Origin of the sequence: Streptomyces sp. NPDC002773, from assembly GCF_040295605.1 — a bacterium.
Taxonomy (GTDB): domain Bacteria; phylum Actinomycetota; class Actinomycetes; order Streptomycetales; family Streptomycetaceae; genus Streptomyces.
Map to the genome: position 1 here is coordinate 57,204 of NZ_JBEOVO010000026.1, position 44,123 is coordinate 101,326.

General features: G+C 73.1%; 41 protein-coding genes (1 of these 41 only partly in view). 34 read left to right on the plus strand and 7 right to left on the minus strand.

Features of this window, described 5'->3' with window-relative positions:
* Window positions 1-816 carry the 5' portion of a phytanoyl-CoA dioxygenase family protein gene (locus tag ABT034_RS26415; RefSeq protein WP_351219366.1) on the minus strand. 267 nt of this gene lie to the left of the window's left edge, so 816 of the gene's 1,083 nt are visible here — the first part of the coding sequence; it begins with the start codon at window positions 814-816; the stop codon falls past the left edge of the window.
* A gap of 416 nt (window positions 817-1,232) precedes the next feature.
* Between ABT034_RS26415 and ABT034_RS26420 the strand changes: the two genes are divergently transcribed.
* From ABT034_RS26420 to ABT034_RS26430, 3 genes are all read left to right on the plus strand, one after another.
* The gene (locus ABT034_RS26420; protein WP_351219368.1) at window positions 1,233-2,090 is read left to right on the plus strand and encodes a class-II aminoacyl-tRNA synthetase family protein; all 858 of its coding nucleotides are present in this window, start codon (window positions 1,233-1,235) and stop codon (window positions 2,088-2,090) included.
* 91 nt (window positions 2,091-2,181) lie between these two features.
* Window positions 2,182-2,415, plus strand: coding sequence for an acyl carrier protein (locus ABT034_RS26425; protein ID WP_351219370.1), 234 nt, complete (start codon window positions 2,182-2,184; stop codon window positions 2,413-2,415).
* A 140-nt stretch (window positions 2,416-2,555) separates the two neighbouring features.
* Window positions 2,556-3,638, plus strand: a complete 1,083-nt coding sequence (locus ABT034_RS26430; RefSeq protein WP_351219372.1) for an AI-2E family transporter — start codon at window positions 2,556-2,558, stop codon at window positions 3,636-3,638.
* A gap of 63 nt (window positions 3,639-3,701) precedes the next feature.
* Here the strand turns inward: ABT034_RS26430 and ABT034_RS26435 are convergent, their stop codons facing one another.
* Window positions 3,702-5,366 (minus strand): FAD-dependent monooxygenase, encoded by a 1,665-nt coding sequence (locus ABT034_RS26435; RefSeq protein WP_351219374.1) that lies wholly within the window; start codon window positions 5,364-5,366, stop codon window positions 3,702-3,704.
* Here ABT034_RS26435 and ABT034_RS26440 point away from each other — a divergent pair.
* The 4 genes from ABT034_RS26440 to ABT034_RS26455 all read left to right on the plus strand — a co-directional run bounded on the left by ABT034_RS26440 (window position 5,356) and on the right by ABT034_RS26455 (window position 10,063).
* Window positions 5,356-5,994, plus strand: coding sequence for a hypothetical protein (locus ABT034_RS26440; RefSeq protein ID WP_351219376.1), 639 nt, complete (start codon window positions 5,356-5,358; stop codon window positions 5,992-5,994). The genes ABT034_RS26435 and ABT034_RS26440 overlap by 11 nt on opposite strands.
* Entirely contained in the window at window positions 5,994-7,040 is a 1,047-nt protein-coding gene (locus tag ABT034_RS26445; protein ID WP_351219378.1) for an SGNH/GDSL hydrolase family protein, read from the plus strand. Before ABT034_RS26440 ends, ABT034_RS26445 begins: the two co-directional genes overlap by 1 nt.
* A gap of 45 nt (window positions 7,041-7,085) precedes the next feature.
* On the plus strand, window positions 7,086-7,472 hold the full coding sequence (locus ABT034_RS26450) for a hypothetical protein (protein WP_351219380.1): 387 nt from the start codon (window positions 7,086-7,088) through the stop codon (window positions 7,470-7,472).
* Window positions 7,473-7,717: 245 nt separating this feature from the next.
* Complete coding sequence (locus ABT034_RS26455) at window positions 7,718-10,063, plus strand: glycoside hydrolase family 84 protein (RefSeq protein ID WP_351219448.1); 2,346 nt, start codon at window positions 7,718-7,720, stop codon at window positions 10,061-10,063.
* 121 nt (window positions 10,064-10,184) lie between these two features.
* Here the strand turns inward: ABT034_RS26455 and ABT034_RS26460 are convergent, their stop codons facing one another.
* From ABT034_RS26460 to ABT034_RS26470, 3 genes are all read right to left on the minus strand, one after another.
* The gene (locus ABT034_RS26460) at window positions 10,185-12,353 is read right to left on the minus strand and encodes a family 20 glycosylhydrolase (protein WP_351219382.1); all 2,169 of its coding nucleotides are present in this window, start codon (window positions 12,351-12,353) and stop codon (window positions 10,185-10,187) included.
* Between the two features lie 323 nt (window positions 12,354-12,676).
* Entirely contained in the window at window positions 12,677-14,137 is a 1,461-nt protein-coding gene (locus ABT034_RS26465; RefSeq protein ID WP_351219384.1) for a carboxyl transferase domain-containing protein, read from the minus strand.
* A 159-nt stretch (window positions 14,138-14,296) separates the two neighbouring features.
* Window positions 14,297-14,755 carry a Crp/Fnr family transcriptional regulator gene (locus tag ABT034_RS26470; protein ID WP_351219386.1) on the minus strand — a complete coding sequence of 153 codons (459 nt, stop codon included), beginning with the start codon at window positions 14,753-14,755 and terminating at the stop codon, window positions 14,297-14,299.
* 187 nt (window positions 14,756-14,942) lie between these two features.
* Here ABT034_RS26470 and ABT034_RS26475 point away from each other — a divergent pair, with 187 nt between their 5' ends.
* The 17 genes from ABT034_RS26475 (at window position 14,943) to ABT034_RS26555 (ending at window position 32,639) form a co-directional block, all read left to right on the plus strand.
* Window positions 14,943-15,713, plus strand: coding sequence for an amino acid ABC transporter ATP-binding protein (locus tag ABT034_RS26475; RefSeq protein ID WP_351219388.1), 771 nt, complete (start codon window positions 14,943-14,945; stop codon window positions 15,711-15,713).
* A 64-nt stretch (window positions 15,714-15,777) separates the two neighbouring features.
* The gene (locus ABT034_RS26480) at window positions 15,778-16,626 is read left to right on the plus strand and encodes a glutamate ABC transporter substrate-binding protein (protein WP_351219390.1); all 849 of its coding nucleotides are present in this window, start codon (window positions 15,778-15,780) and stop codon (window positions 16,624-16,626) included.
* 10 nt (window positions 16,627-16,636) lie between these two features.
* Window positions 16,637-17,302, plus strand: a complete 666-nt coding sequence (locus tag ABT034_RS26485; RefSeq protein ID WP_351219392.1) for an amino acid ABC transporter permease — start codon at window positions 16,637-16,639, stop codon at window positions 17,300-17,302.
* The gene (locus tag ABT034_RS26490; protein ID WP_351219394.1) at window positions 17,299-18,222 is read left to right on the plus strand and encodes an amino acid ABC transporter permease; all 924 of its coding nucleotides are present in this window, start codon (window positions 17,299-17,301) and stop codon (window positions 18,220-18,222) included. Before ABT034_RS26485 ends, ABT034_RS26490 begins: the two co-directional genes overlap by 4 nt.
* A 60-nt stretch (window positions 18,223-18,282) precedes the next feature.
* Complete coding sequence (locus ABT034_RS26495) at window positions 18,283-19,872, plus strand: molybdopterin-dependent oxidoreductase (RefSeq protein WP_351219396.1); 1,590 nt, start codon at window positions 18,283-18,285, stop codon at window positions 19,870-19,872.
* Window positions 19,873-19,905: 33 nt separating this feature from the next.
* Window positions 19,906-22,110 carry an ATP-binding protein gene (locus ABT034_RS26500; RefSeq protein WP_502973059.1) on the plus strand — a complete coding sequence of 735 codons (2,205 nt, stop codon included), beginning with the start codon at window positions 19,906-19,908 and terminating at the stop codon, window positions 22,108-22,110.
* Window positions 22,111-22,307: 197 nt separating this feature from the next.
* Window positions 22,308-23,138, plus strand: coding sequence for an NAD(+) synthase (nadE, locus tag ABT034_RS26505; protein ID WP_351219400.1), 831 nt, complete (start codon window positions 22,308-22,310; stop codon window positions 23,136-23,138).
* Between the two features lie 98 nt (window positions 23,139-23,236).
* A complete protein-coding gene (locus ABT034_RS26510) occupies window positions 23,237-23,623 on the plus strand; it encodes a VOC family protein (protein WP_351219402.1) in 387 nt (128 codons plus the stop codon).
* Between the two features lie 82 nt (window positions 23,624-23,705).
* On the plus strand, window positions 23,706-24,386 hold the full coding sequence (locus tag ABT034_RS26515; protein ID WP_351219404.1) for an ABC transporter permease: 681 nt from the start codon (window positions 23,706-23,708) through the stop codon (window positions 24,384-24,386).
* The gene (locus ABT034_RS26520) at window positions 24,383-25,057 is read left to right on the plus strand and encodes an ABC transporter permease (RefSeq protein ID WP_351219406.1); all 675 of its coding nucleotides are present in this window, start codon (window positions 24,383-24,385) and stop codon (window positions 25,055-25,057) included. Before ABT034_RS26515 ends, ABT034_RS26520 begins: the two co-directional genes overlap by 4 nt.
* Window positions 25,054-26,004: an ABC transporter substrate-binding protein gene (locus ABT034_RS26525; protein ID WP_502973060.1), complete on the plus strand. Its 951-nt coding sequence runs from the start codon at window positions 25,054-25,056 to the stop codon at window positions 26,002-26,004. The genes ABT034_RS26520 and ABT034_RS26525 overlap by 4 nt, the downstream gene beginning before the upstream one ends.
* A gap of 195 nt (window positions 26,005-26,199) precedes the next feature.
* Window positions 26,200-27,660 carry a cellulase family glycosylhydrolase gene (locus ABT034_RS26530; RefSeq protein ID WP_351219408.1) on the plus strand — a complete coding sequence of 487 codons (1,461 nt, stop codon included), beginning with the start codon at window positions 26,200-26,202 and terminating at the stop codon, window positions 27,658-27,660.
* A gap of 79 nt (window positions 27,661-27,739) precedes the next feature.
* The gene (locus ABT034_RS26535; RefSeq protein WP_351219410.1) at window positions 27,740-29,047 is read left to right on the plus strand and encodes an alpha/beta fold hydrolase; all 1,308 of its coding nucleotides are present in this window, start codon (window positions 27,740-27,742) and stop codon (window positions 29,045-29,047) included.
* Window positions 29,048-29,115: 68 nt separating this feature from the next.
* Window positions 29,116-30,252 (plus strand): GntR family transcriptional regulator, encoded by a 1,137-nt coding sequence (locus tag ABT034_RS26540; RefSeq protein ID WP_351219412.1) that lies wholly within the window; start codon window positions 29,116-29,118, stop codon window positions 30,250-30,252.
* A gap of 77 nt (window positions 30,253-30,329) precedes the next feature.
* Complete coding sequence (locus ABT034_RS26545) at window positions 30,330-31,262, plus strand: SIS domain-containing protein (protein ID WP_351219414.1); 933 nt, start codon at window positions 30,330-30,332, stop codon at window positions 31,260-31,262.
* Window positions 31,259-32,011, plus strand: coding sequence for a PIG-L deacetylase family protein (locus tag ABT034_RS26550; RefSeq protein WP_351219416.1), 753 nt, complete (start codon window positions 31,259-31,261; stop codon window positions 32,009-32,011). The genes ABT034_RS26545 and ABT034_RS26550 overlap by 4 nt, the downstream gene beginning before the upstream one ends.
* A gap of 40 nt (window positions 32,012-32,051) precedes the next feature.
* The gene (locus tag ABT034_RS26555) at window positions 32,052-32,639 is read left to right on the plus strand and encodes a hypothetical protein (protein ID WP_351219418.1); all 588 of its coding nucleotides are present in this window, start codon (window positions 32,052-32,054) and stop codon (window positions 32,637-32,639) included.
* 22 nt (window positions 32,640-32,661) lie between these two features.
* Here the strand turns inward: ABT034_RS26555 and ABT034_RS26560 are convergent, their stop codons facing one another.
* Together ABT034_RS26560 and ABT034_RS26565 are read right to left on the minus strand one after the other, a co-directional pair.
* On the minus strand, window positions 32,662-33,441 hold the full coding sequence (locus tag ABT034_RS26560; protein ID WP_351219420.1) for a VOC family protein: 780 nt from the start codon (window positions 33,439-33,441) through the stop codon (window positions 32,662-32,664).
* Window positions 33,442-33,591: 150 nt separating this feature from the next.
* On the minus strand, window positions 33,592-34,557 hold the full coding sequence (locus ABT034_RS26565) for an NAD(P)/FAD-dependent oxidoreductase (RefSeq protein WP_351219422.1): 966 nt from the start codon (window positions 34,555-34,557) through the stop codon (window positions 33,592-33,594).
* Window positions 34,558-34,624: 67 nt separating this feature from the next.
* Here ABT034_RS26565 and ABT034_RS26570 point away from each other — a divergent pair, with 67 nt between their 5' ends.
* From ABT034_RS26570 to ABT034_RS26615, 10 genes are all read left to right on the plus strand, one after another.
* Complete coding sequence (locus ABT034_RS26570) at window positions 34,625-35,215, plus strand: helix-turn-helix domain-containing protein (protein ID WP_351219424.1); 591 nt, start codon at window positions 34,625-34,627, stop codon at window positions 35,213-35,215.
* Window positions 35,216-35,296: 81 nt separating this feature from the next.
* On the plus strand, window positions 35,297-36,265 hold the full coding sequence (locus tag ABT034_RS26575) for an NADPH:quinone oxidoreductase family protein (RefSeq protein ID WP_351219426.1): 969 nt from the start codon (window positions 35,297-35,299) through the stop codon (window positions 36,263-36,265).
* Window positions 36,262-37,446: an acyl-CoA dehydrogenase family protein gene (locus ABT034_RS26580; protein ID WP_351219428.1), complete on the plus strand. Its 1,185-nt coding sequence runs from the start codon at window positions 36,262-36,264 to the stop codon at window positions 37,444-37,446. The genes ABT034_RS26575 and ABT034_RS26580 overlap by 4 nt, the downstream gene beginning before the upstream one ends.
* Window positions 37,443-38,558 carry an acyl-CoA dehydrogenase family protein gene (locus ABT034_RS26585; RefSeq protein WP_351219430.1) on the plus strand — a complete coding sequence of 372 codons (1,116 nt, stop codon included), beginning with the start codon at window positions 37,443-37,445 and terminating at the stop codon, window positions 38,556-38,558. Before ABT034_RS26580 ends, ABT034_RS26585 begins: the two co-directional genes overlap by 4 nt.
* Before the next feature lie 87 nt (window positions 38,559-38,645).
* Window positions 38,646-40,262 carry an ABC transporter substrate-binding protein gene (locus ABT034_RS26590; RefSeq protein WP_351219432.1) on the plus strand — a complete coding sequence of 539 codons (1,617 nt, stop codon included), beginning with the start codon at window positions 38,646-38,648 and terminating at the stop codon, window positions 40,260-40,262.
* Window positions 40,259-41,251, plus strand: coding sequence for an ABC transporter permease (locus ABT034_RS26595; RefSeq protein ID WP_351219434.1), 993 nt, complete (start codon window positions 40,259-40,261; stop codon window positions 41,249-41,251). The genes ABT034_RS26590 and ABT034_RS26595 overlap by 4 nt, the downstream gene beginning before the upstream one ends.
* Window positions 41,244-42,080, plus strand: coding sequence for an ABC transporter permease (locus ABT034_RS26600; protein WP_351219436.1), 837 nt, complete (start codon window positions 41,244-41,246; stop codon window positions 42,078-42,080). The genes ABT034_RS26595 and ABT034_RS26600 overlap by 8 nt, the downstream gene beginning before the upstream one ends.
* Window positions 42,081-42,100: 20 nt before the next feature.
* The gene (locus ABT034_RS26605) at window positions 42,101-43,078 is read left to right on the plus strand and encodes an ABC transporter ATP-binding protein (protein ID WP_351219452.1); all 978 of its coding nucleotides are present in this window, start codon (window positions 42,101-42,103) and stop codon (window positions 43,076-43,078) included.
* A complete protein-coding gene (locus tag ABT034_RS26610) occupies window positions 43,071-43,736 on the plus strand; it encodes an ABC transporter ATP-binding protein (RefSeq protein WP_351219438.1) in 666 nt (221 codons plus the stop codon). Before ABT034_RS26605 ends, ABT034_RS26610 begins: the two co-directional genes overlap by 8 nt.
* Window positions 43,737-43,849: 113 nt before the next feature.
* Window positions 43,850-44,044, plus strand: a complete 195-nt coding sequence (locus ABT034_RS26615; RefSeq protein WP_351219440.1) for a hypothetical protein — start codon at window positions 43,850-43,852, stop codon at window positions 44,042-44,044.
* The last annotated feature ends 79 nt before the right edge of the window (window positions 44,045-44,123 follow it).

Sequence of the window (44,123 nt, forward strand, 5' to 3'; positions counted from 1 at the left end):
CTGGTCCCGGGAGGTGTTGCGCGCCACGCCGTGCGCGAGCAGACCGTTCCAGATCAGCAGGTCGCCGGGGTGCAGGTCGGGCCGTACGACGGGGTACTCCGTCCGGTCCACGGCCGGCCGGAGGGGGTCCCGATCGGCCGGCTGGTCGACCTTCCACTCCTCGAAGCGCCGGAACAGCTCGGGGCAGCACTGGAATCCGCCCGACTCGGGCCGGGTGTCGTTGAGCGCGATGATGCCCTGCACCCGCTGCGGCGGGACGCCGAGCGTCGTGTCGATGTCCCAGTGCAGCTCGATGTCGAAGCCCCGGTCCGTGGGCTCGATCAGGGCGCGGTCACGGTTCCGGATGTTGGGCGGGTTGAGGTTGAGCCGGTCCTGGGTGACCCACAGCTCCTCGCAGTCCCACACGTCCACGAAGGCGTCGTAGACCCGCTGGGCCTGCCGGTTGTCCCAGAGCAGCTGATGGTGGTACGCCTCCACGAAGCCGTACACGTGCAACTGCTGGTCCAGCTCCGAACGGAACGGTCGGTCCGCGTACCAGCTTTCCGGCCGGTCGGGGTCGAGGCCCTGGAACTCCCAGGTGAAGTCGAGCAGACGTCGCGCGGCCTCCGCCGGGACCGCCTCGCGGACGATGACGTAGCCGTACGTCTGCCAGTGGGCGAAGTCCTCCTCGGACAGCACCCGCAGCGGCCGTGTCTTCTTCAGCTCCCGCAGCGTGGTCTGGGCGAGGTAGGACTCGCCGTCCGCGCTGAAGTACGGCCGGTCCGAGGCCGCTCGGTGGAGACGGGGGCGGGGGCGGTGGGGAGCGGGTGTCGTCATGGGGTCCCTCCAGAGCGAGAGTCCATGGGTGCCTCCAGGGCGGGCGCCGGGGAGGCTCCTCGACCGATGGACAGCACGGGGCGACCCTCGGCGTGGGGCCGGTGGCAGACGGCATGGACGGACGGCGACGCCGTGGCGCGGGGTGCGGTGGCCACGTCGTACAGCAGGATTGGTTTAGACCATAGTCCCTGTCAAGTGCCATCTCGCTATGCGGAGTTGAATGGCTCGATCACTCCGGGTGCCACTCCGGCGGGGTCGTCGGGGTGGTCAACTTTGGTCTAGACAATAGCTGCGGAACTGGCTTAGTGTCCCCCTGCGCGGTCCGGTTTCTGATGGCGCATCAGTCGGCATGCACGCCGCCCCCATCCGACCGACACCCTCGACTGTTCGCCCACGCCCACAGGGAGCGGTTTTCCATGAGCACATCCAGCACCACAGCCCTGCCGGACGGCGTCCTGCGGAGTCCCGGTGCGGGCCTCATCACCCTCGACCCGGTCCGCACCGCGCTCCTGCGCGGCCTGGACGAGCTGCTCACCGGCCTTGCCGCACGGCTCTCCGCGCCCGAGGTCGTCGGCCCGCCGCTGCTGTCCGTGGAAGGCCTGGCACGCCTCGACTTCTTCCGCAACTTCCCCCATCTCGGCGTCTCCGCAGGCCGGTTCGATCCGGACGCACTCGACGGGCTCGCGGCCGGCGAGGCACCGGGAGGGCTGCCGCTCCGGCCGACCGGCTACCTCCTGCCGTCCGCCACCTGCTACGGACTGCTGCTCTCCCTGGAGGGCCGGGACGTCGGCGAGAACGGCCTCCGCCTCTCCGCCGCCGGCCGCTGCTTCCGCAACGAGACCCACTACGACGGGCTGCGCCGGCTGTGGGGCTTCCACATGCGCGAGGTCCTGTACCTCGGCACCAAGCAGGGCGCGGTGGAACACCTGGAACAGGGTGCCGAGTTCGTCCTGGAAGCCGCCGCACGTCTAGGCCTCGAACTCAACAGGGCCGTGGCCGACGACCCGTTCTACGACAAGGGCGGCTCCCGGGCCCGGCTGATGGCCCTCGACCCCGTCAAGCACGAGTTCTGCGCCCTCGACGGAACGGCCATCGCCTCCGTGAACCGGCACCGCAACTTCTTCGGCGAGCGGCTGGACATCCGCGCCGGCTCGGAAGGACCGGCGTACAGCGCCTGCGTCGCCTTCGGCCTGGAGCGCTGGGTCCACGCGATGATCCTCACCCACGGCACCCCCGAGCAGGCCCTGGACCGCCTCCGCGAGGCCCGCGCCTGAGACGGGGCCCGGCCCCCTCCCAGCCCCTCGCCCGCCCGGCCCCCGTGCCCCTCACGTATCCCGTACCACCAGTAAGGAGCGACCCCACCCCATGGAACGCATCGCCGCGTGGCTGCACGAGAAGAACCCCGGCCTCGACGGCCCGATCGACAGCGACGAGGACCTCATCGAGGCCCGTCTCATCGACTCGATGGACTTCCTCGAGTTCATCGACCTCCTGGAGGACCTCTCCGGCGCCACCATCGACCTCCAGGACGTCACCATCGACGACTTCCGTACGCTCTCCCGCGTCCGGCAACGCTTCCTGAGCGACGCCGTCGGCTGAGCGGCCCGCCCGGCGGCGGTGGCCCTCCGCTGCTCCGGCTGAGCGCCGGCGGCCCCGGTCGGGCGAATAACGCGCGCGTGTCGGGCGAACACAGGGCCCCGGGCGTGGTGCGGCGGCTCCCCGGTGGTAGGTCGTTCGCCATGCAGCCAGGCACAGCACCGACGGTGACCCCCTTCCTTCGCACGGCCGCCGCCTACGCGTGGCGGCTGCTGGTCGTCGGCGTGCTCGTCTACAGCCTGTTCGCGGTCCTCGGCCGCTTCCACGAGGTCGGCGTGGCCGTGTTCCTCGGCCTGGTGATCACCGCACTGCTGCGCCCCGTCGCCGACATGGCGGCCCGGGGGCTGCCCCGGCCGCCGGCGGTCGCCCTCACCCTGCTCGGCAGCATCGCGCTCGTCCTCGGCGTGCTCGCCCTCGTCGGCGAGGCGGTCGCGGGCGAGCGGACGACCCTGGTCCGTGAGTTCCGGGACGGCGTCGGCCGCATCGAGGACTGGCTGGAGCGGCCGCCGTTCCGGCTGGACCCGGGTGCGCTGTCCGACCTCCAGACCAAGATCGGTGACTTCCTGTCCAGCCACCGGTCGGCGCTGGTCAGCGAGGCGCTGAGCGGGGCGGGCCATGTGGTGGCCGTTCTGACGACGCTGGCCCTCGCGCTGTTCTGCGCGGTGTTCTTCATCCACTCGGGGGACCGGCAGTGGGCCTGGTTCCAGGAGCAGCTGCCGCGTTCGGTCCGCGACCGGGTGGCGATCGGCGGGCGCGCCGCCTGGCGTACCTTCACCGGCTACACCCACGGGATCGTGCTGGTCGCGGCGGTGAACGCGGTACTCGTGGGCATCGCGCTGTGGCTCCTCGGCGTTCCGCTCGCGGTGCCGCTGGCCCTGCTCGAATTCGTGGCCGCGTTCGTGCCCCTGATCGGCTCGCCCGTGGCCCTCGCTGTCGCCGCCGTCGTGGCCCTGGCGTCACAGGGCCCGCTGGTGGCGGCGATCGTGATCGCCCTCATCGTGGTGATCGGCCAGATCGAGGGGCACCTCCTGCACCCGCTCGTGATGAGCTGGGCGGTACGGCTCCACCCGCTGGTCGTGGCGATCTCCGTCGTCGCGGGCTCGATCGCCGCCGGCATCGTGGGCGCGGTGGTCGCGGTGCCGCTGGTCTCGGTGGTCTGGTCGGTGCACACGGCGCTACGGAGCGCCCGCGAGGCGACGGCGGAAGCCGGACCGCTCAAGGAGTGAGACGGTCGGGCCGCGTCACGGGGACACACAGGGGTTACGCCATGGGGACGGACGTCGGGCACCTCAAGCGGACAGCGCCCTGAGGTAGCCGGACAGGGCCGCCGTGGTGCCGCCGAGCGGGAAGCGGGCGGCGAGCTGCCCGTCAGGGCGTACGACGAAACCGGTCGCACCGTCGGGTCGGTAGAGCTGGGCGAACTCCCCGGCGGCGTCCCGGTACGCCGGCACACCGAGGGAGGCGGGCGGCGGCTGCGCGGGCCCCGCGGCTTCCCGAGGCAGGACGGCGAGGACGGCGGGGGCGGTGAGGGCCTCGCCGCCGGCCTGCCTCGCGTCGGCCGCCGCCCCGGCCAGGGCGGCGGCATCGGCCCCGTACAGGAGGACGACGTGCCCGGGACGCCCCCGCAGGATGTCGAGCAGACGCAGCGGGAAGGCCGCGATCGGTGTGGTCAGCCCGGCGCAGTCCGGGGCCCGGTCACCGGGCTGCGGCGCGTCGACCGGGCCGTACGGGGCGCCGGAGAGCGGACCGTCCCGGTAGCCGACGAGGAGTTGCGCCTCCCGGAGCAGCACGGTCCGCCGGTCGTCGGGGTCGTTCTCGAAGCCCTGGGTGGAGTGCCGGACGGTGCGGCCGACGACCTCCTCGCCCACCGGGCGGCGCTCGGCGTCGTAACTGGCGAGCAGCGCGGGGCCGGCCTCCCCGCGCACCACGAGGGCGAGCTTCCAGCCCAGGTTGACGGCGTCCTGGACCCCCGTGTTCATGCCCTGCGCGCCGGTGGGCGGATGGATGTGGGCCGCGTCGCCCGCGACGAAGACCCGCCCCACGCCGTAACGGTCGACGATGCGGTGGCTGATGCGGAAGACCGAGGACCAGCGAAGGCCGGAGAGACGGGCGGGGCGCGGAGCCAGCCGGTCGACGACGGCCTGGAGGTGGGGCAGGCCGGGCCCTGCCCCGCCCGCGAGACCGTGGTCGACGCGGTCGGGCGCCTCCTGTCCCCGGGTCTGTTCGGCCAGGTCGGGCGGGACCCTCATCGACATCCGGTAGCGTCCCGCGCCCGGCAGCGGGATGCAGACCAGCACGTCGTCGGTCGTACCGTCGGCGGCGCGGTGTTCGGAGCGGAGCGCGTACCCCGCGGGCAGATCCCAGCCGCCGTCGGCCACGACATCGCCCAGCATGTACGCCTCCGGGAACGCGCCGCCCTCGTACGAGAGGCCCAGCGTCTTGCGGACCACGCTGTGCGCGCCGTCGCAGCCGATCAGATAGCCGACCCGCAGCTCCTCGTCCGCTCCCGACGCGGTGCGCAGGCGTGCGGTGACACCGTCCGGGTCCTGGTCGAACGAGACCAGTTCGGTGCCGCGTTCGATGGCCGTCCCCAGGCCGACCGCGTACTCCTCGAGGAGGCGCTCGGTCTCGTACTGCGGCAGCGCGGCGAACCCGTAGGGCACCTCGGCGGGCAGTTCGAGATCGATCCGCGCGGCCTCCCTGCCGTTGACGTAGGTCAGTTGGCCCCGCATCGGGACCGCGGCCTCCAGCACGGCACGGACCAGGCCCATCCGGTCCCACAGCTCCAGGGTGCGCGGCTGGATCCCGACCGCCTTGGCGTAGGGCAGCCGGGCCGGCAGCCGGTCGACGAGCCGGCAGCGCACCCCATGGCGACGGAGCTCGCCGGCGGCGCTCAGGCCGACCGGACCCGCGCCCGCGATCAGTACGTCGGTGGTGGTGCCGGTGCGCGCCACGGGTGCCTCCCAGTCCTGGCCGGCCTCCGGTCGGGTCCCGTCCTCCATGGTCACCCGCGACCGCCCGTTCGGCCATCCGTGGCCCGGAGGCTTGCAGCGGCTGGCGCTCGGCCTCGGCCTGCTGGGGCGGCGGGTGGAGGCACGCGAGACGGCGCGGGAGGCGGTCGGTCTCTGGCGTCTGCTCGTGGGGCGGGGCATCGACGGCAGCCGGGGGGAACTCGCGGGCGCGTTGGTCAACCTCGGCAACCAGCTCGCCGAGACGGGCCGCCCGAAAACCGCCGGTGACCGGACGGTCCGGGACCTCGCCGAGCACGCGACGGGCGCCTTCGCGGCGGCCCGTACCCTCACGGGCCTCGGACGCACGGACGAGGCCCGCCCGTACTTCGCCGAAGCGGCCGTGCTCCGTGCCGAGGGCGGCGAACGCGACCCGGCCATCCTCGCGTTCGGGCGCCGGGGTCGGCGGGGCCGAGCGGCAGGACGAAGATCCGATCATTTAGCTCGATCGGGGCTGATAGGTCGGATTCGGTCGAGCAGCAGACCGGCGGCCTGGATGATCTTGGGCGAGACGCCTTCCCCTTGGGGGCATATCGCGGCTCCGAGGCGTCCTTTGTCGATTCTGGAGGATTGATGCGACACCCTGTCTCCCGTATCAGGACGCGAGTGCTGGCGATCGGACTCGCCCTGGCGGCGGCCGCGCTCGTGCCCTCGGGCTCCGCCGGTGCGGCTGATCAGTACGAGTGGGCCGCCCTGGGCGACTCGTACACGGCCGGCGGCTTCGTCGGTGATCCGGAGCCCGCGCTCGGTGATGCGTCGCGGGACGGCTGCGACCGCACCTACGGCGCCTACCCCGGCATCGTCGAGCGGGAGCTCGCCAACTTCCCGCCCGGTAAGCCCGTCCACCTGACCAATGTCAGCTGCGGCAACGCCACCATCGCCGACATCGCCACGGCCGAGCAGACGCCGATCAGCCCGGTCCAGCCTCCCACCGGAGGCTGGACCGCGGTCGACCCGCAGATCCAGCGGGCCAAGCTGAGCGACCGGACCGACGTCGTCACCATCGGCGTCGGCGGCAACAGCCTGCCCTTCGGCGGCATGCTCCTCAAGTGCCTCGAACTGGGTGCGACGCCCGGTGGCTCCTGCCGCGAGTACTACACCAACCCGCCCGAGAGGGAGGAGAGCATCAAGGACAAGCTCGCCAGGGTGCAGGACGAGTACATCGAGATGCTGGCCAAGGTGCACGAGGCCGCACCCAACGCCAGGGTGATCACCGTCGGCTACCCGGCCGTCCTGCCGGAGGACGGCAGTTCCTGCAACCGCGCGTCCCTCACCGAGCTGGGCCCGATCAAGCACGCCGACATCGACTGGCTCCGTGACGACGTACTCAAGCCGCTGAACAGCACGATCCAGCGGGTTTCGTCGTTCTTCGGCGACCGCTACGTCGACGTCTACTCCTCCAGCGTGGGCCACGACGCCTGCCAGCCCGCAGACACGAAGTGGGTCGAGGGAATCTGCGGCGACGCCGAGGACTACTGGCCCACCAAGCTCGCCGGCACCGTGCTGAACTGCGGTCTCATCCAGAAGCGCGTCACCCTGGTGCACCCCAATGGTGCGGGGTACGCCAACACCGCCACGCACGTCGAACGAGCCGTCCGCATCGCTCTCCTCGAACGCTGACCGGCGTTCGGAACCGGGCGGGCGTGCCCGGCGTCCCTCCCGGGCATGAGCGAGAACCAGCCACACCCCACGGGTACGGGCCCTGACGGCGTCGACGACGACGGCCGGGCGGAGAGCGCCGTCGGTTGTCTGCTCGCCGTCGTCGGCGTCGTCGGCGCCGGGGTCTACGCGCTGCCCCGGGCCGCGTTCAGCATCGACGGCGGATTCGAGGCGCACGCCCGGGACTGGAGCGTCATCCTCGTCGACGTACCGCTGATCCTCCTCGTGGGGCTCCTCGTTCCGCCGATGACCTGGGCGGCGGCGACGCGGTGGCTGCGCCCGTGGGCGGCGCTGCTCGTCTGCGCCGCCGTCGCCGGGCTCGGCCTCTGGGGCATCGAGTCCGTGTGGCATCCGCGACAGGACCCCGATCCGGGGTACGGTCCCGGGATCTGACAGCGGCGCGCGGCCGACCGCGCGGTCGCAAGTGGTCTAGACAACATGGAATCGGTGTGCGAGCTTGAAGCGCCCGGGAGCCCCCATCTCCCGTGGCGCGCACAGCAGTTGTCCGGTGGGCCGTCGGAGCGTCGGCCCACTCCTCTCCCCCGTAGGAGGCAGCAGCCGTGAACAAAGCCCGCTCTCTGCTCAGCACCTCCCTTCTCGTCCTCGGACTGACCGCAGGACAGATCGCCCTCGGCCCCGTGGGCCACGGACAGCCCGCCCACGCCGACCCGGCGCCGACCGGCGCCGCCCAACCGGCCTCCGCGCCCCTTCCGCCGGTCTCCCCCACACCCCGGTCGATCGGCAGGTCCGGACAGGACGCCGTGGTCACCGGCCGGGTCGTCGTCGTCGCCGACGGCCGCACCGACCCGGCCGCCCGCGACCGCCTCGTCCGCGAGCTGCGGGCCCACGGCGCCGACCGCGTGGACGTCGTCGCCCCCGGGCGCGCCACCCCGCGCGGCCTGCTCACCGTCCGGCTCGGGCCCGCGTCGAGGCCCGACATCGCCGCGGCCCTCTCCGGCACGAGCGCCCCCGCCCAGGCCGAGGGCTACGCGCTGCGGGTGACCGCGGACGCCCCGAATCGGGAGGTCGCGCTGGGAGGCACGGACGCCACCGGCCAGTACTACGCCGTCCAGACGCTGCGCCAGCTCTTCGTCCGCACCGCCGAGGACGGCTGGAGCATCGCGGGAGCCCAGGTCGCCGACCATCCCTCGATGCCGCTGCGCGGCACGATCGAGGGTTTCTACGGCCTCCCCTGGACCCCGGCCGAGCGCCTGGACCAGATGGACTTCCACGGCGACGTCAAGGCCAACACCTACGTGTACGCGCCGAAGGACGACCCGTACCACCGTGACAAGTGGCGTGAGCCGTACCCGTCCGACAAGCTCACCGAGCTGGGCGAACTGATCGAGCGGGCGAACGCCAACCACGTCCGCTTCACCTTCGCCGTCTCCCCGGGTGCCTCCATCTGCTACTCCGACCCGGCGGACCGCGCCGCCCTGAAGGCGAAGCTGGGCGCCCTCCACGACCTGGGCGCCCGCGCGTTCTCGGTCCCGCTGGACGACATCCACTACACGGCGTGGAACTGCGAGGGCGACCGGCGCGCCTACGGGACGCCCGGGAGCGCCGCGGCGGCCAGGGCGCAGGTGGACCTGCTCAACGACGTCCAGCGCAATTTCGTCGCCGCCCGGCCGGGGACCCGGCCCCTCCAGATGGTGCCCACCGAGTACGGGGACCTCGGCGACTCCTCGTACAAGCGGACCCTGCGGGCCTCCCTCGACCCCGCGGTCGAGGTCATGTGGACCGGCACCGACGTCGTCCCGCCCTCGATCACCAACGCGCAGGCGGAGGCGGCCTCGAAGCTGTTCGGCCGCGAGGTCTTCGTCTGGGACAACTACCCGGTCAACGACTTCGGCGCCACCAGCGGCCGGCTGCTGCTCGCCCCGTACGACAAGCGCGAAGCCGGTCTCTCGGCGCACCTGAGCGGCATCGTCGCCAACCCGATGAACCAGCCCTACGCCAGCAAGATCGCCGTGTTCGGCGCGGCCGACTTCGCCTGGAACGACCGCGGTTACGACGCGGTCGCGAGCTGGACCCGGGCCCTGTCGTACCTCGCGGGCGGCGACGGCGAGTCGGCCGCCGCCCTGCGGGTCTTCGCGGACCTGGAGCACCTCGCGCCCACGTTCGGGACGACGCCCTGGCAGGAGCAGGCGCCCGAACTGGCCCGCCGCGTCAACCGGTTCTGGAGCGAGTGGGGTGCCGGACGGCGGACCGAGGCCCTGGCGGAGCTGCGGGCCTACGCCGTCTCGATCGCGCGGGCGCCGGAGCGGATCCGCGGCGGAGCCGTACAGGCGGGCTTCGTGGCCGACGCGGACTCCTGGCTCGACGCCACCGAGCTGTGGGGCCGGGCGGCGGTCGCCATGGTGGACGCGGTCGCCGCGCGCCAGACGGGTGACGCGGACCGGTCGCGGGTGCTGCTCGCCGAGTCCCGCGACCTCCAGGAGCGGGCCGAGGCGGTACGGGTGGAGCCGGCCCGCAACACCTGGGGCAACGCCCGGGTCAGGGTCGGCGACGGCGTCCTCGACGCCTTCCTCGTCCGGTCCGACGTGATGCTGGAGCTGTGGGACGTGGCCGGCGGCGGCGAGAACCTCGCGCTGAAGGGTACGGCGAGGGCGTCGAGCGTCGAGGGCAACCTCGACCGGCTGGCGGCGCGTCACGTCAACGACGGTTCCAACGGGACCCGTTGGGCCTCCGGGTACGGTGACGGGGAGTGGGTGGAGATCAAGCTCGCGGCTCCGGCCCGGGTCGCCGCGGTGACCGTCGCCTGGGAGGCGGCGTGCGCGACCGAGTACCGCATCGAAACCTCCGACGACGGCGTGAACTGGACTTCCGCCGCCACCCGGCGCCCGACCGCCTGCGGCACCGACGTGGTCCGGCTCCCGGCCGACCGGACCGTCACCCACGTCCGCATGCGGGGCGTCACGCGCGCCACGACGTGGGGGTACTCGATCTACGAGATGGCGGTGTACGGGGCTCCCGCGGCCTGACCCCGACACGGACGCCGACGGCGGGGGCAGTCACCCGTCTGACGCCGATACGGACCGACGGCGGGTGCGGTCACCGGTCGGAACCGGTGACCGCACCCGCCGGGCCCTCAGGCCGGGTGGGTCAGCCGATGGTCCAGCGCTGCAACGCCGAGCCACTGGCGGGCTGCTGGGTGACGGCGGCGCCGTTGGCCGTCGACGCGGTGGTGATCACCAGGTTGCTCTTGACCGAGGTCAGGGTGTGACCGCCGCCGGAGGCCGCCGCGACCTTCCACCGCTGGTTGGTGTTCCCGGTGCAGGTCCACTGGATGATGGAGGCGCCGGCGGACACGGAGCCGGCGTTGACGTCGACGCAGAGGCCGGAGGCGACGTTGGCCACGGTGTAGGAGCCGTCCGACTGCTCGGTGAAGGTCCACTTCTGGCTGTTGCCGCCGAGCAGCGCCGAGGTGCGCAGCTGGGTGCCGTTGGTCGCGCCGGCGGGGACCTCCAGGGCCTGGCCGCCGGTGGCGAGGGTGTGGACGCCGTTGAAGGCGCCGCCGGAGCCGCCACCGCTGGTCCAGGGGACGTCAGGGGCGGCGTAGTAGTTGATTCCCGCCGCGGTCCAGCGCGCACCGTGGGTGCCCAGACGGCGGCTGAAGTCGGTGTAGTTGTGGGTGGACTGCGGCGACCAGCCGATCTCGGCGACGGCGGGCAGGCGCGGGAAGGTCATGTGCTCGGCGTACACGTACGGCTCGGGGAACTGGCTGGTGGACTTGGGCAGTTCGTTGCTGCCCGAGTAGGCGCGGTCGGCCCACAGGGCGGCCTCGACGCCGGCGATCCTGTCGGCCGGAACGAGGGAGCCGGTGCCGTTGAGCTTGGCCGTCGAGGTGGTGGGGTCCCAGTCGTAGGCCTTGCTCAGCGGGACGTAGCCCTGCCAGGAGAGGCCGTACGGGGTCGAGGAGTCGTACTTCATGTCCAGGTACGCGTGGTCCGAGGGGGACATGACGAACTTGGCGTTCTGCTGGACGGCGTTGCGGACGAACTGGACGTCCTCGGTCTCGTTGGAGGTGCCGATGGTGGCCCGGTCGTCGGAGTCGCCCCACCACTGCATGATGCTGTTGGCGGGGATCGTCGACTGTCCGAGCTGGTGCCAGCCCATCACGGTCTTGCCCCGCGCGGTCGCGGCGGAGGTGGCTGCGGAGACGTAGGAGGCGTACTGGGAGGGGGTGGCCGCCGGGGTCTCGTCGCCGCCGAGGTGGACGTACGGTCCGGGCGTCATCGCCGCCACGGTGTCGATCACGGTGGTGAGGAAGCCGCTGACGTTGGAGACGTGCTGGGCGTCGCTCAGGCAGTAGAGGCTGATGCCCACGTCGAAGCCCGAGTACGGCTTGATCGCCTTGTTGTCGCAGTTGAGGTTCGCGACGGACGCGAGGGCGGCGCTGGTGTGGCCGGGCCCGTCGATCTCGGGGACGACGGTCATGAAGCGGGACTTGGCGTAGGCCACGATCTCCTGGTACTCCGCCGCGGTGTAGTACCAGTTGGTGCCGCCGGTGAAGCCGCTCTGCGTGCTCGCGCCGATCGTGGTGAGGCTCGGTATGGCCCCGATCGCGATGCGCCAGCCCTGGTCGTCCGTCAGGTGCAGATGCAGGGTGTTGATCTTGTAGGCCGCGGCCTGGTCGATGTACCGCTTGAGCTGGGACATCGGGAAGTAGCGCCGGGCGACGTCCACCATGACGCCGCGGTAGGCGTACCGGGGGGTGTCCGAGATCTGCACGGGGGCGACGGTCCAGGGGCCAGGCTTGACCGTGGTGGACTCGATCGCGGCCGGAAGGAGCTGCCGCAGGGTCTGCACCCCGCGGAACAGGCCCTGCGCCCCGTGTGCGGTCACCGTCACGCCGGTGCCGGTCGACGACAGCGTGTAGCCCTCGGCGCCGAGGCTGGACGGGCCGTTCGGGTCGAGCACGATGGACTGGGCCGCGGGCGGGGAGGCCGAGGTCACCGGCAGCGTGTAGCCGGTGGCCGGGGCGAGCAGCGCGGCGAGGTACGTGCCCACGCCCGCCGCGTCGGGGTCGCCGGACGGGACGACGTTCACCGGCGTCTGCGCGGTGAGGGTGAAGCCGCTGCCGGTGAGGTCCGTCTGGGACACGGGCTGGGGTACGACGGCCGCGGCGGAGGCGGAGGCGACGGACACGCCGCCCGAGCTCTTGGCGACGGTCGCCGCCCCGGCCGACGGCTGGGGCAGGGCGAGAGTGAGGGAGAGGGTGAGAGCGGCGAGAGTGGCGAGATCTCTGCCCCGCCGGCGCGTTGAGCGCATGGATGACTCCTTCGAGGAGGGGACGCACGGCTACGGGCGCGGCTGGGCACGCAGCATCTCGTCAGGGGTGCGGTGACGACATGAGGAGTGCAGCCGAGAACACTGGCCGTGCGTGATTCTGCGGAGTGGGGGGTGCTGCTGATCACTTTCGAACGAACCGTGGCAGCGCGGGGGCGAGAGCGTCAAGTCCTACCCGGACGTAGCTTCGTTGCGCGCATCGTGCGGGTGACGTTCGATGGACAGTTGGGAAATTCTCGACATTAGCTCTGTCGTAGATGCGGATGTTCACGCAACCATGAAAGATTGCGATCAACTTCACGCACCTAGGTCGACACGATGCCTCGGACGACGCCGAGGTCGACGAGGTCCTGCGGGCGGAGGCGCAGGTCGTCGGCGGTCGTGGCGGAGTCCTCCGGTGCGCGCTTCAGGATGGACGCGGCCGCCTCCGGGGCGATCACCGAGAAGTAACTGTCGGGTGTGGCCCAGAGATTGCCGGGGGCGGCCAGGGCGAGCGCGCCTCCCGAGCCGCCCTCGCCGATGAGGAGGGAGGTCAGCGGGACCCGAGCGGAGGCGACGGCGGCGAACAGGTCGGCGATCGCGGGGCCCGCACCCGCGCGCTCCGCCGCCGGCTCGTTGGCCGCCCCCGGGGTGTCGATCAGCGTGAGGACCGGGATGCCGAGACGGTCCGCGAGCCGGATCAGCCGGGCCGCCGTCCGGAAGCCGGCCGGACGGGTCGCCGTACCGCACTGCGCGGCATAGGCGACGGTCCGGCCGTCGGGAAGCCGCCCGAACCCGCACCGCATACCCGGGTCGACGCCCCCGCAGCGGTCGCCGGAGATCTCCTCACGCAGGGTGAACCGCGCGTCGAGGTACGCACCGGCCCGCGGCCGCCGGGGGTGCCGGGCCCGCGCCACGGCGTCCCGGCCACTCGCGGCGGGCGGCTCGCCGGGGTTGCCGGGCAGGGCGGGGTCGGCGAGGGCGCCGAGGACGCTCGGGTCGCTGAGTGCGCCAGGGTCCCCGAGCCCGCCCGGCTCGCTGAGCGCGCCCGGGCCGCCGCCGAGCGTCCCCGGGTTACCGAGCGCGCGCGGCGGCGGGATCGGGCCGTCGGCAGGGTGGGTGAGTAGGGAGAGCCAGCGGGCGAGGGTGTCGCGCAGGGCGGTGGGTGACACGATCGCGTCGATGTGGCCGTGGGTGAGCTGCGCCTCGGCGGTGTACGCGGCGGGGTCCGCGTCCGGCGGGCGGACGCGGGAACCGGCGAAGGCGACCTGCGCGCCCGGCAGGGCCAGCACGACGTCCGATCCGGCGCCCAGTGTGGCCCATCCGCCTCCGGTCGTCGGATCCCGCAGGACGGCGAGCTGCGGCAGCCCCGCGGCTCGGGTGAGGGCCGACTCGCCCGCCAGGAACTGGAGTTGGAGCAGGGCGCGCATGCCCTCGTGCATCCGGCTGCCGCCGGTGGCCGGCAGGACGACCACGGGCAACCGCCGGGAGCGGGCCAGCGCGTGGGCCGCGGCGACGCGCGCCCCCGTCCGCTCCCCGAGGGAACCGCCGAGGAAGCCGAACTCGAACGAGATCAGCACCGCCCGCACCCCGCCGACCACACCCGTACCGCAGATCACCGATTCGGTCTCGCCGGTGCGGGCGGAAGCGCGCGCGTGGGCCGCCGAATAGCCGGGCCAGCCGATCGGCCCGTCGGCCGTCAAAGGCCCTTCGGTGAACTCGAGTTCGGTGAAGTCGCCGCCGGTGACGAGGGCGATCGCCTCGCGTGCCGTCGTCGGTTCGCTCATGGCTGGCCTCGCAGCTCGTAACCGGAGTGGGGGAGGGGGCGGTCGGCGGGCGGGCACGCCCGGTTCGGGGCCCCTTCACCGTACCGCCCTGTTGTCCCGCGACTACCCCGCGTTCCCCCTCACCTCCACCAGGCACCCCCCACACACACAATCCGCCGCTCAGGCCAGGATGCCGCTGCCGTGCGGGGCGTACAGGTCCAGGAGTCGGACCCGGGTCACCTGGAGACGGTGGGCCAGGATCGAGCCCACCCAGAACATGACCGAGGCACCGAACTCCGTGTCCGAGCGGCACATCGAACGGACGGCCGGGGCGTTGAACTCGTACGCCCGTACCGGCGTCATCGCCTCGGCCCCGGACTGGCACAGATACGGCGGGAACAGCCACGAGACACCGACCAACTCACCGTGGCGCAAGGTCTCGATCGCGGGTGACCCCCGGCCCGGCACCTTCGCGTCGAGCGTCACCGCGCCCGTCTTCACGATCCAGAACCGGTCGGCGCTCTGCTGCTCCTCGAACAGCCGGTGACCGGAGTCGAAGTACACGTCCTCGGCGAAGGCCATCAGACGCTCCCGGTGCTCCGGAGGCAACGTGCTGACCTTGGGTGCGGCTCTGCTCATGGCGGACCCTCCTCGCGCACTCGGCTCCTCTCCCCAGTGTCCGCCACGCCGCGCCGGGGCGCCCGCCCCGCAGCACCGCCCCCCCTCCGCCCCGCACCCCGGCTCCGGCGTGCGGGGCACGGGAGGAGGGCGGAGCATGAACGTGAGGAGGGAGCGGCCAGCGGGGGGCGTGAGCCAGGAGGGTGCGATGCCCGTCCCGGAAGAACCCGTCCCGGAAGGCGGCGACGCGCTCGTCGTGCTGCGCGCCGTCGACAAGCACTTCGGCACCCTGCACGTCCTCCAGTCCATCGACCTGACGATCCACCGCGGCGAGGTCGTCGTCGTGATCGGTCCGTCGGGCTCGGGGAAGTCGACGCTGTGCCGTGCGATCAACCGCCTGGAGACCATCGACAGCGGCGAGATCGTCGTCGACGGCCGCCCCCTGCCCGCCGAGGGCCGTGAGCTGGCGGCCCTGCGCGCCGACGTCGGCATGGTCTTCCAGTCCTTCAACCTCTTCGCGCACAAGACGGTGCTCGACAACGTCACCCTGGGTCGGATCAAGGTCCGCAAGAAGGACCGGAAGGAGGCCGAGCAGCGCGCCCGCGCCCTCCTCGACCGGGTCGGCGTCGCCTCACAGGCCGATAAGTATCCGGCGCAGCTCTCCGGCGGTCAGCAGCAGCGGGTGGCGATCGCCCGCGCGCTCGCCATGGATCCGAAGGTCATGCTCTTCGACGAGCCGACCTCGGCCCTCGACCCCGAGATGATCAACGAGGTCCTGGAGGTCATGCAGCAGCTGGCCCGGGACGGGATGACGATGGTGGTCGTCACCCACGAGATGGGCTTCGCCCGCTCCGCCGCCAACCGGGTCGTCTTCATGGCCGACGGCCGGATCGTCGAGGAGACGACCCCGGACGAGTTCTTCGGCAACCCGCGCAGCGACCGCGCCCGGGACTTCCTGTCCAAGATCCTCCACCACTAGCCACGCCACGGCCGTCACCGAGCCGCGGCCGTCGCCCGACCAGCAGCCCCCAGGGGTGATCCTCATGAACCCGATCAGGACCGGCAGGGCCGCCGTGGCCGTCGCCGCGGCCGTCGTCCTCTCCGTCACCACCGCAGGACTCGCGAGCGGAGCCGCCGGCGCCGCGCCACGCGACCACGGCGGTGAAAAGATCACCGTGGGCATCAAGTTCGACCAGCCCGGCGTCGGCCTGAAGACCCCCGACGGCACCTACACCGGCTTCGACGTCGACGTGGCCACGTACGTCGCCAAGCAACTCGGCCACGACCCGGCCGACATCGTGTGGAAGGAGGCCAAGAGCGCCGACCGGGAGACGCTGCTCCAGCGCGGCGACGTGGACTTCATCGCGGCCTCGTACTCGATCAACGACGAGCGGGCCGAGAAGGTCGACTTCGCCGGCCCCTACCTCCTCGCCCACCAGGACGTCCTGATCCGCGCCGACGACGACTCGATCAAGCAGCCGTCCGACCTCAACAACAAGAAGCTCTGCTCGGTCACCGGCTCGACGTCCGCGCAGAACGTGAAGGACAAGATCGCCCCCGACGCCCAGCTCCAGGAGTACGGCGGCTACTCCGAGTGCCTGACCGGACTCGAGAACGGCGTCATCGACGCCGTCACCACCGACGACTCGATCCTCGCCGGATACGCCTCGCAGAGCCAGTTCAAGGACAAGTTCAAGCTCGGCGGCTTCAAGATGAGCAACGAGAACTACGGCATCGGCGTCCAGAAGGGCAGCGACCTCAAGGGCAAGATCAACACGGCCCTGGAGAAGATGGTCGCCGACGGCTCCTGGGACGCGGCGGTGAAGAAGAACTTCGGCCCCGCCAAGTACCAGAACGAGCCCGCTCCGAAGATCGGCGTCGTCGTGAAGTGAGTGGGCCGCCGTGTTCGACTTCCTCCAGGGGTACGACCTGCTCGGAGCCTTCTGGGTGACGGTGCAGCTCACCGTCTACTCCGCGATCGGCTCCCTGGTCTGGGGGACGCTGCTTGCCGCCATGCGCGTCAGCCCCGTCCCCCTCATGCGGGGCTTCGGCACCGTGTACGTCAACATCGTCCGCAACATCCCCCTCACCGTCATCATCGTCTTCACCTCCCTCGGCCTCTTCCAGACCCTCGGCGTCAGCCTGGGCGCCGACCGCTTCACCACCATCAACTTCCGCCTCGCCGTCCTCGGCTTCATCGCCTACACCAGCGCCTTCGTCTGCGAGGCGGTCCGCTCCGGCATCAACACCGTCCCCCTCGGACAGGTCGAGGCCGCCCGCGCCATCGGGCTCAGCTTCCCCCAGGTCCTTCGCATCATCGTGCTCCCGCAGGCCTTCCGCTCCGTCGTCGGCCCGCTGGCCAACGTCCTCATCGCCCTCACCAAGAACACCACCGTGGCCGCCGCCATCGGCGTCGCCGAAGCCGCCCTGCTGATGCGCGAGATGATCGAGAACGAGGCCCAGCTCATCCTGATCTCCGCGATCTTCGCCGTCGGCTTCATCTGCCTCACCCTGCCCACCGGACTCTTCCTCGGCTGGGTCGCCAAGAAGGTGGCGGTGAAACGGTGAAGACCAGACCCACCGTCCTCTACGACGTCCCGGGCCCGCGCGCCCGGCGGCGCAACCTCCTCTGGACCCTCCTGTTCCTCGCCGCCCTCGCCGCCGTCGTGTGGTGGGTCATGGCGAGCCTCGCCGACAAGAACCAGCTCGAATGGGACAAGTGGGCCCCCTTCTTCACGGACGCTCGGGTATGGGAGACGTACGTCCTGCCCGCGCTCAAGAACACCGTGATCGCCGCCGCGCTCGCCATGGTCATCGCCCTGCCCCTGGGCGCGCTCCTCGGCATCTCGCGCCTCTCCGACCATCGTGCCGTACGGGGCGGCGCGGGCACCGTCGTCGAGTTCTTCCGGGCCATCCCCGTCCTGATCCTCATGCTGTTCGCCAACGCGGCCTACTCCGAGTTCACCGACATCAGCCCGGGCACCCGCCCGCTGTACGCCGTCGTCACCGGTCTCGTCCTCTACAACGCCTCCGTCCTCGCCGAGGTCGTCCGCGCCGGCATCCTCGCCCTCCCCGCCGGCCAGACCGACGCGGCGAAGGCCATCGGCATGCGCAAGGGCCAGACCATGACGTACGTGCTCCTCCCGCAGTCCGTCACCGCCATGCTGCCCGCGCTCGTCAGCCAGCTCGTCGTCATCGTCAAGGACACCGCGCTCGGCGGCGCGATGCTCGGCTTCTCCGAACTCCTCGCCTCCGTGCGCCCGCTCAGCGCCAACTACGGCGCCAACACGATCGCCTGCTTCACCGTCGTCGCCGTCCTCTTCGTCGTCCTCAACTTCGCCCTCACCACCTTCGCCTCCTGGCTCGAAGGACGACTGCGGCGCGGCAAGAAGTCCACCGGCGCCGTCGTCGGAGCCGGGGCCGTCGAGGAACTCGCCACCCCCGGCGAACACCTGGACACCCCCGGCAAGCCGCCCGACACCCGCTGAGGATGCGCCGCCCGGGTGAAGCGACCCATCCGGACGGCGGTGCGTGCCGAAGTACCCACCATGAACCCCACCGAGCCCGCGCCGGACGACGTCCGCGAGCCCACCCGTACCGACCGTCTCCTCGCCGCGCTCGGCGGTCTCGTCGCCGCGTACGTCTCGCTCGCCGTCGCGGACCTCGTCGCCTCCCGGGTACGACCCGAGGCAGGGCCCGTCCTCGCCATCGGAGACGCCGTCGTCGACCGGACCCCGGCGGTCGTCAAGGACTGGGCGATCCGCACCTTCGGCGAGAGCGACAAGGTCATCCTCCAGCTCGGCATCCTGGCCCTCCTGGCACTCATCGCCCTCGGCATCGGGCTGCTCGCACTCCGCCACCGGCTGCTCGGCGCCCTCGCGGTCGCCGCCTTCGGCCTCCTCGGGGCCCTCGCCGCCGTCACCCGCCCCGACTCCGACTCCGCCCTGGACGCCGTGCCCTCCCTCGTCGGCGCCGCCGCCGGCGCGGCCCTGCTGTACGTCCTCACCGGCCTCCTCCGCGCTCCGAGGGCCGGCACCGCCCGGCCCGGTCGGCGGAGCTTCCTGATCGTCGCCGCCTCCACCGGACTCGCCGCGACCGGCGCCGCCGCCCTCGGAAGGGCGGCCGGCTCACCCGCCGAGGAGAACGCCGCCGCCTCCCGCGCGGCCGTACGACTGCCCCGTCCCGCGTCCCCGGCCCCGCCCGTCCCCGCCGGAGCGCAGCTCGACGTCCCCGGCATCAGCCCCTTCGTCACCCCCAACCGCGACTTCTACCGCGTCGACACCGCGCTCGTCGTCCCCAAGGTCGACGCCGGCCGCTGGCGGCTGCGCCTCCACGGCAGCGGCGTACGCCGGGAACTCACCCTCACCCTGCGGGAGCTCATGGCCCGCAGGACCGTGGAGCGGGACATCACCCTCGCCTGCGTCTCCAACGAGGTCGGCGGCCCCTACGTCGGCAACGCCCGCTGGCTCGGCGTCCCCCTCGCCGAACTGCTCCGCGAGGCCGGCGTCCGCCCGCCCTCCGAGGGCGGGCCCGCCGACCAGCTCGTCGCCCGCTCCGTCGACGGCATGACCATCGGCACCCCCGTCGAGGAGATCATGGACGGCCGCGACGCCCTCCTCGCCTTCGGCATGAACGGCGAACCCCTGCCGTTCACCCACGGCTTCCCCGTCCGCATGATCGTCCCCGGCCTCTACGGCTACGTCTCCGCCTGCAAGTGGATCGAGTCCATCGAACTCACCACCTTCGACGCCTACGACGCCTACTGGGTCCCGCGCGGCTGGGCCGCCCAGGCCCCCGTGAAGACCCAGGCCCGCATCGACACCCCCCGCTCCTTCGGCCGCCCCGCCGCCGGCACCGTCATGGTCGCCGGCGTCGCCTGGGCCCAGCACCGGGGCATCCGGCGCGTCGAGGTACGCGTCGACGAAGGCCCCTGGCAGGACGCCCGCCTCGCCGCCGAGGACAGCCGCGACACCTGGCGCCAGTGGACGTACCCCTGGACGGCGACCCCCGGCCGGCACACCCTCACCGTCCGCGCCACCGACGGCACCGGCACCACCCAGCCGGAACGGCGCACCCCCACGATGCCCGATGGGGCGCAGGGCTGGCACTCCGTGGTCGTGACGGTCGAAGGTGCGTAACGAAGCCGTCCTGGAGGCCCGTTCACGGCCCGCATGAGGGAGACTGCTGCCGTGCGTGGACATCTGCCGGACGAGAACACCGGTTTCGTGGGACGCCGCACGGAACTGGAGCGGATCTCCGCCGCGTTGGCGGAGCACCGCCTCGTCACCGTGACCGGCGTCGGGGGAGTCGGGAAGACCCGGCTCGCGCTGCGCGCCGCGCACCGCGCCGCCGGCCACTACCCCGACGGGGCCTGGTGGACCGACCTCACCCCGCTCGACGGCGACCGGCTCCTCGTCGCCCTCGTCGCCGACTCCGTCGACCTGTCCGACCACACCCCGGGCATGGCGACCACCGGCCTCTGCCGCCGCCTCGCCGACGACCGCCTGCTGCTCGTCCTCGACTCCTGCGAGCACCTGGCCGCACCCTGCGCCCGGCTCGTCACCGAACTCCTCGCCGCCGCCCCCGGACTCACCGTCCTCGCCACGAGCCGCGTCCCCCTCGGCGTCGAAGGAGAGCGGGTCGTCGACCTCGACCCGCTGCCCCCCACCGGACGGGACGCCCTGGACCTGCTCCGGCGGGCGGCGGGCGAGGAGTTCCCCGCCGCCGGTCCCGCCGGCGAGATCTGCGTACGCCTCGAAGGCATCCCGCTCGCACTCGAACTGGCCGCGGCGCAGATCCGCCTCCAGGGCGCCGAAGCGGTACGGGACCAGCTCGGCACCCGCCTCGACGCCCCGCCCGAGGCCCGCTTCGACCTGCTCGTCCACCCCGAGCGGGTGTGGCCGAGCCGCCACCAGACCCTGCGCGCCGCCATCGGCTGGAGCCACGAGCTGAGTACGCCGCTCGAACGCCTCCTCTGGGCGCGTCTCTCCGTCTTCCGGGGCCCCTTCGACCTCGCGTCGGCGACCGCCGTGTGCGTCGGCGGCCCGCTGGACCGGGCGAACCTGCCGGACGCCCTCGCCGGGCTCGTCCGCGCCTCCGTGGTCCGCCCCGAGGACGCCGGCGGGAGGCACCGGATGCTCGACACCCTCCGCGCGTACGGGGCGACCTGGCTCGAACGGACCGGGGAGACAGGGGCGGTCGCCGACCGGCACGCCGCCCACTTCCGGGGCCTGGCGCGCCGGGCGGAGAGCGCGTGGCACGGCGCCGGCCAGCCGCGCTGGTACCGGACCGTGGACGCGCACCACACCGACCTGCGCACCGCCCTCGACCGGCTGCTGCGCACCGACCCCGCCGCCGCCCTCGACCTCGTCGGCTCCGTCGCCTTCGCCTGGTCCTGCCGCGGCCGCCTGCGCGAAGCCCGCGACGGCCTCGAACAGGCCCTCCTGCTCAGCGACGCCCGCGGCCGCGTCCGGGCCCGCGCCCTGTGGGCGCTCGGCGTCACCCTGATCCTCCAGGGCGAGTCGGGCGCCGCCCAGGAGATCAGCGAGCGCTGCGCCCGGGAGGCCCGGTACGCGGAGCACACGGAGGGCACGCAGCCCGCGGAGCGCGCCGAGGCGACGGGAGACGGGACGGGCGACCGGCCGGGGAGCGGCGGCCCGGCGCGGTCCGGCGACCGACCGGGTAGCGGCGACCCGCACCGACCAGGGAGTGGCGGCCCGCACCGGCCCGGCGACCTGACCCTCGACGCCGCCGCCCTCGCCGGGCTCCTCGCCCTGACCACCGGCCGGCCGATGGCCGCGTACGTCGTCGTGGGCCATGTCCTCGACGCCGTCCGGGGCGGCCCCGCCGACTCCGCCGCCCGGCTCCGCTGCCACCTCGTGCGGGTCTTCGCCCTCACCGGCCTCGGCCGGCTCGCGGAGGCCCGGGAGCGGGCGCTCGCCCTGCGCGCCCTGTGCGAGGAACTCGACGAGCACTGGACCAGGACCGCCCTGGAGTACCAGCTCGCCCTCACCGGCCTCCTGGAGGGCGACCCGGCCACCGCGGCGGGACACGCACGCGAGATGCTCGAAGGCACCCGCCGGCTCGGGGCGAGCCTCGGCGTGGCCCTCGGCCTCGACGTCCTCGCCACCGCCCTCGCGGCGGCCGGCGACGGCGAGCGCGCCGCCGACGTCTCCGGTACCGGGGAGGCCTACTGGCGCTCCACCGGCCAGCCCCGGCGCGGACTGCCGGGCCTGCGGGCGCTGCGGGAGAAGTACACGGACACGGTCCGCGCGACGATCGGTGACCCGGCGTACGAGGAGATCTTCGTACGCGCCCTCACCGGCCCACCCCAGGACGGCCTCGACCGGGCACTGCGCGGCCCGCGGAAGCCGTGAGGGGCCGTGGGGGCGACCACCGCACCCCGCCCTCGGGACCAGCAGGCCAGAGACGTACAGGCCAGGGCGACGGCGCGCCGCCCTGGTGCGTAGAGTCGACCCCGTAGCCCTGACGGCGCGGACCCGGCGCCCCGCGGTGCGCCGCACCGCTCACCGCCGAGCCTCCGCCGCCGACCGACCCTGACGAGGAGACCTCCGTGACCGACCCGGCGTCCACCGCCCTCCAGCAGCAGATCGCCCGGGACCTCCAGGTCTCCGAGACCTTCGACCCGCGGGCGGAGATCGAGCGCCGGGTGGCCTTCCTCACCGAGCGCCTCACCTCCACCGGTCTGCGTTGCCTCGTGCTCGGCATCAGCGGTGGCGTGGACTCCACGACCGCCGGCCGGCTCTGCCAGCTCGCGGTGGAGCGGGCCCGCGCCGCCGGCCACGACGCCGTCTTCTACGCGATGCGCCTGCCGTACGGCGTCCAGGCCGACGAGAAGGACGCGCAGACCGCCCTCGGCTTCATCAAGGCCGACCAGGTCCTCACCGTGGACGTCAAGGCGGCCAGCGACGCGGCCCTCGAGGCCTGCCTCGCCGGTGACGTCACCTTCCGCGACGACCACCACCAGGACTTCGTGCAGGGCAACATCAAGGCACGCCAGCGGATGATCGCCCAGTACGCGGTCGCCGGCGCCCACAACGGTCTCGTCGTCGGCACCGACCACGCCGCCGAGGCCGTCTCCGGCTTCTTCACCAAGTTCGGCGACGGCGCCGCCGACGTCGTCCCGCTGACCGGTCTGACCAAGCGGCGCGTCCGCGCGGTGGCTGCCGAGCTGGGCGCTCCGGACGGGCTCGTGTGGAAGGTCCCCACGGCCGACCTGGAGACCCTGGACCCGGGCAAGCCCGACGAGGACGCGCTCGGTGTCACGTACGACGACATCGACGACTTCCTGGAGGGCAAGCCGGTCTCCGGGGCCGCCTTCGACGCGATCGTCCGCCGCTACGAGCTCACCGAGCACAAGCGGCAGCTGCCGATCGCGCCCTGATCGCTCCCGGGCGGGTACGGGGCCGGGCGGCGGACTCCGGCAGGTCGGCGGATCCTGGAAGGGGTGCCTCGAAACAGGCCCCCGGAAGGGAGCACGTCATGTTCGGCGAGACCTCGGCATTCAGCGGCTTCTCGGTCGACGACCTCGACGCCGCCCGGCGCTTCTACGGCGAGACCCTCGGCCTGGCGGTGGAGGAGGAGGGGGAGGGGGACATGCGGATGCTGTTCCTCACCCTGGCCGGCGGGACCCGGATCTTCGTCTACCCCAAGGACGATCACACCCCCGCCACCTTCACGATCCTCAACTTCGAGGTCGGCGACATCGACCGGGCCGTCGACGAGCTGACCGGGCGCGGAGTGACCCTGGAGCGCTACCCCGGCTTCGAGGCCGACGACAAGGGCATCATGCGGGTCGACGGCGGACCGGCCATCGCCTGGTTCACGGACCCTGCGGGCAACGTCCTGTCGGTGCTCCAGGAGAGCTGACCCCCACGGGACCAGGCTCCAGCCCGCCCCCGAACGGACCGGTCCAGGTGCGCGGCAGCCCCGTACCGCCTCGAATGGGAGGGTGATCGCGCCGCCCGACGACTGCCTCGCCCGCAACGAGTGGATCTGCGGCGCCTATCTGTCCACCCGGCGCGAGATCCTCACCGACGCCGTCGTCCAGCACCTCCAGCTGACCGGCGTCTCCGTCGCCCTCGGCCTGCTCGTCGCCCTGCCGCTCGCGGTCGCCGCACGCCGCTGGCGTTGGGCGGCGGGCCCGGTCCTCGGGGTCACCACGCTTCTGTACACGATCCCGGCGCTGGCGATGTTCTCGCTGCTCCTGCCCGTGTACGGCCTGTCCGCCGCCCTGGTCGTGGCCGGTCTCGTCCTGTACTCCCTCACCCTCCTCGTACGGAACATCCTCGCCGGGCTCCGCGCCGTCCCCGAGGAGACGCGGGAGGCGGCGCGCGGCCTCGGGTACGGGCCTGTCCGTCTCCTCCTCGCCGTCGAGCTGCCGCTCGCCCTGCCCGCCGCCATGGCCGGGCTGAGGATCGCCGCCGTCTCCGCCGTCTCCCTCGTCACGATCGGCGCGATCGTCGGCCACGGCGGCCTCGGGAACCTCATCTACACCGGGATGAACACCTACTTCAAGGCCCAGGTCCTCACCGCCTCCGTGCTCTGCGTCCTCATCGCCGTCGCCGCCGACCTGCTCCTCCTCGGCGCCCAGCGGCTGCTCACCCCCTGGACCCGGGGGCAGGCCGCATGACCACCGTCTCCGACACCTGGTCCTGGCTGACCACCGCCGCGCACTGGTCCGGCGAGAACGGCGTGTGGCACCGGCTCGGCGAGCACCTCTTCCTCACCGTCGTCTCCCTGGTCATCAGCTGTGCGCTCGCCCTGCCGGTCGCCCTCCTCCTCGGGCACCTCGGCAAGGGCGGCGCGCTCGCCGTGAACGTCTCCAACGCCGGCCGGGCCGTCCCCACCTTCGCGGTCCTCGTTCTGCTGCTGCTCAGCCCGATCGGCTCGTACGGCGACTGGCCGACGATCATCGCCCTCGTCCTGTTCGCCGTGCCCCCGCTGCTCACCAACGCGTACGTGGGGATCCGGGGCGTCGACCCCGACGTCGTACGGGCCGCCCGGGGCATGGGCATGACGGGCGGCCAGACGCTCGCCCGGGTCGAACTGCCGCTCGCGCTGCCCCTGGTCCTCACCGGCGTACGGATCGCGGCCGTCCAGCTCGTCGCCACCGCCACCGTGGCCGCCCTCGCCGGCGGGGGCGGGCTCGGCCGGATCATCACCGCCGGGTTCAACCTCGCCTCCACCCCGCAGGTCGTCGCCGGCGCCTGTCTCGTCGCGGTGCTCGCGCTCCTCGTGGAAGGGGTCTTCGAGGCCGTCCGGCGCCTCGGGCCCGGCGGGGCGCGGGGGAGCGGCGCGTGAGGCGGCCGTACGTCCTGCTGCCCGCCTGCTGCCTCCTCCTGTGCGTCGCCGGTTGCGCCGCGGGCCCCTCCCTGGAGGACAGGGACGCGGTCACGGCCGCGCCCGGCGACAGCCGCCGGCTGACCGTCGGCTCGGCCGGGTTCACCGAGAGCGACCTGCTCGCCCAGATGTACTCCCTGCTGCTCCAGGAGGCCGGATACCGTACGAAGATCCTGTCCGTCACCAACCGCGAGCTGTACGAACCCGCCCTGGAGCGGGGCCAGATCGATGTCGTACCGGAGTACGCGGCGACCTTCGCGGACTGGCTGAACGCCAAGGTCAACGGGGCGGACGCGCCGACCGTCGGCTCGCCCGACCTGGCCGCGACCATGACCGCGCTCCGCGCGCTCGCCGGTCCGCGCGGGCTCACCGTCCTCGACGCGGGCCGCGCCGTCGACCAGAACGCCTTCGCCGTGACCGCCGACTTCGCCGCCGAGCACCGGCTCAAGACGCTGAGCGACCTCGGCGCCACCGGCCTCCCCGTCCGGCTCGCGGCCGGGGACGAATGCGTCCGGCGGCCGTACTGCGCGCCCGGTCTGAAGGAGGTCTACGGCATCGACGTGACCGCCGTCGACCCCAAGGGCGTCGGCACCACCCCGGCCAAGCAGGCCGTCCAGAACGGCCAGGACCAGCTGGTGCTCACGACGACCACCGATGCCACGCTCGACGACTTCGGGCTCGTCCTGCTCGCCGACGACAAGCATTTGCAGAACGCCGACAACATCGTGCCCGTCGTGAACCGCGCCCGTGCCGGGAGCGAGGACGTCACCGGGGCGCTCGCCCGCCTCAACACGGTCCTGACCACGGCCGATCTGGCGCACCTCAACGAACAGGTGGACAGCTGGCGGCGCCTCCCGGAGGACGTGGCCCGGAACTACCTCGTCGACCGGGGCCTCGTCGGGCGGTAGGCACGGACGGACGCGCACCGAGCGTGCCCCGGGCTCCCGCGGACGCGCCGTCAGCCCGCTGAACAGCGTCTCTTGTCATGACCCTTGCGAGACGGTTCCCGGCCCTGCTATTCATCCGTTAGGAAAGTTTCCTTCCAGTCTGATCATCCAACTCCTCACCCCCGTCCCCTCGTTCGTCGTTCCGTGGAGACCCCCATGACTTCGGCACGAACCGTACGCCCCCGCCTCCGCCGCCTCGGCGTCGCCGGAACCGCCCTCGGCGCCCTGCTCCTCGGCCTCGCCACCGCGCCACCCACCGCGAGCGCCGCCCCCGTCACCCACGAGGCCGAGACGGCCACCGTCTCCCGAGGCCTCGTCGAGTCCAACCACACCGGATTCACCGGCAACGGCTTCGTCAACTACGACAACGCCACCGGCAGTTACGTCCAGTGGAACGTCAACGCGGCCCAGGCGGGCCCCGCGACGCTCACCCTGCGCTACGCCAACGGCACCACCACCAACCGCCCCATGGACATCGCCGTCAACGGCGCCACGGCCGCCTCCGGCAAGGCCTTCGCCGGCACCGGCGCCTGGAGCAGCTGGGCCACCACCACCGTCACCACCACCCTCAAGGCCGGCGCCAACACCGTCCGCGCCACCGCCACCACCGCCAACGGCGGCCCCAACGTCGACCACCTCACCGTCGACACCGCCACCACCCCGCCGCCCACCGGTACCACCCCCGCCGCCGTCAACGGCCAGCTCAAGGTCTGCGGCACCAAGCTCTGCAACCGCTACGGCAAGCCGATCCAACTGCGGGGCATGTCCAGCCACGGCACCCAGTGGTACGCCCAGTGCCTGACCAACGGCTCGCTCGACGCCCTCGCCAAGGACTGGAACGCCGACGTCCTGCGCGTCTCCACCTACGTCCAGGAGGAGGGCTACGAGACCGACCCGCGCAAGTACACCGACCTCGCCCACTCCCTCATCGAGCAGGCCACCGCACGCGGCATGTACGTGATCGTCGACTGGCACATGCTCGACCCGGGCGACCCGAACGCCAACCTCGCCCTCGCCAAGACCTTCTTCACCGAGATCACCCAGCGCCACGGCGCCAAGACCAACCTGCTCTACGAGATCGCCAACGAGCCCAGCGGCGTCGCCTGGTCCCGGATCAAGAGCTACGCCGAGCAGCTCATCCCGGTCATCCGCGCCAAGGACGCCGAGACCCCGATCCTCGTCGGCACGCGCGCGTGGTCCTCGTTCGGCGTCTCCGAGGGCGCGAACGAGTCCGAGGTCGTGTCCAACCCGGTGAACGCCGCCAACATCATGTACACCTTCCACTTCTACGCCTCCTCGCACCGGGACGAGTACCTGGACACCCTCTCCCGCGCCGCCGACAAGCTGCCCGTCTTCGTCACCGAGTTCGGCACCCAGGACTACGCCGGTGAGGGCACGAACGACTTCGCCATGACGCAGAAGTACCTCGACCTCATGGCCGCCAAGAAGATCAGCTGGGTCAACTGGAACTTCTCCGACGACCACCGCAGCGGGGCCGTCTTCAAGACGGGCACCTGCGACGCCGGCGGCCCCTGGGCCGGCACCGGCTCCCTGAAGCCCGCCGGCGTCTGGATCCGGGACCGCGTCAGGACCGCGGACGACTTCCCCACCTCCTGACCCCGTCCGACCCCGGTACGCCCCCGCCGTGTGATCCACTGTCCTCGACGGGGGCGTACCGAACAGGAGCAGGAACAGCGTGACCACCTACCGGCAGCCGGGACTCGTCCTCACCGACCACCGCTTCCCCGTCCCCCTCGACCACTCCCGCCCCGACGGCGAGCGCATCGAGGTCTTCGGCCGTGAGGTCGTCGCGAGCGGCAAGGAGGGCGCCGACCGGGAGCGGCTCCCCTGGCTGGTCTACCTGGAGGGCGGGCCCGGCTTCGGCGCCCGCCGCTTCATCGGCCCGCAGGCCTGGCTCGGCCGGGCCGTCCAGGAGTTCCGCGTCCTCCTCCTCGACCAGCGGGGCACCGGCCGCTCCACCCCCGCCAACCGCCAGACCCTGCCGCTCCGGGGCACCCCGGCCGAGCAGGCGGACTACCTCAGCCACTTCCGCGCCGACTCCATCGTCAAGGACTGCGAGCTGATCAGGCGCCGGCTCACCGGCGGCGCCCCCTGGACCGTCCTCGGCCAGAGCTTCGGCGGCTTCTGCGCCGTCCACTACCTCTCCACCGCTCCCGAAGGCCTGGAGCGGGTCCTGATCACCGGCGGTCTGCCCTCCCTGTACGCCACCGCCGACGAGGTCTACCGCGCCGCCTACCCCCGCATCCGGCGCAAGAACGAGGCCCACTTCGCCCGCTACCCGCAGGACGCCGAACGGGCCCGTGCCATCGCGGCCCACCTCCTCGACCACGAGGTCACCCTCCCCGGCGGCGGCGTCCTCACCCCCGAGGCCTTCCAGTCTCTCGGCATCCTCCTCGGCTCCGGCGACGGCACCCACCAGCTCCATCTGCTCCTCGAAGGCGCCTTCGTCCCCACCCCCGGCGGACCCGCGCTCGCCGACGCCTTCCTGGAGCAGGTCCAGGCCCAGCTGTCGTACGCCGGACACCCGCTGTACGCCGTCCTCCACGAGGCCATCTACGCCCAGGGGCAGGGCCCCACCGACTGGGCCGCCGAACGCGTCCGCGCCGAGCACCCCGAGTTCGACGCCCGCGCCGCCCTCGCCGACGGCGAACCGTTCCTCTTCACCGGCGAGACCGTCCACCCCTGGCACTTCACCACCGACCCCGCCCTGCGCCCCCTCCGCGAGACCGCGGAACTGCTCGCCGCCCGCACCGACTGGACCCCGCTCTACGACCCCGAGCGCCTCGCCGCCAACCAGGTCCCGGTCGCCGCCGCCGTCTACCACGACGACATGTACGTGGACACCGCCCACTCCCTCGAAACCGCCCGCACGGTACGCGGCCTGCGGACCTGGGTGACCGACGAGTTCGAGCACGACGGCGTACGCGCCGGCGGGCCGCGCGTGCTCGACCGCCTGCTCGCCCTCGGCCGGGGCGAGATCTGAGGACTCCCGCGTAGGATGCGGCGCGCCCTCGACCAGCCGGGGTGCGCCGCGAGCGCGAAGGGGCCCGGATGACGGCACACGAGACACCGGCGTCCGGCCGGGAGCTGAAGTTCCGGGCCCTCATGGCCGAGCTGCGGCGCGGCATCCTCGACGGCACCTGGCCGCCCGGCAGCAAACTGCCCACCGAGCGCGCCCTCGCCACCGAGACGGGCCTCTCGGTGACGACCGTCCGCCGCGCCTACGAGGACCTCGTCGCCCTCGGCCTCGTCGAACGCCGCCAGGGCGCGGGCACCTTCGCCGCCCACCGGCCCGAACGGGACGCCACCGGGCAGCGGATCGTCGGCGTCCTCGTCCCCGACACCACCTTCTACTACCCGCGCGTCCTCCAGGGCATCGAGAAGGAACTCGCGGCGGCCGGGGCCCGGCTCGTCCTCGCCTGCTCCCACTACGACCCCGACGAGGAGGACGCCGCCGTCGCCCGCCTCCTCTCGGCGGGTGTCCACGGCCTCCTCCTCGTCCCCAGCCTCCACACCGCCACCGACCCCGGCCGCCGCGCCGAGGAACTCCTCGCCCTACCCGTCCCCGCCGTCCTCGTCGAGCGCCGGCTCACCGCCCACGGCCCCGGCGACCCCACCGAACACGTCTGCACCGACCACGAGGGCGGCGCCTACGACGCGGTACGCCATCTGCGCGCCCTCGGCCACGAGCGCCTCGGCCTCGTCGCCCGCACCGACGCGCCCACCACCGCCCCCATCGAGTCCGGCTTCGCCCGCGCCCTCACCGACCTCGGGTTGCCAAGGGTTCCGGCGTACGAGCGGGACGTCATGGCCCGCTGGGACCACGACCGCGCCGACCGGGCGCTCGCCGCGCTCAGGCAGGCCGGCGTCACCGCCGCGCTCTGCTTCGGCGACCGCGAGGCAGCGCTGATGCTCGCTGCGGCCCGCCGCGCCGGGCTGCGGGTCCCGGACGACCTCGCCCTGATCAGCTACGACAACGAGTTCGCCGACGTCGCCGAGACCCCGCTGACGGCCGTCTCACCGCCCAAGTACCAGCTCGGCCGACTCGCCGCGCAACTCCTGCTCCGGCGTCTCGCCGAGGGCGACGCCGCCCCGCTGCACCAGGTCCAACTCCGCCCCCGGCTCGTCGTCCGGGCCTCCTGCGGCGGCGGGCGCGACACGAGCGGCGCGCGAAAGTCCAAGAGATGAGGGGCCATTGCTCATGGTGTGCTCCTCTCCACTGCCGGTAGAACTCGGTCCGGACCCCGCGAGGAGAGGAACCGGACATGAGCACCCACGTCAGCGCGGAGATCGCCGGCCAGCCCGACTGCTGGCGCCGCGCCGCCGAGACCGCCGACCGCCAGGCCGGCCGACTCCCGGCGGACGGCGAGCGCGTGGCGGTGGTCGGCTGCGGCACCTCGTACTTCATCGCCCGCGCCTACGCGGCGCTGCGCGAGTCCCTCGGCGCCGGCGAGACCGACGCCTTCCCCGCCTCCGATGCCACACCGCTCAGCCGTGGCTACGACCGGATCGTGGCCCTCACCCGCTCCGGCGCCACGACGGAGGTCGTGCACCTGCTCGCCCGCGCGGCGGGCAGCGTCCCGACGCTCGTCCTCACCGGCCGGCCCGGAAGCCCCGCCGGGCAGCTGGCCGACGAGACCGTCGACCTCGGCTTCGCCGACGAACGCGCTCTCGTGCGCACCCGGTTCGCGACGACGGCCCTGCAACTCCTGCGCGCCGGGCTCGGCGAGGACCTCGGACCCTCGATCGCCGACGCCGAACTCGTCCTGTACGAGCGGCTGCCCGCCGCCTGGGAGCGGCGCGGCCAGTTCACCTTCCTCGGCACCGGCTGGACCGTCGGACTCGCCGACGAGGCCGCGCTCAAACTGCGGGAGGTCGCCCGCGCCTGGACGGAGTCGTACGCGGCGATGGAGTACCGCCACGGCCCCATCAGCATCAGCGACAGGTCCAGCCTGGTCTGGTGCCTCGGGCCCGCGCCCTCGGGGCTCGGGGACGAAGTGGAGTCCACCGGCGCCCTGTTCGCCGCCGACGCGATCGACCCGGTCGCCGCGCTCGTCCGCGCCCAGCGGCTCGCGGTCGCCCTCGCGGACCGGCGCGGCCTCAACCCCGACCGGCCCCGGAACGTCTCGCGCTCGGTGATCCTCTCCGGAGCGTTCCGCCCGACGGCCTCGGAGGCGGCCCGTATCCTGCGATCATGACCGGAACCGATGTCACGGACCTCGCGGAGATGCCCGACGACTGGCAGCGCGCGCTTGCCGTCGTCGCCCACCCCGACGACCTGGAGTACGGCTGCGCGGCCGCCGTCGCCGCCTGGACGGACGCGGGCAAGGAGGTCGTCTACGTCCTCGCCACCCGCGGCGAGGCCGGGATCGACACCCTCGCCCCGGACGTCTGCGGTCCGCTGCGCGAGCGGGAGCAGCGGGACAGCGCCGCCGTCGTCGGCGTGGACACGGTCGAGTTCCTCGACCACCACGACGGGGTGATCGAGTACGGCCTCGGCCTGCGCCGCGACATCGCCGCCGCGATCCGCCGCCACCGCCCGGAGCTCGTCGTCACCCTCAACCACCGCGACACCTGGGGCGGCGGCCCCGGCGCCCCCTGGAACACCCCCGACCACCTGGCCGTCGGCCGCGCCACGCTCGACGCGGCGGCCGACGCCGGAAACCGCTGGATCTTCCCCGAGCTCGCCGACCAGGACCTGGAGCCCTGGAACGGCGTGCGCTGGGTCGCGGTCGCCGCCTCCAGCACCCCCACCCACGCCGTCGACGCGACCCCGGGCCTGGACCGTGCGATCCGCTCCCTCCTCTGCCACCGCGCCTACATCGAGGCCCTGACGGACGAGGACCCGGAGTCGTACGTCCGCGACTTCCTCACCATGACGACGCACAGCGCCGCCGGCCGCTTCGGCAACCGCCCGGCGGTGACGTTCGAACTCTTCGCTCGATAAAGTCGGTCGGGGACGGTCGGGAACGGTCGCAGGGGGGCGGATGTCGTACACGGGTTCGCGGAACGTCATGAAGCTGACGATCACGGAGACCGAGAAGCGTCGACGGATTCGCCGGCGGACGGTGACGGGCGCATGCATCGGCGGGCTTTTCGGCGCGCCCGCCCCGTTCCTGGCAGCCGCCACCTTCGAGATCGGCTGGCTCTTCGACCACCTCGGGACGGCGGGCGTCGCAGCGGTCGCCCTCTCCGGCGCGGTCGGCGTGTGGCTGGGTGCCACGGCCGGGCGTACGGAGGGAGTCCGCGACGCGGCGCTCGGCCGGGGCGAGACCACGCTGAGCCAGTACGACGTCCGTCCACCCGTGGTGGACGGACGTCCGACCCGGCCGTCCGACGTCGGCCGTTTCCATCTGCGCATGACCGACCGGAACCTCCAGTTCTGGGAGGGGACCGACCTGCTGTGGAGCCATCCCTGGTCCGAGGTCCGACTGTCGACGGTCAAGGGCAACCTGCTCCTCGTGCACCACGGGGACCGGGAGATCGCGGAGCTGCTTCCCGTCCCCGAGACCATGGGCTGGGACACCCTTCTGCTCGGCGCACAGCGGCTGCGCGCGCGCTCGCGCGGCCTCTGACGCGGGACCGGGCGCGGGCCCCTCAGCCCATCGGTGCCGGCTTCAGGACCGCGAAGGGGGCGCCGAAGGGGTCGGCAAGCCAGGCGATGCGGCCGACGTCCGGGATGTCGGCCGGGGGCATCAGGACCGAGCCGCCGTTGCCCTGGGTGGAGGTGGCCATCGCGTCGGGGTCCTCGACCGCGAAGTACGGGATCCAGCGCGGGTTCTCACTCGCGTCCTGGAGTTCGGCGGCGCCGCCGAAAGAGGCGTCCTCCTGGTCGCCCTCGGCGGTGGAGATCACCCGGTACGTCATGCCGGGCGCCTCCATCGCCGCCCACCGCCAGTCGAACAGGGCCCGGTAGAAGCCGAGGACGGACTCCGGGTCGGGGACGTGCAGCTCCGCCCAGACGAGGGTGTTGGTCGACGAGGTCCGGTCGAGGCCCTGGACGGTGCCGGGCTGCCAGATCGCGAATCGGGCGCCGGCCGGGTCGGTGAGGGCGGCCATGCGCCCCGCGTCCATGACGTCGAAGGCCGGGAGGCGCACGGTGCCGCCCGCCTCTTCGGCCGCCTTCTGGGTGGCGTCCGCGTCCGGGGTCTGGAAGTACACGGTCCAGGCGCTGCGCGCGCCCTCCTCGGTGAGCGGGCCCAGTGCGGCGACCGTGCGGCCCTCCTGCTGGAAGAAGCCGTAGCCCCCGGCGTCGGGCCCCGCCGAGCGGAACTCCCAGCCGAGGACGGCGCCGTAGAACGCGGCAGCCACCTCCGTGTCGGGACTGCCGAGATCGAGCCAGTTGGGAGAACCCTTGGTGAACTGCGTACCGAGCATGGAGGTGTCCTGTCCTTCCGTCTTCTGTGGCCGGGGCCGCCGGGGGAGTCGTACGAGCCGCCGGAGCCGTACGACCGGTCCTCCGGCTTTCGGCCACCCTGACCGATCCTCGTGCCTCGGTCCGAGCGGCGCAGCCCCAGCCGCCGGGGTTCATCCGACCGGCCGACCGGCCGCCTTCGCCTCCAGGTCGGCGAAGAGCAGCTCGCCGTGGAGCGCGGCGCCCGCCCGGTAGCCTCCGCTGACCGCGTTGACCACCTGCTCCGTCGGCCCCGTCACGTTCCCCGCCGCCCACACGCCTGGGACGTTCGTCCGGCCCGTCTCGTCCACCACCACGAACTCCCCGAACGGGGTGGCGCGCAGCTCCGCGCCGAGCCGCCGCAGCACCCCGTCGCGGGCCGCGAGCCGCGGCGCCCCGGCGAACAGCACCGAACGGGCCACGGTTCCGCCACGGGCGAGCCGTACTCCCGTCAGCCGGTCGTCCTCCACCACGAGCCCCGCCACCTCGCCCCGCTCGACCCGGACGCCCGCCGCGTCGAGGAGGGCCGCTTCGTGCTCCGGCAGCTCGCCCACCGTGTGGAGGAAGAGCGTCACGTCCTTCGACCAGTGCGAGACCATCAGCGCCTGGTGGGCCGGCATCGCCGGGTGGGCGATCACCCCGAAGGCCTGGTCGCGGACCTCCCAGCCGTGGCAGAACGGGCAGTGCAGCACGTCCCGCCCCCACCGCTCGGCGAGCCCGTCGATCGCGGGCAGCTCGTCGACGAGCCCGGTGGTGACGACGAGCCGCCGCGCGGCGACCGTGTCCCCGTCCGCCAGGGCGAGGGCGAAGCCGCCCCGCCCGTCCGGCGCCGCGTCCGTGACCTCGCCGGCCCGCCACTCGACCCCGTACCCGGCGATCTCGGCCCGCCCGGCCGCCAGGAAGTCCGCCGGGCTCATGCCGTCCCGCGACAGGACGCCCTGCATGTGCGCGGCGGGGGCGTTGCGCGGCTTCCCGGCATCGACGACCAGGGTCCGGCGCAGGGAGCGGCCGAGGATCAGGGCGGCGCTGAGCCCGGCCGCGCCCCCGCCGACCACCACCGCTTCGTACGCGTGCGTGCTGTTGTCCAGGTGTGTGTCCATGGCACGAGAGTCGCGCCGATCCGCTGGAACCGGCAAGCAAACTTGCCGATTCTGCAACACTGGACGCATGACGAACGAAGACGACCGCATCGACGAAGTCCTGAACGAGGTCGGCCCCCGCCTCCGCCGTGTCCGCCGTGACCGCGGGGTGACCCTGGCCGAGCTCTCCGCCGCCACCGGCATCTCCGTGAGCACCCTGTCCCGGCTGGAGTCCGGGCAGCGCAGGCCCAGCCTCGAACTGCTCCTGCCGCTCGCCCGCGCCCACCAGGTCCCGCTCGACGAGCTGGTCGGCGCCCCGGCGACGGGCGACCCCCGGATCCGCGCCAAGCCGATCGTGCGCCACGGCCGCACGATGTTCCCCCTGACCCGGCAGCCCGGCGGCCTCCAGGCGTACAAGGTGATCCAGGAGAAGACGACGGAGCCGCCGGAGCCCCGTGTCCACGAGGGCTACGAGTGGCTGTACGTCCTGTCGGGGAAGCTCCGGCTCGTGCTCGGTGAGCACGACGTCGTCCTCGGGGCCGGCGAGGCGGCCGAGTTCGACACCCGCGTCCCGCACTGGTTCGGGCCGACGGACGACGGGCCGGTGGAGTTCCTGAGCCTCTTCGGCCCGCAGGGCGAGCGGATGCACGTACGGGCCCGCCCGAAGAAGTCCGGCTGACTCGGCGCCCTCGGGGGTTCCCCCGGTGACAAGCGACCGCTTAGTATGCCACCGACCGCTCGGTATGGAGGAGGCTTCCGGATGCAGGCATGGCGTGTGTACGAGAACGGGGAACCGGGCGCGGTGATGCGCCGCGAGGAGGTGGCACCGCCCACGCCCGGCGAAGGCCAGGTCCTGCTCAAGGTCCGTGCCGCGAACGTCAACTTCCCCGACGCGCTGCTCTGCCGCGGCCACTACCAGGTGCGGCCCCCGCTGCCCTTCACCCCCGGCGTGGAGGTCTGCGCCGAGACCGAGGACGGCCGCAGGGTCCTCACCACGGCCGCCCTCCCGCACGGCGGCTTCGCCGACTACGTGCTCGCCGACGCGGCCGGGTTGCTGCCCGCCCCCGAGTCGCTCGACGACGCCGAGGCCGCAGCCCTCCACATCGGCTACCAGACCGGCTGGTTCGGCCTGCACCGCCGCGCCGCCCTCCAGGAGGGCGAGACCCTCCTCGTCCACGCGGCGGCCGGCGGCGTCGGCAGCGCGGCCGTCCAGCTCGGCAAGGCGGCCGGCGCCACCGTCATCGGCGTCGTCGGCGGACCGGAGAAGGCCGCCGTCGCCCGGGCGCTCGGCTGCGACGTGGTCGTCGACCGCCGCTCCGAGGACGTCGTCGCCGCCGTCAAGGCCGCCACCGGCGGCCGCGGCGCGGACGTGATCTACGACCCCGTGGGCGGCGAGGCCTACCAGCAGTCCGCGAAGTGCGTCGCCTTCGAGGGGCGGATCGTCGTCGTCGGCTTCGCGAGCGGCACCGTCCCCGCTCCCGCCCTCAACCACGCCCTGGTGAAGAACTACTCGCTCCTCGGCCTCCACTGGGGCCTGTACGCGGCCAAGGACCCGGCCTCCATCGGGCGCTGCCACGAGACCCTCACGGCCTACGCCGCCAAGGGCCTGATCAAGCCGCTCATCGGTGAACGCGTCCCCTTCGCCGCCGCGGCCGACGCCGTCCAGCGCGTCGCCGACGGCACCACCACGGGCCGACTCGTCGTCCTCCCGGAAGGAGTCCGCGCATGACCACGGCCGAGGAACTCCGCGTACTCACCGAGAAGTTGCTGGAGGAGTACCCGCCCGCCACCGCCGACCGCACCGACTTCCTGCGCGCCCGCTTCGACGCCGGACTCGCCTGGGTCCACTACCCGGTCGGCCTCGGCGGACTCGACGCGCCCCGCGCGCTCCAGGCCGTCGTCGACGCCGAACTCGCCGCCGCGGGCGCCCCCGACAACGACCCGCGCAAGATCGGCATCGGCCTCGGCATGGCCGCCCCCACCGTCCTCGCCCACGGCTCCGACGAGGTCAAGCAGCGCTTCCTCCGCCCGCTCTGGGTCGGAGAGGAGGTGTGGTGCCAGCTCTTCAGCGAGCCCGGCGCGGGCTCCGACCTGGCCGCGCTCGCGACCCGCGCCGTCCGGGACGACGGCGGGGACTGGATCGTGGACGGGCAGAAGGTGTGGACGTCCAGCGCGCACACCGCCCGCTGGGCCATCCTCATCGCCCGCACCGACCCGGACGCGCCCAAGCACCGGGGCATCACCTACTTCGTCTGCGACATGACGGACCCCGGCGTGGAGGTCAGGCCGCTGCGTCAGATCACCGGCGAGGCCGAGTTCAACGAGGTGTTCCTCACCGGCGTCCGCATCCCCGACGCCCACCGGCTCGGCGAGGTCGGCGACGGCTGGCGGGTCGCCCAGACCACCCTCATGAACGAGCGGGTCTCCATCGGCGGAGCCCGTATCCCCCGCGAGGGCGGCATGATCGGCAAGCTCGCCACGACCTGGCGCGAGCGGCCCGAGCTGCGCACCCACGACCTGCACCGGCGCCTCCTCGACCACTGGGTCTACGCCGAGGTGGCCAGGCTCGCGGGGGAGCGGCTCCGGCAGCAGCTCGTCGCGGGCAGGCCGGGACCCGAGGGCAGCGCGATGAAGCTGGCCTTCGCCCGCCTCAACCAGGCCATCAGCGGTCTGGAGGTGGAACTCCTCGGCGACGAAGGGCTGTTGTACGGGGAGTGGGAGATGCGCCGCCCCGACCTCGTGGACTTCACCGGCCGTGACGCCGGTTACCGCTATCTGCGGTCCAAGGGCAACTCGATCGAGGGCGGCACCAGCGAGGTGCTGCTCAACATCGTCGCCGAGCGGGTCCTGGGCCTGCCGCCCGAGCCCCGCAACGACAAGGACGTCGCCTGGAAGGACCTCGCCCGATGACCGACGTGACGGAACCCATGGACACGGCGGAGCAGCCGCTCGACCTCCTCTACTCCGAGACCGAGGACGACCTGCGCGCCGCCGTCCGCGCCCTGCTCACCGACCGGGCCGGCCACCAGACCCTCCTCGGCCGGATCGAGACGGACCGTCCGTACGTCCCCGGCCTGTGGAAGTCCCTCGCCGCCGACATCGGCGCCGCGGGCCTCCTCGTCCCCGAGAAGCTCGGCGGCCAGGGCGCGAGCCACCGCGAGGCCGCCGTCGTCCTGGAGGAGCTCGGCCGCGCGGTGACCCCGCTGCCGTACCTCACCAGCGCCGTGGTGGCCACGGAGACCCTGCTCGCCCTCGCGGGGGAGAGCGACGCGGCGGCGGGGCTGCTCGCGGACCTCGCGAGCGGCCGCACGGTCGCGGTCCTCGCCGTACCGCTGTCGACGGCACCCGACGCGGAGCCCGCCTCCACCGCCGCGATCCCCGGCGTCGCCGACGCCATCGCCGCCGACGTGTTCCTCGTCCCCCGCGCCGACGGTCTGTACGCGGTCCGGGCCGCGGAGGCGACGGTCGAGTCGCAGACCCCGCTCGACCTCACCCGCCCCCTGGCCCGGGTCAGCACCCCGACCGGGAGCGGCACCCGGCTCGCCGACCCGGAGGCGGCCCGCGCGGCGGTCCGGCGCGGCCTTCTCGCGGGCGCAGGCCTCCTCGCCTCCGAGCAGCTCGGCCTCGCCGAGTGGTGCCTGGAGGAGACCGTCCGTTACACCCGCGAGCGCCACCAGTTCAACCGGCCGGTCGGCTCCTTCCAGGCCCTCAAGCACCGCATGGCCCAGCTCTGGCTCGACCTCGTCGGCGCCAGGGCGGCGGCCAGGGCGGCCGCGGACGCCCTCGCCACCGGCAGCGCCGACGCCCCGCTGATCGTCGCCGTCGCGCAGGCGTACTCCTCCAAGGTGGCCGTCCGGGCCGCCGAGGAGTGCGTCCAGCTCCACGGCGGGATCGGGATGACCTGGGAGCACCCCGCCCACCTGGCGCTGAAGCGGGCCAAGTCCGACCAGATCGCCCTGGGGGCGGCGGGCCGGTATCAGGACGCGATCGCGGCCCTCGTCGGCCTGGAGCCGCCCTTGTAAGGGGCCCCCGTGTTCGCACCCCTTTACATACTGTTTAATTGCAAGCTGTTCGCAATAACAGTTGATCTTCTAAGAGGTGTGGACACGATGACCGCCCGATCCCTCCGCGGCACGGCCGCCGCGACACTCGCGGGGGCCGTCGCCCTCACCGCGGCGGCCTGCACGAACCCCGGCTCCACCGCCGGAGGCTCCGGCGGACCCAAGGATTCCGCGGTCGTCGGCATCGCCTACGAGCCCGAGACCCTCAGCCCCCTCCTCGGCTACGGCAAGGACGGCAACTCCAAGATCTTCGACGGGCTCCTCGCCTTCGACGGAGACATGAAGCTGAAGCCGGCGCTCGCCGCCGAGCTGCCCCACATCAGCGACGGGGGCCTCACCTACACGTACACCCTCCGCGACGGGGTCACCTTCAGCGACGGTGCCCCCTTCACGGCGAAGGACGTCGTCTTCACCTACCGGACGATCCTCGACCCGAAGACGAACAACCCCTCCCGCACCGAGCTCGACGCCCTCAAGAGCGTCGAGGCGGTCGGCGACGACACCGTCGTCTTCCGGCTCAAGTACCCCTACGCGCCCTTCGCCGAGCGCACCGTCCACGCCATCGCCCCCGAGCACGTCGCGGCGAAGCAGGACGTCAACACCGGCGCCTTCACCACGAAGCCGATCGGCACCGGCCCGTACGTGCTCACCGGCTGGTCCAAGGGCGAGAAGCTCAGCTTCAAGGCCAACCCGACGTACTGGAACGGCGCGCCGCCGGTGAAGAAGTTCACCATGGCGATCATCAAGGACGACGACGTCCGCGCCACCCGGCTGCGCGCCGGCGACCTCGACGGCGCGATCCTGCCGCCCAACCTCGCCGCCGGCTTCAAGGGCGACAAGGCGAAGAAGACCTGGGCCGCCAAGACCTACGACTACCGCACGGTCACCCTCCCCACCCACCACCGGGTGACCGGCGACACGGCCGTCCGCCGCGCCCTCGACATCGCCGTCGACCGCCGGACGATGGTCGACAAGATCCTCGAAGGGGCCGGAAAGCCCGCCTACGGCCCCGTGCCCACCGACAGCCCCTGGTTCACCCGGGGCACCGAGCGCCGCCACGACCTCGCGGGCGCCCAGAAGATCCTCGACGAGGCCGGCTGGAAGACAGGCCCCGACGGCATCCGCGTCAGGAACGGCGTCCGCGCCGCCTTCCCGCTCTGGTACCTCTCCGGCGACAAGCTGCGCCAGGACCACGCCCTCGCGTACGTCTCCGACGCCAAGAAGGCCGGCATCGACATCACCGCCCAGGCCGGCACCTGGGAGGTCATCGAGCCCCGGATGAAGACCGACGCCGTCCTCGCCGGCGGCGGCTCGCCCGGCGACCCCGACTTCGACCAGTACCTGCTCCTGAAGTCCACCCTCGGCGGTGACGGCTTCAACAACATGGCCTGGTACGACAACAAGACCGTCGACCGCGCCCTGGAGGACGGCCGCCGCACCGACGACCCCGCCAAGCGGCGTGCCGCGTACGACACCGTCCAGCGGGAACTCGTGAAGAACCCCGGCTACACCTTCCTCACCCACATCGACCACCTCTACGTCGTGAACGACTCCTGGGACGGCCTGAGCACCCAGGTCGAGCCGCACGACCACGGCCTCGCCGCCGGCCCCTGGTGGAACATCGAGAGCTGGAAGCCCAAGAACGCCGGAGACACGAAGAAGTGAAGCGCCGCCTCCCCTGGGGGGCCATGGCCCGGATGACGGGACGGCGGCTCCTCGCCGCCGTCCCCGTCCTCCTCGCCGTCACCCTCGCGGTGTTCGCCGTCGCGGCAGCCTCCCCCTTCGACCCCGTCAAGGCCTACGCGGGCACCGCCGGGCTCACCGCCTCGCAGGAGAACCTCGACCAGCTCCGCGCCAACCTCGGCGTCGACCGGCCCCTCCTCACCCGCTGGTGGGAGTGGCTCACCGCCGCCCTCAGCGGCGACCTCGGCGACTCCTCCGTCATGCGCCGCCCCGTCGCCGAGGTCATCGGGGAACGCCTCGGTTGGTCCGTCCTCCTCGCCGTCACCGCCTTCCTCGTCGCCATCGCCCTCGGCACCCTCCTCGGCGTCCTCGCGGGCCGCCGCCGCGGCGGCCTCCTCGACCGGGCCGTCAGCTCCGCCGCGTACACCCTGGAAGCCGCGCCCTCCTTCTGGCTCGGCCTCCTCGCCATCTGGTTCTTCGCCCTGAAGCTCGGCGTCCTGCCGGCCGGCGGGCTCACCGACACGGCGAGCGACACCGTCACCTTCGACCAGGTCGCCCGCCACCTCGTGCTGCCCGCGCTCGTCCTCGGCATCTCCCAGCTGCCCTGGTTCTTCCTGTACGTCCGCCAGGGCGTCGGCGACGCCCTCGACGAGGACCCCGTGCGCGGCGCCCGCGCCCGCGGCCTCAGCGAACGCACCGTCCTCACCGGCCACGCCCTCCGCTCCGGAATGCTGCCCATGCTCACCCTCGTCGGCTCCCGCGTCCCCGAGCTCATCACCGGCGCGCTGCTCGTGGAGACCGTCTTCAGCTGGCCCGGCATCGCCGCCGCCACCGTCCAGGCCGCCACCTCCGTGGACTTCCCCCTGCTCGCCGCACTGACCGTCCTCGCCACCGCCGCCGTCCTCCTCGGCAACCTCCTCTCGGACCTGCTGTACGGCCTCGCCGACCCGAGGGTGGGCTTCGATGGCTGACCCGCGCACGCACCGCCTGCGGCTCTGGAGCTCCGCCCTGATCGTCGGCGCCGTCCTCCTCGCCGTGCTGCTCGTGCCGCCGCTCGTCCAGCTCGACGAACAGGCCGTCGACCTCTCCCGCAAGCTCCTCCCGCCGTCCCTCGACCACCCCTTCGGCACCGACGACCTCGGCCGCGACCTCCTGCTGCGCTGCGTCTACGGCCTGCGGATCTCGCTCCTCGTCGGACTCGTCGCCGCGCTCGTCGCCACCGTCGTCGGCACCGCCGTCGGAGCGGCCGCCGGCGCCCTCGGCGGCTGGACCGACCGCTGCCTCATGCGGCTCGTCGACGCCTTCTCCTCCGTCCCGCACCTGCTGCTCGGCATCTTCGTCGTCGCCCTGTTCCGGCCCGGCGTCTGGCCCGTGATCGTCTCCGTCGCCGTCACCCACTGGCTCTCCACCGCCCGCATCGTGCGCTCCGAGGTCCTCTCCCTGCGCACCCGGCCCTTCGTCGACGCCGCCGTCTCCGGCGGCGCCTCACGGTGGCGCGTCGCCGTCCGCCACCTGCTGCCCGCCGTCCTGCCGCAGGCCGGACTCGCCGCGGTCCTGATGGTCCCCCACGCCATGTGGCACGAGTCCGCGCTGTCCTTCCTCGGCCTCGGCCTGCCCAGCCACCAGGCCAGCCTCGGCAACCTCGTGCAGAACGCGCGCTCCTCGCTGCTCGCCGGGGACTGGTGGCCCACCCTCTTCCCCGGCCTCCTCCTCATCGTCCCGACCCTCGCCATCGCAGGCCTCGCAGGAGTGTGGCGGGACCGGCTCAACCCGCGCCGCCGATCGGAGCTGATGCTGTGAACGCCACCGACCGCACGGTCCTGCGCGCCCTTGAGGCCGTCACCGCCGAACGGGCCGAGGACGCCGTCCTCAGCGTCCGCGACCTCACCGTCCGCTTCCGGCTGAGCGGCGGCCGGTCCGTCGCCGCCGTCACCGGCGCCGACTTCGACCTCGCGGCGGGGGAGTGCCTCGCCCTCGTCGGCGAGAGCGGCTGCGGCAAGTCCGTCCTCGCCTCCGCCCTCCTCGGGCTCCTCCCCGGCAACGCCGAGACGTCCGGTACCGCGGTGACCGACGGCACCGACCTGCTCGCCGCCGGCGAGAAGACCCTCGCCCGCACCGTACGGGGCCGCCGCGTCGGCCTCGTACCGCAGAGCCCCGCCGCCCACCTCACCCCCGTCCGCACCGTACGGTCCCAGCTGGAGGAGACCGTCCGCGCCCTCACCGGCACCTCCCGCCGCGCCCGCAGGAAGGCCGCGGAGGACGCCGCCGAACGGACCGCCTTCCCCGCCGACCACCTCGACCGGTACCCCCACGAACTCTCCGGCGGCCTCGCTCAGCGTGCCGCCACCGCCCTCGCCCTCATCGGCGGCGCCCCCCTGCTGCTCGCCGACGAACCCACCACCGGCCTCGACCGCGACCTCGTCGACCGCACCGTCGACGAACTCCGGCGCCACGCCGACGACGGCCGCGGCCTGCTCCTCATCACCCACGACCTCGCCGCCGCCGAACGCATCGCCGACCGCGTCGCCGTCATGTACGCGGGCCGCATCGTGGAGATCGCCCCCGCCCACCGTTTCTTCGGCCCCGCGGGACCCCGTCACCCCTACGCCCGCGGACTCCTCGACGCCCTTCCCGACCGGGCGTTCACCCCGATCCCGGGCATGCCCCCCGAACTCTCCGCGCTGCCCGAGGGTTGCGCCTTCGCCCCCCGCTGCCCCCGTGCCACCGCACTCTGCGCCACCTCGCCCGCGTCCACCGCCGGCGTGGCCTGCCACCACCCGGAGCACCCCCGTGCTTGAACTCGACACCGTCACCGCCGGATACGCCCGCCGCGCCCCCGTCTTCCGGGGCGCCTCGCTCACCGTCGCCCCCGGCGAGTCCGTCGGACTCCTCGGCCCCAGCGGCTGCGGCAAGTCCACCCTCGCCCGCGTCGCCGCCCTCCTCCACCGCCCGGACGCGGGCCGTCTCGTCCTCGACGGCACCGAGGTCAGGGCCTGGCGCCACCGCGCCCCGCGCGAGCTCCGCACCGCCGTCGGCGTCGTCTTCCAGCAGCCCCGCACCGCCGCCGACCCCCGCCTCACCCTGGCCGAGCTGATCGCCGAACCCCTGTGCGCCACCGGCCGCCGCACCGAGGCCGCCGACCGGGTCGCCGAACTCGCACCCGCCGTCGGACTCACCGGCGACCTGCTCACCCGCCGCCCCCACGAGGTCAGCGACGGCCAGCTCCAACGCGCCTGCCTCGCCCGCGCGTTGACCCTGCGCCCCCGCTGGTTGATCTGCGACGAGATGACCGCGATGCTCGACGCCTCCACCACGGCCGCCCTCGTCGCCGCCGTCGAGACCTACCGCGCCGGCGCCGGCGCCGGCCTCCTCGCCGTCGGCCACGACCGCGTCCTCCTGAACCGCTGGTGCGACCGCACGGTGGAGTGGAAGGACTGCCTGCCCGCCACGTCCTGACCACATCTCACCCGTATGGCCGCCCCGCCATACGCCCGGACGGACCGCGCATTCCGCCACACTGTCCGCCGAACGCCGCAATTCCGGTGCGGCGCAAGAAGGACGTGAGAGCGATGGCCGTTTCCATTTCTGTCGTGGTGCTGCTGCTGGTCCTGGCCGTGATCTTCCTGCGGAGCGGCGGGCTCAAGGTCTCGCACGCCCTCGTCTGCGCACTGCTCGGCTTCTTCCTCGCCGGCACCAGCATGGCGCCCACCATCCACAACGGCGTCGCCGCCACCGCCGACGTCGTCTCCCACCTCAGACCGTGAGCCTGTACGCCGAAGCCGCCCCGGGACCGGTCCCGGCCGCCGCGAGCGCCTGGGCCGCCCGCTCGTACGAGGCGACGGC

Bases quoted from the DNA above. Each gene is read 5' to 3' on its own strand.
- ABT034_RS26560 (WP_351219420.1), bottom strand. From the start codon at position 33,441: ATGCTCGGTACGCAGTTCACCAAGGGTTCTCCCAACTGGCTCGATCTC.
- ABT034_RS26460 (WP_351219382.1), bottom strand. From the start codon at position 12,353: ATGCGCTCAACGCGCCGGCGGGGCAGAGATCTCGCCACTCTCGCCGCT.
- ABT034_RS26450 (WP_351219380.1), top strand. From the start codon at position 7,086: ATGAGCGAGAACCAGCCACACCCCACGGGTACGGGCCCTGACGGCGTC.
- ABT034_RS26445 (WP_351219378.1), top strand. From the start codon at position 5,994: ATGCGACACCCTGTCTCCCGTATCAGGACGCGAGTGCTGGCGATCGGA.
- ABT034_RS26585 (WP_351219430.1), top strand. From the start codon at position 37,443: ATGACCGACGTGACGGAACCCATGGACACGGCGGAGCAGCCGCTCGAC.
- ABT034_RS26430 (WP_351219372.1), top strand. From the start codon at position 2,556: ATGCAGCCAGGCACAGCACCGACGGTGACCCCCTTCCTTCGCACGGCC.
- ABT034_RS26545 (WP_351219414.1), top strand. From the start codon at position 30,330: ATGAGCACCCACGTCAGCGCGGAGATCGCCGGCCAGCCCGACTGCTGG.
- ABT034_RS26565 (WP_351219422.1), bottom strand. From the start codon at position 34,557: ATGGACACACACCTGGACAACAGCACGCACGCGTACGAAGCGGTGGTG.
- ABT034_RS26420 (WP_351219368.1), top strand. From the start codon at position 1,233: ATGAGCACATCCAGCACCACAGCCCTGCCGGACGGCGTCCTGCGGAGT.
- ABT034_RS26575 (WP_351219426.1), top strand. From the start codon at position 35,297: ATGCAGGCATGGCGTGTGTACGAGAACGGGGAACCGGGCGCGGTGATG.
- ABT034_RS26500 (WP_502973059.1), top strand. From the start codon at position 19,906: ATGAGGGAGACTGCTGCCGTGCGTGGACATCTGCCGGACGAGAACACC.
- ABT034_RS26530 (WP_351219408.1), top strand. From the start codon at position 26,200: ATGACTTCGGCACGAACCGTACGCCCCCGCCTCCGCCGCCTCGGCGTC.
- ABT034_RS26555 (WP_351219418.1), top strand. From the start codon at position 32,052: ATGTCGTACACGGGTTCGCGGAACGTCATGAAGCTGACGATCACGGAG.
- ABT034_RS26520 (WP_351219406.1), top strand. From the start codon at position 24,383: ATGACCACCGTCTCCGACACCTGGTCCTGGCTGACCACCGCCGCGCAC.
- ABT034_RS26550 (WP_351219416.1), top strand. From the start codon at position 31,259: ATGACCGGAACCGATGTCACGGACCTCGCGGAGATGCCCGACGACTGG.
- ABT034_RS26470 (WP_351219386.1), bottom strand. From the start codon at position 14,755: ATGAGCAGAGCCGCACCCAAGGTCAGCACGTTGCCTCCGGAGCACCGG.
- ABT034_RS26590 (WP_351219432.1), top strand. From the start codon at position 38,646: ATGACCGCCCGATCCCTCCGCGGCACGGCCGCCGCGACACTCGCGGGG.
- ABT034_RS26600 (WP_351219436.1), top strand. From the start codon at position 41,244: ATGGCTGACCCGCGCACGCACCGCCTGCGGCTCTGGAGCTCCGCCCTG.
- ABT034_RS26580 (WP_351219428.1), top strand. From the start codon at position 36,262: ATGACCACGGCCGAGGAACTCCGCGTACTCACCGAGAAGTTGCTGGAG.
- ABT034_RS26570 (WP_351219424.1), top strand. From the start codon at position 34,625: ATGACGAACGAAGACGACCGCATCGACGAAGTCCTGAACGAGGTCGGC.
- ABT034_RS26615 (WP_351219440.1), top strand. From the start codon at position 43,850: ATGGCCGTTTCCATTTCTGTCGTGGTGCTGCTGCTGGTCCTGGCCGTG.
- ABT034_RS26425 (WP_351219370.1), top strand. From the start codon at position 2,182: ATGGAACGCATCGCCGCGTGGCTGCACGAGAAGAACCCCGGCCTCGAC.
- ABT034_RS26475 (WP_351219388.1), top strand. From the start codon at position 14,943: ATGCCCGTCCCGGAAGAACCCGTCCCGGAAGGCGGCGACGCGCTCGTC.
- ABT034_RS26480 (WP_351219390.1), top strand. From the start codon at position 15,778: ATGAACCCGATCAGGACCGGCAGGGCCGCCGTGGCCGTCGCCGCGGCC.
- ABT034_RS26540 (WP_351219412.1), top strand. From the start codon at position 29,116: ATGACGGCACACGAGACACCGGCGTCCGGCCGGGAGCTGAAGTTCCGG.
- ABT034_RS26495 (WP_351219396.1), top strand. From the start codon at position 18,283: ATGAACCCCACCGAGCCCGCGCCGGACGACGTCCGCGAGCCCACCCGT.
- ABT034_RS26465 (WP_351219384.1), bottom strand. From the start codon at position 14,137: ATGAGCGAACCGACGACGGCACGCGAGGCGATCGCCCTCGTCACCGGC.
- ABT034_RS26510 (WP_351219402.1), top strand. From the start codon at position 23,237: ATGTTCGGCGAGACCTCGGCATTCAGCGGCTTCTCGGTCGACGACCTC.